Source organism: Chitinophagales bacterium, from assembly GCA_020636495.1.
Taxonomy (GTDB): Bacteria; Bacteroidota; Bacteroidia; order Chitinophagales; family Chitinophagaceae; genus UBA5543.
Genome location: JACJXQ010000008.1, coordinates 57,672 through 115,342, shown reverse-complemented (window position 1 = coordinate 115,342; position 57,671 = coordinate 57,672). Strand labels below are relative to the sequence as shown.

Here is a 57,671-nt window from a genome sequence, read left to right as displayed (position 1 = left end):
CATACAGCATATAAATAGTTCGCGGTGCCGATGCGTACATAGTATCCATTTTTACCCATATTTTGGTTTGGGTACTATTCATGCCCGAGTCAATAAAGTGATTGAGCAATTGTGTACCGGCACAATCTTTACTAAATCGAATATCCCTGCCATCGGATTGCATGTGGCCGGCACCTACCTGGGCGGCGGTGTTAATATACATGGGTACCTGCCATCCCAGCACGTCTCTATTCTCGTGGTTGGTAACCGTAATTGGCATGGTGTATAAAAACTGAGCGCTCGCGGTATTGACGATTCCTATTAATATTACTACTAATAATAGCAGCTTGTAATTTTGCTTCATAACAACGTGGTATTAAAAATTAATTTGATAGCATTTATACCTAAATGTAAGTTAAAAATCATTTAAAATCAAGATATATATCGGGCAATTCCCGTAGTCGTTTAAGGTGATATTAATGGCTTAAATCGAATTCTGTATTGTATTTAATCGAAAATAAACGTGCAGATCTTTGTAAGGCGCTGATAATCAGAAATTATAAAATAATATTATTTTATAATTATGTAATGTTTCGATAGGGGTAGGTCATATATTCCTGTGAAGATGTCATTTACTTAGAATTGGAACCTACGTTGCTGCCCATTTGTTTTATTTGTACCATTTTCACGAAGTAGGTAGCTTTCTGACCTGTGTTAGGTTTCATCCATCTGAGTTGATCTACTCCTGATTTAATAAGAGAATCAACAGAAAATTTAATGACTACGCTATCTCCTTCGGATAGTAGTTTTATTACTTCCTGTATATCAGTTTTGCTTTTGGGTTGTGTCATTACAAATGATACAGGTTTGTTCTCGTTTACCTGGCGTGAATTGTAAATCATTTCACCATCCACCTCTACATACATATGCGCTTCTACATAGTCACCGTTCTTTGGATTAACAGAGCCTGGTTTATCATAAGCCAGCTTATACTCTACACCACCGGGTAGTTTTATAAAACCTTTTGTGGCCGGCATTGGTTTTTGTGCCATTGCTGCAGTATTGCTTATTGCCAATGCTGTTAATATCATTTTACCTGTTCTCATATCGTACCGTTTAGTTGTAAAAATAGCGATTATGGTATTAAGAAAAATTGTACATCCTTGAGCAAGTATAAAAAGGCTATTTTCGCAGCAGAATGATATAACAAACATGAGCAAATTGAATAAGGAAGCAATAGTAGGTATTATAGGTGCAGGCGCAATGGGCAGTGGAATAGCCCAGGTGGCAGCAATGGCTGGTCATAAGGTAATCGTTTTTGATACGAATGCTGATGCATTGGAAAGGTCAAAGAGCAATCTTGATAAAACGTTGAACCGCATGGTAGAAAAAGGTAAGATAAGCGATGCCGCAACTATTACTGACAGGTTTACTTATGCTACCAGTCTTGATGCATTCGCTGATTGCTTATTGATCATAGAGGCGATAATTGAAAACCCGGACATCAAGAAAAAAGTTTTTGCAGATGTAGAAAAAATAGTTTCAAAAAACTGCATATTGGCTACCAATACTTCATCACTATCCGTTACTTCGATAGCTGCTGCATGTACTAAAGCAGAGAGGGTGATAGGCCTGCATTTTTTCAATCCAGCTCCGCTAATGGCTTTGGTTGAGGTGGTACCTGCTGTACAAACAGATGCCGCACTGGTACAGGAGTGTAAAGTATTAATGACCGACTGGAAGAAAGTGCCGGTCATAGCGAAAGATACACCAGGCTTTATAGTGAACCGTGTAGCAAGGCCATTTTATGGCGAAGCGATACGTATGATGGAAGAAGGTATTGCTGATGCTGCAACAATAGATTGGGCCATGACGGAAATAGGTGGTTTCAAAATGGGGCCGTTTACGCTCACTGACTATATAGGGCATGATGTGAATTATGTAGTGACGGAAACAGTATTCCAATCGTTCTTTTACGACCCCCGATATAAACCATCTTTCTCGCAAAAGCGCCTGCTGGAAGCAGGTTGGTTAGGCCGTAAGTCGGGCAGGGGATTTTACAACTATGCTGAAGGAGCAGAGCTACCACAACCTGAAAAAGATACAGCATTGGGCAATCATATTGTTGAACGTGTAGTAGTTATGCTTATCAACGAGGCTGTAGATGCCTTGCATCTGAATGTTGCTTCAGCACAAGACCTGGAGTTGGCCATGACCAAAGGAGTTAACTACCCTAAAGGGCTGCTGCAATGGTGCGATAAATGGGGTGCTGACAAATGCCTGAATATACTTGACGGCCTGTATAACCAATACCACGAAGACCGTTACAGGGCTAGTGCCTTGTTACGTATGGCTGCTGCGGAACAAAGAAAGTTTATTTAGGCTCACATTCCCGCATGGCAGGATCTTGTATTATGTCCTGTATATGGTCCATTGCCTCTGAAAAGTTGGGGTGTTTTTTCATGGCTTTTTCAAGGCGGCAGTCGCACATAACCTTGGCTTTGTCTTCAGGTATATTATCTTTTTTGGCAGCACTCATACAGCCTTGTACAAACATATCCCGGGCATCGCTGTCCCATGTATTCTCACATGCCGTTAAAAATGGAAGTAATAACAGTAGCAGCAGGTATCTTTTCATAACATTAACTTAAGCCGTTAGCAAACTTATTTAAGATATATTCGTTATATTAAATGAAAGTTACGATTTATGTTGAACATAACGATACTGTATGGCGCAATAAGAGAGGGTAGGTTGAGCATCAGGGCAGCCAAAGCCTTGCTGAATGCCCTGAACAACTCCGGTAAAGTAAACGCCACACTTATAGACATAAAAGACCATAACCTTCCTGTTATGGAAAGTCGCCTGAAAGACATGGACAACCCTCCGCCTGCACTTGTGACAATAAGTGAAAAGTTGAGTAGCGCAGATGGTATTGTGTTTGTTACTCCCGAATATAACAACAGCTATAGTGGTGCGCTGAAAAACGCTGTAGATTATTTTACAAAAGAATGGGCTAAAAAACCCATAGGTATTGTCTGCGGGTCAAATGGCAGGATGGGTGGTGTCAACGCATCCAACCTGCTTCAGTTGCTGGTATTAGCTATAGGAGCTTTCCCTATGCCGTACAAACTGCTGGTACCTGAACTCCATAATTCGCTTAACGAAGAGGGAGAACCACTGACCGACATCATGGCTAAGAACCTGAACCGTTTTGTAGAAGAATATATATGGTTTGTAGAAGCCATAAGTACACAAAACAAAAAGAAACAATAAAATATCACAAACAAATCGCCATAACAACCATGTTTGCCGTATTTTTGCCGCCCTATGAATTTGCAGGTGCTGCAAAGTTTGTATCAGAATGATATCCGCGTCAAACAGATTGCGGGCGGCATCTCATTGTCCGACCCCAAGCTCAGGGTAACATTACTCAACCTCAAAGGCTCTTCGCTCAACTTTATTGCAACGGCAGTATGGCAGCTCAGCGATGCCAATCATGTGTTCATTCTGAACGACAATGAGGAAGCTGCATATTTTCATAACGACCTGGAAAATCTTACCGGAGCGCTGGATATCTGTTATTTCCCCGACTCATTCAAAAAAACCGGCAGTTTTAACGAACTGAACAGCAGCCACGTGATGCTGCGTACAGAAGCTCTGACAAAGTTCAGCAAAGCCGAGACCCACAAAAAAGTACTGGTTACCTATCCGGAAGCATTATTTGAAAAAGTAGTGAATCCAAGATCACTGTCGGGCAACATGATCAGTATAAAAGTGGGGGAAAACCTGAAGATCGATGAGGTGCTGAAGCAATTTGTAGGCCTGGGTTTTAAGAAGGAAGATTTTGTATACGAGCCGGGACAGTTTGCCATGCGTGGTGGTATATTGGATATTTATTCTTTTGGCAACGAGCACCCCTACCGTATCGAACTTTTTGGCAACGAGGTAGACAGTATCAGGTTGTTCAACCCAGAAACACAATTATCTGAAAGGAAACTACTGCAGGTTTCTATCATTCCTAATATTGAAACGAAGTTTGAGGCAAATGAAAAGGTATCGCTGTTGGATTACCTGCCCGAAAATACAGTCATATGGGCTAAAGATTTTGATTTTACAGTGGGCAGGTTGGGTAAGATGGAAGTGGAGCTTCCTGATGTCATCAACCTGAACGATGTTGCCATAGACCATGAAGAAGCCTGGCTGAAGCAACTGACGAAAGATGATTTTGAAACCACTGAAAACTGGCAACAGAAATTAAAACAAAGACATTTAATTGAATGGTATAACCATTCACTACCCAGACTGACAGGCGATGAGGATACAGCTGTGTTGCAATTTGCTACCGATGAGCAACCCGTATTCAACAGGCAGTTCGGGTTGTTAATAGAAGACCTGCAAAAACGCATTGCGCAGAAATATGAGCCTTATATTTTTGCAGAGAACGCCAGGCAGACGGAGCGCCTGCGCAGCATCTTCGAAGACCTCAATGCCAATATTACCTTCGTGCCCATACCCAAAGCTATCAGCAAGGGCTTCATTGACCATGAGAAGAAGATAGTTTGCTATACCGACCACCAGATATTTCAGCGTTACCACAAGTTTAACGTAAAGCAGGCATACACCAAAGGTAAGGCTATTACAATGCGTGCGCTGCGCGAGTTGCAGCCCGGAGACTTCGTCACCCACATTGACCACGGTGTAGGTGTGTACAGCGGTTTGCAGAAAATAGATGTGAATGGTAACATGCAGGAAGCGGTGCGTATTATCTACCGTGATAATGATGTGTTATATGTCAACATTAACTCGCTGCATAAAATAAGCAAGTATACAGGTAAGGAAGGTACACAACCCAAAGTGAATAAGCTGGGTAGCGAAGCCTGGCAGAAACTGAAAAATAAGACCAAGAAGCAGGTCAAAGAAATTGCTGTTGACCTGATCAAACTATATGCAAAACGCAAAGCCTCAACCGGTTTTGCTCATACCCCTGACAGCTACTTACAAACAGAACTTGAAGCCTCATTCTTTTACGAGGATACACCAGACCAGAGCAAAGCTACTGCGGATGTAAAACGGGACATGGAAGCGCCATCGCCTATGGACAGGCTGGTATGTGGCGACGTAGGTTTTGGCAAAACGGAAGTCGCCATCAGGGCGGCTTTCAAAACCGTGGCAGATAGTAAACAGGCAGCCATTTTAGTACCTACTACAATATTGGCCTACCAGCATTACCAGACACTAAAAGAACGCCTGGCAGATTTCCCTTGTAATATAGATTATGTCAACCGTTTTAAATCTGCTAAACAGAAAACCGAGACGCTGAAAAAACTAGCTGCCGGTGAAATAGATATTATTGTTGGCACACATGCACTGTTGGGTAAAAGCGTTAAGTTCAAAGATCTTGGCCTGCTGGTAATAGATGAGGAGCAGAAATTTGGTGTAGCGGCAAAAGAAAAACTACGCGAGATGAAAGCCAACGTGGATACACTGACACTTACAGCTACGCCGATACCGCGCACCTTGCAGTTCTCGCTGATGAACGCGCGTGACCTGAGTATCATGAATACACCGCCACCCAACCGCCAGCCGGTACAAACCGAGGTGATGGTGTTTGATGAATATGCCATTCGCGATGCAATTTATTTTGAGGCAGAACGCGGCGGACAGGTGTATTTTATACACAACAGGATACAAAGCCTGCCCGAAATGGTTACCCTGCTACGCAACCTGTGCCCGGACCTGGAGATAGGTATGGCACATGGCCAGTTGGAAGGTCATAAACTGGAAGAAGCACTGTTCAGCTTTATAGAGCATAAATATGACGTGCTATGCTGTACTAATATAGTAGAAAGTGGGGTAGATATTCCCAATGCCAATACCATCATCATTAACAATGCGCATCAATTTGGGCTCAGCGACCTGCACCAGCTACGCGGACGTGTAGGGCGTAGTAATAAAAAGGCGTTTTGCTACCTCATAGCACCGCCCAAGAGCACATTGCCTAATGATAGCCGCAAAAGGCTGGAAACACTGGAACAATTCAACGAATTGGGCAGTGGCTTCCAGATTGCTATGCGCGACCTGGATATACGTGGAGCCGGCAACCTGTTGGGTGGCGAGCAGAGTGGTTTTATCGCAGAGATAGGTTTTGAGATGTACCAGAAGATACTGGCAGAAGCCATCAGGGAGCTGAAGCGTACTGATTTCAAAGACGTGTTTGCAGAAGAACTGGAGCGTAAAAAGGATTTTGTTGCCGATTGTACTATAGATACCGACCTTGAGATACTGATACCTGAGAGTTATGTTGATAATATCACTGAAAGGTTATCGCTATACACCCAGCTGGATGACCTGGAAGAAGAAAGCGAACTACAGAAATTTGCTGAAGAGCTGACTGACCGTTTCGGGCCGATACCCGGGCAGGTACAAGAATTACTGACCACAATACATAGCCGCTGGCTAGCCAAAGAGCTGGGTTTTGAAAAGTTGATACTCAAGAACAAGCAACTCCGGTTATACTTTGTCAACGACCCGGATTCTCCTTATTTCGAGTCGCCAACCTTCAATCATATCATGGATTATATCCAGAAAAGTGTGAACAATGCAAGATTGAAGCAAGTAGGGAAGAACTTTATGCTGGTAGTAGACAATATGAAAAAAATGGCTGATGTTTTCAATTTCCTTAACAGGATAACACAAGCTGCAGACCCATCAGTACAATAATTTTCTTTCTTTGCCATGTCATTGACTATACATAACTCTTTATGTATATTTATAGAAGTATTTACCCCGATACTTGATGAGCAAGATAAAAATTGTCATTGCAGATGACCACCATATATTATTGGACGGACTGAAAGCAATGCTTGAAAAACAAGATAATATTAATGTACTGGCTCTTTATGACAATGGTCAGGCATTACTGGATGATTTGCCTAAAAAGAAGCCTGATCTGGCACTGGTTGATATAAACATGCCGGGTATGAAGGGCAATGAACTTACCCAAAAAATAAAAGATATCAATCCGGCAGTGTATGTCATTACGTTATCGATGTACGATGATGCTGCACATATCATGGAAATGATAGAAGCGGGTGTTTCCGGGTATCTTCTGAAGAATGTAAATGACAAAGAGTTGGTAACAGCTATCACCCAGGTGATGGATGGCAAAATGTATTTTTCTTCTGAAGTATCCGAAAAGCTGACGACGCTGGTCGTTCACCAGCAGCGTAAACTGGACGAGCCGGCAAAACCCAAACTTACTGAAAGAGAGTTGGAGATACTTAAGCTCATTGCCAATGAACACAGTAATGCGGAGATCGCTGATATACTGTTTATAAGCGAACGTACGGTAGAAACACACCGAAAGAATATGTTGCGTAAGACAAATAACAAAACCATAGTGGGCCTGCTCAAATACGCACTGGAAGAAAAACTCATTTAACACTTCGTTTCATAGCCTCCTTTTGCTGTATCCGTACTGGTACGGATATAAAAATACCCTCATGCTTGTATAGCATAGCCTTTCTCTTCAAGGTATTTTTGTATCATATCGGATAAATTTTTGCTAACGAAAAACTTATGAAAATGAAAAAGCTGATCAAAATAATGGTGCCGGTGCTGGCTATTATGACAGGCGTAACATCCTGCGATAAATTACCCACTACTACAACGCCCACTACAACTACTCCTACAACCACAACTCCAACGTCTCCAACGCCTGTTACTCCTTCGCCGTCCGGCAGCTATTGGGGTGTACTGGCTGCAGTGCAAATGGAGTTTGCTTACAGCAACCCGCAGATTCCTATTCCTATATCTATCAAATCAGATGTGGCGTCTGCTTCATTCTTCGATGGGGCAGGATCAAGCAACCTGACGGGTGCAGGAACAGTGAGTATCAACTCCAACGATCTGAAAAATAACAACAACAGCTACAGCCTGACAGCTTCTGATGGTATGACTCCGTCTACACTCAACCTGACCGGAAGTTCTATTGACTGGTCTGTAGGTGGTAGCGGCAACGTTGCAGCATTTACATACTCGCACACAGGTTCTATGCCTAACTATTCCGGTACTTCAAGCCTGCCTACTGCAATCGACAGGACAAAAGATCTGGATATTACCCTCGGTAATAAAGTAACTAATGCTGACTCTGTTTATGTTTTGATCATTACCCCTAACAGTTCAACTCCATTGATGAAGGCATACAGTGCTAAGCCTTCAGCTCCGGCAAAGGCAACATTTACAGCTTCTGAGTTGGGTAGCCTGTCATCTGTAGCTGATAATGGAGCTTATGTTGAGGTGGTAGCTTTCAGGTATGCTGTTCCTAACATTAATAGCAGGCAGTATGTTTTTGTAAAGGAATTTGCCGCAGTTACTACTGCGACGATCAACTAAGTTCATGCGTATGATGAATACACTATCTCATTTTGCAGAAGTGGATAGTGTATTTATCCGAAAAAAAAGGAACCCATCCGGGTTCCTTTTTTAGTTATAATTTAATGATGTCGTCGGTCTTGCTGTCGTAGAAATGGTATTCCGTGATCGGTGAGTTGTTGTCGGTCATTATTTTCACTTTCACTTTATATTTCCAGTACCATTTCCATTGTATCGAGTTAAAGAAATTTCCTTTGGTGAGGTATGCGCTCATGATAGGGTGGACATGCAATGCCAGTTTGCGGTGTCCCTGGTTGATGAGGTAGTTCAGGTCTTTTTCAATATCGTCTGCTATCAGGATTGATGGTCCTATTTTGCCTGTACCTTTACAGGTGGGGCACACTTCAGCTGTTGATATATTCAGTTCCGGCCTCAGTCGCTGGCGGGTTATCTGCATCAGTCCGAACTTGGATATAGGCAGTATAGTATGCCTCGCCCGGTCTCCTGCCATAAAACCTTCCAGTGCTTCCAACACCTGCTTTTTGTTATTCGGCAACTTCATATCTATGAAGTCGATAATAATGATACCTCCCAGGTCGCGCAAGCGCATCTGGCGCGCTATCTCTTCTGCAGCTTCCAGGTTGGTAACCAGTGCATTCTGTTCTTGTCCCAGTTCAGCACTGCGCGTACCGCTGTTCACATCTACAACGTGCAGCGCTTCTGTATGTTCTATTATTAAATAAGCGCCGCTGGGCAGGTTCACCGTTTTGCCAAATGATGATTTTACCTGTTTGGTAACACCATAGGTGTCAAAAACGTTGGTTCCGCCGTTGTGAAAGGTAACGATATCCTCCTGGTCTGGTGCTATTCGTGAAATGTAATCTTTTGTCTCTGCGTGTAGTTTTTTGTCGTTCACTACTACCTTCTGAAAGTTGACATTAAGCAGGTCGCGCAGGATAGATGTTGTCTTGTCCTGCTCTCCCATAATGAGTTTAGGTGCTTTGGCTCCTTTCAGGTTCTCCTGTATGTGCTTCCACATTTGGGTCAGCTCCATTACATCGTTATGTAGTTCTGCTGTATTCTTGCCTTCTGCTGCAGTACGCACGATCACACCGAAATTTTTCGGTTTGATGGCCTCAACAGTACGTTGCAATCGCTTACGCTCATCGGCAGAGTGTATCTTACGTGAAATTGCTACCACATCATTAAAGGGTGTCATTACCACAAAACGCCCCGGAAGGGATATTTCACAGCTCAACCTTGGCCCTTTATTCGATATGGGTTCCTTCAGTACCTGCACCAGTAATTCCGGCTTGTGGTTCACCACTTCCGTGATCTTGCCGGATTTCAGTATCTCAGCTTCTACCGCAAACCTGCCAAAATCACCGCCCCATGTCGGGTTGCCATCAAGTGATTGTTTGGTGAATTTTAAAAGTGAACGGAAGTATGGACTCAGGTCAGTATAATGAAGAAAAGCATCTTTTTCGTAGCCTACGTCTACGAAGGCTGCGTTCAGACCGGGCATAAGCTTTTTTACTTTGCCCAGGTACAGGTCGCCCACGGCAAAGTTGTTTTGCCCCTTTTCAAAATGGAGCTCAACGAGCTTCTTATCTTCCAGCAGGGCTATTTCCACACCATCGCCGGAAGAATTGATAATCAGTTCTTTGTTCATGTGTCCGTCATTTATCCGGCCATACGCACGTCATGCCGGGTACAACAAGGCATGATCTTTCCAGTAACTACAATACAGAGAGGAACATTAATAACAAAACCCTACATCGTTTGCACATATATAAATTATGCGCAAACGATGTAAGGAAATGTTCAGAAGTTAAGAGGAAAACCGACGCATGGCCGATAAGCCTGAAACTTATTTCTTCTTCTTATGACGATTTTTCCTAAGACGCTTCTTACGCTTATGCGTAGCTATTTTATGTCTTTTCCTTTTTTTACCACAAGGCATAAATAAAATGTTTTTAGTTACTTAAAATGAATTTATATAATTATCTATCTCTTTGCTGAACTCCGGGTTATTCACTATCCTTTTACACTCTTCCAGCAACTCCACTGCTTTCGTCTTATTTCCTTCGCTTTTATATACTTCGGCAAGAAAATATAGTGCTTCAGTATTTTCAGGCTCCAGCTTCAACACTCTTTCAAAACGCTCCTTAGCCTTTTCCATTTGTCCTGAACGTATGGACAACTGTCCTAACATCAGGTTGGCAGGTATATGGTTGGGCTGTTCTTTGATTATTCCCAGCAACAACTGTATCCCCTGCATTGGCGCTCCTGTTCCGTCTATGTAACAGGCTGCCAGTTCCATCTTCACTGTGTCATTGTCGGGGTTCACCTTCAGAGACTGCTCGTAGGCGTCTATCGCCTGCTCTGCCGCCCATGCCCTTACCGATGGGGATTCTTCACTGCGCAACAGCTCAGAATTTAATCGGGCTGCAAAGTTGAGGCTTTTTTCTGAATTCTCCAACTTTGCTGCTTTTGTGAAATAATAAGCAGCCGCAGCAGGCTGCTTGTGCTGTTGCAGCAGTTTAGCCAGTTCCAGATCTGCTCCGGCTATGGTTTCAGTTGATGAAGAGAATTTATCCTTTTCCTCCAGCTGTTTCGCTTCTTCCCTGGCGTGTTCCGGCAGAGCTTGCATGGCTGCAGCCAATATCGAATCGGTTGAGGCTGCAGCAACAGGCCCGTGCTGTTCTGCCTGCGTGGCAGCAGCGGGTTGTTGTTGCATATCTTTTGTTGGAGGTTTGGTGTTTACACCCCAGTATAGGGCAGCAATAAGTGCAATTGCTGCTATCAGTGCTATATAATGACCTTTGCGCAAGAAATATTAATTTTTGCGCAAATTTACGAATAAGGGCTGAGAATGAGGGTCAATATTATTCGTCGTCGTGTTCGGCGCTTTCTGACAGATCATGCGTTGAAGTTTTCACAGCCTGTACAAATTCTTTTGCCGGTTTGAATGCAGGTATAAAATGCTCCGGTATTTCTACTGCTATGTTCTTCTTGATGTTCCGGCCTATTTTAGCGGCCCTTTTTTTCAGGATAAAGCTGCCAAAGCCACGAACGTAAACAGGTTCACCTTCAATAAGCGAGGTTTTCACTTCTTTGAAGAAAGCTTCAAGAGCTACAAGAATATCCACTTTGGGTATCCCTGTTTTCTCAGCTATACTGTTTACAACATCGGCTTTTCTCATAATATCTTATTTAATAAACTTGAAAAATAAATAGTTTATCTATCGTGTTTAGTGACAAAATACAAACTTATTTTCTGAATGTGCATATAAATATAAAACAATAATCGATTTTTTCATATATAGAGTGTAGTTATTAATGTATGAATTAACTAATTAAATACCAATATACTAAGAAAGAAATACCTAAAAATGCCTAATCAGTTATATATTAATATAAAAATAAATTGCACTCTGTTGGCCTCTTCAAAGCATGTACAAGGCCTATCTCGGATATTACTTGATTTAATATCTCTGTTATTAGCCCATATAAAACCCCGCTGCCGTACTTTTGCAAAGCGTAAAAAATCGGCTTGTGGACACAAAAAGAAAAGCAGTTGCATATTGGTTGCTGGCAGGTGTATTTATGATCATTGTACAGGTGTTGTTGGGGGGTATTACGCGGCTCACCGGTTCCGGTCTTTCTATCACCGAATGGAAACCCATTATGGGCGCACTGCCTCCTATGAACGACCATGACTGGCAGGAAGCTTTCGACAAGTACAAACAAATTGCGCAATTCAAGTACCTGAACAGCCATTTCGAGCTGAATGATTTCAAATTCCTTTTCTTCTGGGAGTGGTTCCACCGCCTTTGGGCCAGGATGTTGGGTGTGGTATTTGCTATTGGGTTTATTTTCTTCCTGGTAAGAGGGTATTTCAAAAAAGATATGGTTATTCCACTGGTCATTCTTTTTATACTGGGAGCTGCCCAGGGGCTGGTAGGCTGGATCATGGTAGCCAGCGGTCTGAACGATACCGACCTGTATGTCAACCACATAAAACTGGCGCTGCATTTTATCTCCGCATTAATATTATTATGCTATACGTTCTGGTTCGCACTTTCGTTATTGATACCGGATGGGCAACTGGTTCATAATATCCGGTTCCGTTCACTTACTATTATTACCATTGCAGTATTGGGGATACAGTTGGTGTATGGTGCTTTTATGGCAGGAATGAAAGCAGCTATGCGTGCCCCTACCTGGCCCGACATAAATGGCATGTATTTCCCGGACACACTGGCAACAGATAGCTGGGTGAACCATCCGCTTAATATCCATTTTGTGCACCGTATGCTTGCATATATCCTGTTCACGTTGGTGATGTTCTGGTTTGTCGCAGCAAGAAAAGCTGCGATACAATTCCGTTCTGCTTATCTGAAAAAAGTGGCGTGGTGGCCTTTCGGGTTGGTATGGTTACAGGTTTTGCTTGGTATTATCACGGTTTTGAGTGCTCCGTCTATTGTATTTGGCAAGTTCGGCACTTTCGAGATGCTGGCAGAATTACATCAGCTTGTAGCCATGTTCCTGCTTATGTCGTTGATGGTAGGTGTGTATATGGCACGCCCGTCAAAGTCATAATATCTTATTTTATTTCAGCAAGGCAATAGCCGTCAAACCGGCTTATCAACTTATAATCATTGTCGTTAAACTTGCCTGCCTGAACAAGTGCTATTTTACCCTTTAATTGTTGTAATTCAGCATCATTTTCTGTTTTGTAGAAATCAACACCCAGCCATAACAGGTACAGCACCACATCCTGGTCAGGCGTGCCCTGCACCACAATATAATCCTGACCTGACAGGTTGGTGTTATTTTTAGAGAACACATGATGCATGGTATCTGGGCGCGTATCCATATAGAGAAAATGCTTTACCAGGTTAAAACCAATTACCAACACCCACAAGTAAGCAGCAGGCTTCCATTTTTGCTGAATATACGCCATCCATTGAGCAACTATAATAGCTATCAATATCCACGCAGGTGCAAAATACCAGTCCAGCACATACTGACCGAAATTGACAATCAGTATCACCGGCACCATCAGGCAGATCAACAACAAGGTAAACCGCTGCTCCATATTATTCTCCTGATACTTCCAGTCTTTCCGAAATAACCTATACAAACCTGTGGCAACAGCTGTATAAAACAGGATATGCCACATGTTCATCCGCACCTCAATAGCATGTATAAAGAATAAGTTATCTTTTATCTCTCCGGGGTTCAGCTCTTGGGTAGTAAAACGCTTCACAGTATCGTAAAGCAGCATAGTTTCTATGCTGTTCTTGCTGCCATATACGGATGTTTCGAAGGTAGTACCGTACAGGCTAACTAATAATATCCACGAACCAGCAATGGCAAGAAAAATGACCAATGACAAGTATAAACGGTAGTCTTTCAATATGTCTGCCAACCTGCCTGTGATAAGCAGGAATACAAACATACCTGGCAGATACAACACTGATGCAGTGCCCTTTGAGTAAAAAGCCAAACCAAGAAATATAGCTACCCAATAGATCGCATACTTCTTATTTCTAAGTGCATATTCACAGAAGTAATACAAAGAACAGGTGAGAAACAATAAAAGCAAACTGTCAAAATCACCATTGCGTCCCACATGCTCTCCGATAACAGCTCTGCATGCCAATAAAATAATACTGCTGTATATAGCTACCTGTCTTGATATATTCTTTTTCACCAGTTGGTAAAACACGATAAAGAAAGCAAGAGACGCTAATACAGATGGCAATCTCAAAGAAAACTCGTTAAAGCCAAACAGGTGATATGAGATGGTGATGAGCCAGATGAGCAATGGTGGTTTCGCATTCCATGTGTCTAATGCATTTCCGTAATAATAGTTGACGTAATCATGATTGTGGTACATATACCATGCATTGGCACCGTTGCGTGCTTCATCATATTGCATCAGGTTATGGCTACCCAGTTTCCAGAATAATAAGACAGATGCCAGCAGTGTGATTAGCAGCAATGCATAATCAGGCTTGTGGGTACGCATGTACATATCTTGTTAACGCATAAAAATACCTGTTATGTTGTAACCACAAAACAATTACCTGAAATTCATTAATTCTTCCAGCTCCGCTATCATCATTGCTGTCGCCCCCCAAATAATGTGATCCTCATCCCATAAATAAGACGGAGCCTCGATTGTAATTTCCGGAAAAGCCGAAGGTGTTATATGGCGCACAGTTTTTATACCAGGGTCAAACAACTTTTTTATGGGTACTTCCATGGTGTATTGTACCTCGTCAGCACAAATATTGAGTTCAGGCTTGTTGTCGGCAAAACCTACAAACGGGAATACATTGGAGTTGCTTACCGGTATGTATAGAGAGCTGAGCGAACCAATTATCTCTATTTTATCAGCCCTGATACCAACCTCTTCATAGGTCTCTCGTAGTGCGGTTATCTGCAGGCTCTCGTCTTCGGGGTCTCTGCGCCCGCCCGGAAAACTTATCTGTCCGCTATGTGGTTTGCCGTCTTCCACCCGTTTTATCAGCAATAGGTTCAGCTCATGCTGCACAGGATATAGCAAAGCCATTACCGCGCTCTGGCGGGCGTCTTCAGGTATCTGCAATGGCAAGGCCCTTACCCGGCTGGCCATTTTGTTTTGCGCAGCAACACCCGGCAAAGGCTGTTGCAACCTTGTTTGTAAACTTTCTATCTGTTGCCTGATGTCCAACTATTCATCTTTAAATCCACACTTCCTGTGTGTGCCATCACAAAACGGTTTATTGCCCGATTGGCCGCAACGACAGAACGCAGTCACCTTTGAGTGGATGCTTTCGTTACCGTCTTTATGTTGCACTATAATATCACCATGTATCAAAAGCGGTCCATTCTTTGTCACTTCTATTTTTGCCGAAGCTGGTGTTGCCGGAATTTCTTCCCTAACCTGTTCGTTCCTGAAATAGCTCAACGCTCCCGACGGGCATTTATCTACCTGCGCAATAATTGCTTCTGTATCTGCACCAGAAATATTCACCCAGGGTTTCACCTGAGGGTTAAATACCTTTGGCAGCCCCGTCCAGCATTTTTTAGAGTGTATGCACACCCCTGGTTTCCACACCACGGTTATCTCGCCGTTGTCATATTTTTTGGTTACGCTATTCAGGTCCATGTTGCTAAGTTTATGCTACTGTAATTTAAGCAATAGTTTCTATAAGCTTACCACCGCATCGGCACTTCAAATACCAGCACGTCGCTAGTGGCATTTGCCGTTAGCTGTACAGTATCACTATCTGTTACCCCTAATGCATCTTTTTTATTCAGTAGCTGTTCTCCAGCACGTGCGCTGCCATCTATCACAAACACATATACACCGTTGGCAGCATTGTGTAACCTGTAGTCCAGTGTTTTGCCTGTTTCAATAGTCGCACGATTGATCCATGCGTCCTGGTGTATCTTCATACCAGGGTCGTCATTACCCATAGGTGATACAAGTGCCTGCCATTGATTCACACGTTCTTCTGCGGGGAAAATACGTTGGTCGTACCTGGGTTGCACATTCTTTTTATTCGGGAATATCCATGTCTGCAACAAGTTCACTTCTTTATCGCGGTTATGGTTATATTCACTGTGAAACACACCTGTGCCTGCACTCATCACCTGCACCTCGTTGGGCTGTATGGCCTGAGTATGCCCCATGCTGTCTTTATGCTCCAATGCACCGCTTAATATTATTGTGATGATCTCCATATTATCGTGCGGGTGTTTGCCAAAACCCATGCCCGGGGCAACAATGTCATCGTTTAATACTCTGAGAGCACCAAACTGTACACGAGAGGGGTCGTAGTAGCCTGCAAAGCTGAAAGAGTGATGAGCGTTGAGCCAGCCATGATCCGCATGACCACGTGTATTTGCTGCATGAAATATTGTATTTGCCATAACTATTTGTTTTTAATGATTTATATTAATGTAGATACATTAATATAAATACAAAGTTACGTCCAAAACAGGTGCACTGACAAATCGGCACGGCTATACAACCATTGATAATGTTAATACTGTCTAAGCTGTTAGGTATCAAAAAATATAAATCGCTAATTTGCCCAAAATCTGTCTGGAATATGAAAGTTAAGCATTTGCTGACGGGAGTAGTGTTAATATTCCTGTCAACAACATCTGCAAGGTCGCAGGAGCTGGATACATTAGTAAGAAAAGACCCGGGAGGATGGGAATTTTTCCAGGTGATTGTTATTGCCGATCAGCAACCTATGGTAGAAGGTTACTATTTAAAAGGGAAGAAAGAAGGTGTCTGGAATGAGTTCTGGCCGTCACGCTACCCTAAAAGCATGACTTCGTATCATAATGATAAAAAACATGGTATGCATATGGAGATCAATGCTGATGGCGGATTGTCGGTCATAGAGCATTACAAAGACGATAAGCTGCATGGCATAAAGAGGGAGTATAAACATCATGGCCCCGTATTGCTCGAAGAGCATTATATAGATGGCAAGCTGGATGGCGCTTACAAAAAGTATTACGAAACTGCGATGATACAGGAAGAAGCTGAATACAGCAAAGGCCAGCGCAGTGGCGTATCCATATGGCATTATACCAATGGCAATAAAGCAGTAGAGTATAATTATATAAAAGATAAAAAAGATGGCCCATGCACGGTATATTACGAGTCAGGTCAAAAGCTGGAATCAGGACCCTATAAAGATGATGTAAGAACAGGATTGTGGATAGAGTATCACGATAACGGGCAGATGAAGGCAAGAGGTATGTACGAAAATGATGAAAAGACAGGCCCATGGGAAGAATTTGATACAGAAGGGAACCCTCTTAAAACAATAAACTACTAATCAGGACATATGGCACAAAAGATATTGGTAATAGATGATGAAAGGGCAATACGTAACACGTTAAAAGACATCCTTTCATTCGAAGGGTTTGAGATAGATGAAGCTGCAGATGGCGCAGAGGGACTGGAGAAGATAAAGGCAAATGATTACAATTGCATACTCTGCGACGTAAAGATGCCTAAAATGGATGGCATAGAGCTGTTGGAAAAGACCAAAGAAGTGAAACCGGATGTACCCTTCGTTGTTATATCAGGCCACGGAAATATAGAGTCTGCTGTGGATGCGGTGAAGAAGGGAGCATTTGACTTTATTTCTAAACCACCTGACCTGAACAGGCTGCTGATAACCATACGCAATGCTATGGATAAGGGCTCGCTGGTAACAGAGACAAAACAATTGCGCAAACGCATATCGCGTACAAACCAGATGATAGGTAGTAGCGATGCTATGAAGCAGATACATGAGACCATAGAGAAGGTAGCTGCTACAGATGCGCGGGTGCTGATAACAGGTGCAAATGGTGTAGGTAAGGAACTGGTAGCTCGTAATATACATGAGTTAAGCCCCCGCGCCAACGGACCGCTTATAGAGGTAAACTGTGCAGCTATTCCATCTGAGCTGATAGAAAGTGAACTGTTCGGGCATGAGAAGGGCTCGTTCACATCGGCCATAAAACAACGCATTGGTAAGTTTGAACAGGCAAAAGGGGGTACGCTCTTTCTTGATGAGATAGGTGATATGAGCCTGGACGCACAGGCCAAGGTGCTGCGTGCCCTCCAGGAAAGTAAAATAACCCGTGTAGGTGGCGACAAGGAAATAAAAGTAGACGTACGCGTAATTGCTGCTACTAACAAAGACCTGATGCAGGAGGTAGAAGAAAAGAAATTCCGTCTGGACCTGTATCACCGCCTGAGTGTGATACTGATAAAGGTGCCGACGCTTAATGAACGTAGCGAGGACATACCTGAGCTGGTAGACCATTTCCTGAAAGAGATAAGCGCTGAGTATAACCAGGCGGTAAAAGAGATAGATAAAACCGCCCTGGATGCACTGCAGAAGTACAACTGGACCGGAAATATCCGCGAGCTGCGCAACGTAGTTGAACGCCTCATCATCTTTAGCGACAAGAAAATAAGCAAGAAGGACGTAGAGACGCATATACTCAGGTAGGAGCCACAAAAAAGGGATGCAGAAGCATCCCCTATGTATATATGATCTGTTGTAAGTAGTGGTTATACGCCTACCATCAGCGGCATCAGCAGCATCAGCAGGTCTTCATTTTCCACTTTTTCAGTAGGGCGAACGATACCGGCGCGTGTTGGAGTACTCAGGTCCATCTGTATCTCGTCGCCTTCCATGTTGCCCAGCATCTCGGTCATCAGCTTGGCATTAAAAGCTATCTTCATATCCTCGCCTGTATAAGAACAGGTAAGTGTTTCTTTACCTTCGTAAGAGAAATCTATATCTTGAGCGCTGAGTGTAAGTGCGTTTCCGTTAATGTCTAAAACCACCTGGTTGGTTGTTTTATTGGCAAATATACCAACACGTTTCAGCGCACTGATAAAATCGTTCCTGTTAATGTTCAGCTTATACGGATTGTCTGTAGGTACTACTGCTTTATAGTCAGGGAAGCGTGCGTCTATCAGGCGGCAACTCATGCTCATCTTTTCACTCTTGATAAACAGGTGGCTGCCATTGTATGACAGTTCCAGTTGTGTATCATCTGCAGGTAGCGTAGAACGCAGTTGTTGCAGCGGCTTTTTAGGCACGATGATACCCTCATCTTTCGGGCAGCTGATGTCAGTACGGCTGAGCTTTACAAGCCTGTGCGCATCGGTAGATACAAACGTCAGTGCACCTTTGCCCATTTCGAAGTATACTCCTGTCATGGCCGGGCGTAATGTATCATTACTTACTGCAAATAGAGTCTTGTTGATACTTTCAATAACCGCTATTGAAGAGATGTTGAAAGTAGTAGCATTGCCGGGAGCGGGCTCTTTAGGGAAATCATCTGCCTTTTCGCCTCCTATCTTGTATTTACCTACGTCACTGGACATTTCGATAGACAGGTCCTTGTCGTTCACATTGAATGTAATAGGCTGCTCAGGCAGGTTCTTAAGGTATTCTGTAAGTATTTTTGAAGGTATGCATATGCGTCCTTCACCCTGTGCATCGCTTACATCCATTTGTACGCGCATCATCGTCTCCAGGTCGGTGGCCGTCAGGGTCAGTGTATTGCCCTTCAACTCAAACAAAAAGTCTTCTAAAACCGACAAAACGGTATTGGAACTGATAACCCCGCTTATCTGCGAAAGGTTTTTCAGTAAAGCGGAGGATGTAACAATAAATCGCATTTATATAAATAGTTTTACTCCAAACAAAGATAATTGTTTAAAGACAGCCTTTAAGCCCCTGTGGATATTCTGCCATATGCTGTGGATAATGCTTTTTGACCGGCCTCAGCTCTTAGTACGGTGCAGTACAACGGTGATCTTTATGGTTCCGTCGTTGTTGCGGTAATTGCGTGCAGGGCCTATCAGGCAGTCTGCAAAACCAACTATCAGGGTAGTAGCCTCCCGCCTGACGAGTATGCGTTGGGTAGCTCCGTCTTTATTCTTACCATCCCCTATAAAAAAGGGTTGGTCGAACGAAGGGTAGAGCTCTTCGTAGTTCTCTTTTTCTGTATAGTCAATTGCCGGGAAGGGAGGTTCCAACAGCGAATAATCGCTGATTATCACCCCGGTAAGGAACATGACCTTTTTGTTGTGCTTGATACCCGACAGTCCCCCAAGTTCCTGCACATCTGTTTTTTCACCATAAGCGCCGCCATCTGCGCCAAAATAAGTTCCCTCGCGTTCATTGAAACAGGTGACAGTTCCTTCGGCATTTTCAAATGTGATCATCTTAACACCACGAATATCAATTACTACGGGCGGAATGCCTGCCCCCCCTGGAATAATACTGGTATCCCGTACCTGGCTGAAATAGAGATTGGCCTGTGCAGATACCTCAATATCTATCTTCTCCAGCTCCTCCTGCGCCTTAACGTCAGGGATAGAGAGCAGCATAAAAAGCGATATGAAGGCCAAGGTCGGGTTCATGACAATAAATATAATCAATTGCCTGTTATGACAACAATGCTTTTACTGCACTTATCACATCTTTCAGCGCAGCAGTATTTTGCCCACCGGCAGTAGCCAGAGTTTTCTGTCCGCCGCCGCCACCTTTGATGAGCGGTGCCACCTGTTGCTTGATCATAGCATTGGCATCCAACCCTTTGGCTGCAGCTACAGTATCATCCACGCCTATGGCCACAAATGCTTTGCCACCGATGTTGCTGCACAGCACCACCACGTGATCATTCACATGGTGCTTGATGTCGAAACATAATTTCTTCAATGCATCAGGAGAAGGTACTTCTACTATATCAGCTACAAAGTTCACATCGCCTACTACCTCGTCTTTCTGCAGCACCTCGTTGCGCACGGCAACCAGTTGGCGTGCTTCCAGCATCTCTGTATGTTTCTCCAGTTGTGCTTTCTCTTCCTGTAGTTTCTCTACTGCCTTGAGTGGGTCTTTACTGTTCTTCAGCACTTCTTTCAGGTTGTGCAGCAGTGCCAGCCCTTCATTAATGTATTCTTCAGTAGCTTTACCGCTTACCGCTTCTATCCTTCGTACACCAGCCGCTACCGCGCTCTCGTGCTTTATTTTGAACATGCCCAGTTGGCCCGTAGCACCTACGTGTGTGCCGCCGCAAAGTTCAATAGAGTAGGTCGGGTCTATAGTGACAACACGCACCGTGTCGCCATACTTTTCGCCAAACAGCGCCATGGCGCCCAGCTTTACCGCTTCGTCCTTAGGCATTTCTCTTATCACTACCGGTACGTTCTCCCTTATCTTCTCATTCACCATGGCCTCTATCTGAGCTATCTCTTCGTCCGTCACTTTTGCAAAGTGTGAGAAGTCGAAACGCAGGTGCTCTTCGTTTACCAGCGAGCCTTTTTGTGCTACGTGTGTGCCCAGTACACTACGCAGTGCTGCATGCAACAAGTGGGTAGCGCTGTGGTGTATCTCGGTAGAACGCCTGGTGCTAACATTCACTTTCGCCAGTACCTCGCCTTCAAGACTGGCAGGTATTTTTTGTGCAAAGTGTATGATGAGGTCGTTCTCCTTCTTGGTATCGGTGATGTATATCTTTTCGCTGCCTATCTGTAGTTCGCCCCTGTCGCCTACCTGGCCACCACTTTCTGCATAGAAAGGTGTGGTGTCCAGTACCAACTGGTATGACTCCTTGCCTTTTGCTGTTACCTTACGGTAGCGCAGCACTTGTGCTTTTGCCTCCAGGCTGTCGTAACCTACAAAGTTCACATGTGTGCCTTCGTTTACTACTACCCAGTCCTGCGTATCTAAAGCCGTAGCAGCACGGCTGCGGTCTTTCTGTTGTTGTAGTGCTGCTTCAAAACCTTTTATGTCTACCGTCCAGCCTTTTTCTTTGGCTATCAGTTCTGTCAGGTCTATCGGGAAGCCGAAAGTATCGTTCAGTTCAAATGCCACCTCGCCGGGTATCACTTTTTCTTTATTATCCGAAGTCGTTATCTCATCTACTTTTTTCAGTCCTTTGTCCAGCGTCCTCAGGAAGGCGTCTTCTTCTTCTTTCACCACTTTGGTCACCAGGTCCAGCTGCTGGTGCAGCTCTGGGAATACCCCTTCGAACTGACTCGCCAGCCCTGCCATCAGGTGGTTGAGCAGTGGTTGTTTATAGTCCAGGTAAGAGTAGTAATACCTTACCGCCCTGCGCAATATGCGGCGTATCACATAACCTGCACCTGTATTGGAAGGCAACTGCCCATCGGCAATGGTAAATGCGATAGCGCGTATATGGTCGGCAATAACACGGAAGGCTATATCTTCTTTGCTGTCCGTATTGTGGTATTTCTTGCCGGTTATCTTTTCTACCTCAGCAATAGTGCCTGTAAACAGGTCGGTATCGTAGTTGCTGTGATTGTCCTGCAGCACGCGTACCAGGCGCTCAAGGCCCATGCCCGTGTCTACGTGTTTAGCAGGTAAGGGTTGCAGGCTGCCGTCTTTCAGGCGGTTGAACTCCATGAACACGTTGTTCCATATCTCTATCACCTGCGGGTGGTCGGCATTTACCAGTGTTTTACCGTCAACCTGCTTGCGCTCTTCGTCGGTGCGGCAGTCTACATGTATCTCGCTGCATGGGCCGCAAGGTCCGGTATCGCCCATCTCCCAGAAGTTGTCCTTCTTGTTGCCCATCAGTATCCTGTCCTCGGCTATCCATTTCTTCCAGAAGTTATAAGCGTCCTCATCTTTGGGCAGGTTGTCTCCGGCATCACCTTCAAACACCGTCACATACAGCCTGTCCTTATCTATTTTGTACACTTCGGTCAGCAGTTCCCAGCTCCAGGCAATAGCTTCTTCTTTAAAATAATCGCCAAAGCTCCAGTTACCCAGCATCTCGAACATAGTGTGATGGTAGGTATCTACTCCCACTTCTTCCAGGTCGTTGTGTTTACCGCTTACGCGCAGGCATTTCTGCGTATCTGCCACCCGCGGGTTGGGGGCGGGTTTGTTGCCGAGAAAGTAGTCTTTGAACTGGTTCATACCTGCGTTGATGAACAGGAGGGTAGGGTCGTTCTTTACAACTATGGGCGACGAGGGCACGATAGTGTGTCCCTTTTCCCTGAAAAAGTCTAAAAACTGTTGTCTTATCTCGTTAGCGGTCAACATATATAATTATTACACTTAAGGCTGCAAAGCTAATTAAAAGGTTAATTGGTTAAAGGGTTAATCGGGTAAAAGGTTGACCTGTCGACCTGATTTCCCGGATTATACATTACAACCGGTTATAATTGTTAAGTAATGTTAAGTGTTGTTACAGATTTTTTTGTCGCAGCATTTTCTTAAATGTTTGACTTTCAATGTGTTGTTGATAAGGTGATTGTCGCGTCGTTTGATAGCGGTATTGATAATAATATATAAGTCGTCAGGCGATTCATGGCAATATGTCAAAGAGCGGATTTTGGACGTATTAACCTGTGCCGATTTTATCAGGATGGTTTTTATTATTCTATACAAATTTTATGACATCGTTTATTTGCAGAAATCCTGCAAACACGCCCTTATTTATTATAGCAAATATACTTTATTTACGCAATAATATAAAACATTATTGTACATCAAAATCCGGGAGTAATATGATGTAAGAAAAGTTTCCGCAATCCTGATAAGCCTGTTGTTTCAGGCTGGAGATAATAAAAGGAATAGTGGGAGGTATGTTACAATATCTGTACAGATATACGTATTTGTATTAACGAAATTTATTGTAACATTTTTACTAAACCGGTCAGCTGTGATTTGAGTATGACTACAGCTAATGAATCATTTGGGAAATTCATGAAAGTAATAGATCCGGGGGCTGATTTCATCATACATCCCCATAGGATTCTTCTCGTCAAACTCCCGTAATATCAAACTATCCCTTGTCACAGTACCACTGAACCGGGTCTTAAAAAAGTCGTGTGTTGATACATAGAATATGATGTGGTTCTCATCCTGGCATTCAATATCATGTATTTTGTGGACGTCTTTTAAAATACTACTATCAAGATTATTCCTCCTTTTATAAATTTGCATCAAAATGCGTCTGTGTACATTGCTATCTTTACATTGTGTGACTATCGAAGTACCTGTGCTGTCATTAAAAAAAGCGATGTAATTTAAAAAGGGCCCGCCTGTAAATATCACACTATCTGGGTAACAGGAGGGCCTTTTATCTGAAGAATCCAATAACACTCCTACTTCATCACGTACAATTTTTTTTAATGCCAGCCATTCTTCGCGGGAGTTAGGTACGATTTTAAATGTGTCATCAAGGTTGGTAGTATATAAGTAATAACCATCAACTCTTATTTTTTGTTTGCAATCTTTATCGTCAACAAATGCCAATAATGGCAGTGTAATTAGAATAATTATTAGAAGTCTCATTTATGTGAGTTTAAAAGTCATATCCTTTCTTGCTAAGATAAGGATATGACTTTGCAATCAATATTTAGTCATTTAAATAACTCAATTGTTCAGATGAAAACTCATTGCCGGCAACACAAATAAGAGGAACGCTGCCAGCATTTAATGCTGCTTCAAGTTGTGTTATCACATCAGCTTCTTCTTCAGGTGTAGGAGGCGCTGCATACATACCTAAATTTTGGACCAAGTGGTTAGTAACATTGTCGTCAGTGTCATAAGAATGTTACGAAACGGTGTCCGTGGATACCTTACAAAAGACATTGATCCTGACAAGTTAGTTATTGCAGTAGAGCATGTACATGAACACGGCTTTTTATCACCAGGAGATTGATGCAGTAGTACTGTCAAAGGCTATGCAGGTACAGTTGGGTGTTCTGCCTGAACTTACTGGTTCAGAATTAGAATTTCTGTCGTTATGCTGCAGCGATTTGCACTATAGAGAAATTGCGCCCAAAATGAATGTCAGTGAAAGAACAATAGATAGTTACCGTGATAGTTTGTTTAAAAAATTGCAAGTAAAAAGCAGACCGGGTCTAGTTACCTTTGCTATGCTAACAGGGTTGGGGCCAAAGAGCCAGAAAAACGTTTAAATTGAATACTATATGAGAAGAGCAGCATGAATATCAAGCCGCTCTTTTTTTCTGTATTATTTTACATGTGTTTCCAAAACACCTCTCTTTATAGTGTTTTTAAAATAATACACGCAATTGCACCTATCAATATTAACCACCGGCAATATCGCAGAAAAATTGAGTAAATAGCTTATATTTACAATACCAGAAAAAGCCTGGAAACAAATGAAGCACCTATACTTTATTCTTGCAGTATGCATATTGCTGCCGTTCTGCGTGCAAGGTCAGCAGAATCACGTACCAAATGGCAGCTTTGAATATTATATTACATGTCCGACCTCATCTTCGCAGGTAACATCACATTGTCAATATTGGCGTGCCTATACTAATTCAACACCCGACTATATGCATGGATGTAACACAGGCAACTTTGTTGGTGTTCCTAACAACAGTGGGGGTTATCAGCCTGCTGCACAAGGTATAGGGTACATCGGGTTTGCCCCTCATGCAAATGTTGCCCATTTTGAATATATCGCAACTCCAATTACACCTTTACAGCCCGGAGTAGTGTACGAGGTGTCTATATCGGTAAACAGGGCTGATGTCTCGGGATGCGCCAGCGACAATATAGGGGTGTTCTTTTATGACAGTGCAGCCTATACATTAAATACAACATCTTTTCTCACAATAAGTCCACAGGTTCATTATGGCAGTTATGGAATAATATATGATACTGTAAATTGGGTAAGATTGACCGCTACATTCCAGGCCGATTCTGCTTATGACAATATTGTCATTGGTGGATTTAATAATGCGCAATCGACATACAATATTGATACTACTAAAAGCACGAATTTTTATTCTTACTATTATATTGATTCTGTTGTCATAAAAATAAAAGACTCCTTTACTTTAAGTACCAGTGACAGTATATTGTGCGCACTGGATACTTTTCATGTCAGTTATCATGCCCCCGCCCACTTTAGTTCCAACAATGTTTTTACCGTACAGTTGTCTGACAAAACAGGTAGTTTCAGCTCCCCTGTTAATATTGGCAGCAGGGCATCTGATACATCGGGAACCATCACCTGTACGGTTCCATCCAATGTGTCAAATGGTACGGGTTACAAATTACGGGTAGTAGCTTCCAACCAGGCAGATACGACTGAAAACATCAGCCCGAACTTACGGATAGGGAACCCGGATAGCACTGTCATCACAGCAACGGGTAATACCCCTTTATGTGCAGGCAACGTGATACAGTTTCAGACGAGCTCAAGTATCTCTCCTACAACTTACCAGTGGACAGGGCCTAACGGGTTCAACTCAACCCTTGCCAATCCATACATAAACGGTGCCGCTCCTGTACACAATGGTAACTATTATGTCACTGCCCATTTTTACGGCTGTAATGTGAAAGACACTATTACGGTTGTGGTAAAACCACTACCGGTGAAACCTGACGCCAATAGTAATACACCCTTATGCGCGGGCGCCGGCTTACAATTAACAGCAACGGGTTCGTCGAATGCTACCTATAGCTGGACAGGCCCTAACAGTTTTAGTTCAGCCAGTCAGAACCCTGCGATAAGTAATACTACAACCGCTATGAGTGGTGATTATATTGTTACCATTGACTCAAATGGCTGCCTGAATAAAGACACTGTGACAGTGTTGATAAAACCCTTGCCCACTCCTGTCACCGCATCGAGCAACACACCGGTATGTGCAGGCGATACCTTGAAGGTATTTTCAACGGCATCTTCAACCGGAGCCACCTATACATGGATAGGCCCCGGCAGTTATAGTGCCAATACTCAAAACAGCAGCAGGGCAAATGCGGCAAGCAATATGACGGGCTGGTATAAGATAACAGTGACGCTGAATGGCTGTACTACGCTTGACAGTACTTACGCAACTGTTACCGCTATACCGTCAGCACCTTCTATTACATTCAATAATCCTTTGTGTACAGGAGAAACGCTGCACCTGCAGGCGAGCAGTGTAAGCGGGGCTACCTATAGCTGGACAGGCCCGGGTAGTTTTACCGCAGCCGTACAAAACCCTGATCGTAATGCCATGCAGTTTGGCGATACGGGTACTTATAAGGCAACCGCAACCGTAAATGGTTGTGTTTCGCCTGAAGGTAGCATTACGGTACATATCAATCCGGTACCATTCGTAGTGATACTGGCCAACCCGGCAGATAGTATTTGCCAGGGCGACCCTGTAGTGTTCACCGCACTGCCTAACAACTATGGCGGCACACCCAATTACCAGTGGAAGGTAAATGCACAAAGCAAAGGTACAGGCAGCACCTTCAATACAAGTACACTCAATAATGGAGATGTGATCCTCTGCGAGATGACAGAGCATACCAAATGCAGTGCACCGTACAAAGATGAAAGTAATGATATCACCATGACCGTGCTACCCTGGCTGGCACCATCGGTTACTATTTCTGCTAATCCTACACATCCACTGGATGAATACGAGTATGTCACTTTTACAGCAGTGACGACCAATGCAGGTAATAACCCGCAGTACCAATGGAAACGTAATGGTAAGGACGTACTGGGCGCTAAAAGCTATAAATGGAGTGCCAATACCCTGAGCGATAATGATAGTATCAGCGTAGAAATTATCAGCGATTACAAATGCCCGCAACCAACTAATGCAGTGAGCAATTATGTAAGGGTGAAGATGACAGGCGTAAAAGATATAGCAGGCATTGGCAACGTTGTTCTTTATCCTAATCCTAATAACGGAAAGTTTGTTATTGAGATAAATGGTTTAACAAGCAGGAGTATTGATATAGAAGTGGTCAACACATTGGGACAGGTGGTATACATGGATAATGTTCAAGCTGTAAACGGAACGATACATCAGGAAGCGGATCTGCATAATGCGGTTCCCGGTGTATACCTTTTGAGGCTGAAGGATGATAACGGGTATATGACAACCATAAGGTTCCGGGTAGAATAAATTACCTGATATGTATCTTCTGTACGGCTCTGCCACTGTTGTCAGTTTGCACAAACAGCAGGTATAGCCCGGGTTGCTGCCCGGTAATATCTACGTTGTAATGCCTTGTGGCAGCACTTACATGATCTGAGTATACTTCTCTTCCGGTTACATCAGTTATGGTTATAGAACAATACTCGCCTGCATCCGCTCCCAGGTCAAAACCAAAACTACCATTGTTTGGGTTAGGATATACATTGTACACAGCAGTTGCTGCTATATCATTAATGCCAACTAATCCCGTAGCTACCAGGTTGCCATAGTCCCACAAAGTGATCCTGGAAGTATGGTTCAATCCTGCCATCATACGTGTTACCTGTCCTTTGGTAAACATCTTATAGCAGTTAGTATTATAGTCCATGTAGTTCTCGGCGTTCACCAGGTCGTTATTACAGTTCAGCGGTGCGTTGGCAGTAGCGCTGCTGTGGCATCCCTGTGCAGTAGTGCAGGGTGGTGTATCCGAAACATTATCGTTGGGAGTGGTGCATCCACCCTCGAAAGTGTGTTGAAGGTTAAAATAATGTGCAAATTCGTGCGTAAGTACAGAGGCGAATTCAGGATTGGCCGTGTTGTTGGTTGCCAGGTATCTTCCATTGTATATGATGCGCGAGAAGCCGCTGTCATTCATTTGATTATTAGGATAAAATGAATATCCCGAGTTGTTCGTGATACCGTCGCCATACAGGTCTTCCATCACAAAAACATTCAGGTACTTGTAGTTGTCCCAAGATTCCTGCGCTATCTCAGCATTATGTTTGGTTAAGCTGGCATAGCCTGTTTTTACCGGGTAGTAAAGAACACCGGTTGTAGGATTGCCCGAAGGATCAAGCTTGGCCAGTACGAATTTAATATCCAATGTACTGCGCAGTGCTTTGAATTGGTTATGTACGGTTCCGTAATCAGAATTTTTGCCGTTGAAGTCATCGTTCACACCATCCAGCGCCAGTTGTATGAGTGCATCGGTAATTGGATAACCGCCTTGTGTACTTCCGTATACATGAAATACGCAGGGTATGGTATAAGTAGGGTTGGCGGTTGATTTGGCTTGTTGTTGAGTGAACTGTTGCGTGAATATTTCTAATGCTTCCGCTTCTGCTTTGGCCGAAGGGTAGGCATCATATAAAGCCTTCATACCCTCGGCGGTACCACATATCTTTCCCGTTTGTGGTTCGTTGCCTTGTGCATATGAACTTTGTGCTGAAAGGCATAACAGGGCAGTTGTTATGAACAGGACTGTACGCATAGCGAAGTGTTTGTATATAAAAATACTAAAAACTACCGAGCTTAACAGTACTCAGGAAACTTTGAGCCTTTTGGCCAGTTTGCCGATGGTAAGGCCCTGCACTACAATTGAAAAAATGACGATGATGTAGGTGAGCGATACAAACTCATCACGATGCATATTGGTAGGCAGAGAAAGGGCCAGTGCAACGGAGATACCACCGCGTAGCCCGCCCCATGTAAGCATGGCTATGGCATGCCTTTCAAACTTAACCCACCTTTTCAGGAATACTACGGGTAGCACAACTGATATCCACCTGGCCAGCAGTACGATGGCCACGGCTATCAGGCCCAGCATAAGCATGGTATTATCTATTTCAAGCACCAGCATCTCAAAACCTATCAGCAGGAACAGTATCGCATTGAGTACCTCGTCAATCAGCTCCCAGAACTTGTCGATATAATCGCGGGTTATGGCCGACATACCCAGCTCCTTTCCCTGGTTGCCGGTAATGATGCCTGCTACTACCATGGCCAGCGGGCCGGAAACATGCAGTGCGTTAGCCAGAGTGTAGCCACCCATTACAATGGCCAGTGTTATCAATACTTCTACCTGGTAGTTATCAACAGCCCGCAAAAAAAGAAAGCCGACAAAACCCAGCACAGCACCATACAGGATACCTCCACCGGCCTCTTGCAGAAAGGCACTGGCAATATCACTTCCCGAAACATTTTCTACACCCAGGTGAGCGATCTCTAACAATGATAGAAATACCACAACGCCCACACCATCGTTGAACAATGACTCGCCCGTTATCTTCATCTCCAGCGACCCGGGTATCTTGGCCTGTTTCAGGATGCCGAGTACGGCTATCGGGTCGGTGGGTGAAATAAGTGCGCCGAAAAGCAGGCAGTATATCATATCAATGGGATTGCCAAACATCCAGAATACCAGGTACAGCAGCCCGCCTACCACAAAGGTGGATAAAAGTGTGCCCACCGTGGCAAGGGTAAATACGGGCAACCCTTGTTCCTTCAGTTTGGATATATTGATATGAATAGCCCCTGCGAACAACAGAAAGCTCAGCATCATATTGATGAGCAACTCATAAAAATCGAGGTCTTTAACCACGTCGGTAATAGAGTGAAACATATGTGGCACGTACTTGCCTATCACTACCAGTATCAAAGAGCTGATGAGCGACAAAGCCATAATGCCTATGGTTGCCGGCAGCTTTATAAACTTATGATTGATAAAGGCGAAAATTGCCGCAATGGATACTATTATAGTTATGATGGTATATAAATGCATGTGGGGTAAAAATAGTTAAAAGGAATGAATGGCTTCTATTTGCCTATGTCCTCGTTCCATAGTTCCGGCCTATTCTGTATGAACTCAGTCATGATATGCGCACATTCATGGTCATTCATAACAGCTACATCAACACCTCTTTGTTTCAGCAGTTCTTCCTCACCCATAAAGGTCTCATGTTCACCAATGACTACCTTAGGTATGCCATACAGTATGATAGCACCTGTACACATAGCACAGGGTGATAGTGTTGTGTACAAAGTACATTCTTTGTATACATGTGCGGTTTGCCTGCCTGCATTCTCCAGTGCGTCCATTTCGGCATGCAGTATAGCGCTGCCGTTCTGTACCCGTCGGTTGTGCCCCCGGCCGATTATTACACCATTGTGAACAATGACCGAACCGATGGGAATACCTCCTTCCTGTAATCCTTTTTTAGCCTCTTCAATTGCTGCCTGTAGAAATTCGTCCATATGTAACAGTGTTAGTTGATGCACCGCAACAAGTGCATAATGCAAATTAATACTTATTCCCTGTTTCGCTACATTTGTTGCCTTATGAGCAATGAACTGGTCAGCCGGATAAAAGAGCTGGAAGAAAAAAGCAATGTTTTAGACCCCGATACAACTGCAAGAAAAGAAGTAACTGCAGAGGTGCAACAATATGCTGAAGCTTTCCTTGGCAGGTTGGCGGACGCGCACACTTTTATACAAGATGGTTATGATGATGACACTTTGAGTGCAACGGACTTCTCCGCTCCCAATGATATAAGTAGTATCGTTAACCTGTTGCAGCAACATATGGAAGACCCGGGCATCAATACCGCACATGGCGGACACCTGGGTTATATACCGGGCGGTGGGTTGTACGCGGCAGCCCTTGGCGATTACCTGGCGGACGTGACCAATAAATATGCGGGTGTGTTCTATGCATCGCCGGGTGCAGTGCGTATTGAGAATGCGCTGATTGAATGGAGTGGCAGGCTGGTAGGTTATGAAAAAGGTTTCGGGGGCAATATTACATCAGGAGGTAGCATTGCTAACCTGGTAGCGGTGACAACTGCAAGGGATGCTAAGAACTTAAAAGCGCGCGATTTTGAGCGTACAGTTATTTATACTACATCGCAGGCACATCATTGTGTTGATAAGGCTATCATCATTGCGGGACTACGTGAATGCATTGTGCGAAAGATCGCTATGGACGACCAGTACCGCATGGATGTGAACGCATTTGAAAAACAGGTTGCGGTAGATATAAAAGCAGGCTTGCTGCCATTTATGGTGATTGCCAATGCTGGCAGTACAGACGTAGGTGCCATCGACCCGTTACGTAGCATAAGCGAAGTAGCGCAGAGGTATGATATGTGGATGCATGTAGACGCTGCTTATGGTGGTTACTTTTTATTACTGGATGATTATCGACCTAAGTTTGACGGTATAGAACTGGCAGACTCAATAGTGATGGACCCGCACAAAGGTATGTTCCTGCCGTACGGTACGGGTATCGTGCTGGTGAAACAATTACATCATTTGCAGAATGCCTTTGCCTACGAAGCCAACTATATGCAGGACACGGTCCATTCTACTGAGGTAATATCACCCGCAGATATTTCACCTGAACTGAGTAAACATTTTCGTGGTATGCGCATGTGGCTGCCATTAAAATTATATGGAGAGCAGGCTTTTAAAGATTGCCTGAGGGAGAAGATATTGCTCACTACCTATTTTACAGAACAGGTAAAAGCGCTCGGTTTCGAGATTGCCTGCCCGGCCGAGTTGTCAGTAGTAACATATCGTTACGTGCCACCTACCGGAGATGCTAATGATTTTAATAAAAGCCTGGTAGAGGCTATGCATAAAGATGGAGATATATTTATCTCGTCTACTATGCTGAATGGGCAATATGTGTTGCGTTTCGCTTGTCTGTCCTTCCGCACACACCTGCATCATGTAGACAGGTTGCTGGATATGCTGGAGCGGCATAAAGATAGTTTGCTGTAATGCGCAAGTACACATCATAGAAAATGACTATGCCTGCATTTTAGGCTGGCGACTTATCGCCAATCCATTAACTTTGCCCACGTTCAAAAAGATATTATGATACAGTTTGACAGGTTTACACTTGAGAATGGATTGAAGGTGATCGTGCACAGGGATACCAATACCCCGATGGTGGCGGTAAACGTGCTGTATGACGTAGGCGCCCGCGATGAGGATGAAGCACGTACAGGGTTCGCGCACTTGTTTGAGCACCTGATGTTCGGCGGGTCGGAGAATGTGCCTGAATACGATGAGCCATTGCAAATGGCGGGTGGTGAGAACAACGCCTACACCACCAATGACATTACCAACTACTACGTACAACTACCCGTGCAGAATATAGAAACGGCCTTCTGGCTGGAGAGCGACAGGATGAATGCGCTGGATTTCAGCGAGAAAAGCCTGGACGTACAGCGCAAGGTGGTTTGCGAGGAGTTCAAAGAACATTACATCAACAAGCCATACGGTAACGCCTGGGACGAGTTGCGTACACTGGCATACAAAAAGCACCCTTATAAGTGGATGACCATAGGTAAGGAGCTGAAGCATATAGAAGAAGCACAACTGGAAGATGTAAAGAACTTCTTCTACAAACATTACCGCCCCAGCAATGCGATACTGGCTGTTGCCGGTAATGTAACTACTGAAGAGGTAAAAGCACTGGCAGAAAAATGGTTTGGCGGCATACCTGCAGGCGAAAAGTATGTACGTAATATTCCGCAGGAGCCGGCACAGGCTGAGGCGGGAGTAAAGGTGTTTGAAGCGGACGTGCCATTGAACGCCATATACAAAGCATGGCATATGGATGACAGGATGTCGCCCGCATACTATGCTACCGACCTGATAACGGATATCATGGGCAATGGTATGGCATCAAGGTTGCACCAGGCATTGGTAAAAGAACAAAAGATATTCAGCAATATTGGCAGCTACCACACAGGCAGCCTTGACCCCGGTATGCTCATCATAGAAGGGAAGATAGTAGAAGGCAAAACATTGGAAGAAGCCGATGCCGCTATCAATGAACAAGTTGAAAAACTGCTGGCCGAAGGTATATCAGACGAAGAGCTGACCAAGGTGAAGAACAAGATAGAGTCGATGATCGCTTTTGAGGATATGAGCCTGCTGTCGCGTGCCAACAACTTGGCCTTTTATGAGTTGCTGGGCGATGCCGCTATGATCAACGACGAGTGGGAAAAGTACAATGCTGTTACTGCTGATTTCCTGATGGAAACGGCTAAGAAGATTTTCAGGAAAGAGAACAGCAATACGCTGTTTTATAAAAAGAAGAACGCCTAAACTATTTACGAATGCTCTTTGAAGGAAAGATAACTGCTGACAATACATTCAATAACCGCATCACCGAACTGTTCGGAATAAAATACCCCATAATACAGGCGGGTATGATATGGGCGTCGGGCTGGAGGCTGGCTTCTGCTGTGAGCAATGCGGGCGGACTGGGCCTGATAGGCGCGGGCAGTATGTATCCCGAAGTACTCAAAGAGCATATACAAAAATGCAAGGCAGCTACAGACAAGCCATTTGGTGTTAACCTGCCGTTGCTGTACCCCGATATCGATAAGCACATCGCTATTATAATAGAAGAAAAAGTACCGGTCGTTTTCACCTCGGCTGGCAACCCCAAAACATGGACAAAGACCTTACAGGAACAAGGCATTAAAGTAGTGCATGTAGTAAGCAGTGCGAAGTTTGCCAAGAAAAGCGAAGATGCCGGAGTGGACGCGGTAGTGGCCGAAGGCTTTGAAGCGGGCGGACACAACGGTCGCGAAGAGACCACCACGCTCTGCCTGGTACCGATGGTGCGTGCAGCGGTGCATATACCCGTGATAGCAGCGGGAGGCATTGCCACGGGTCGTGCCATGTATGCTATGATGGCGCTGGGTGCCGAAGGTGTGCAGGTGGGCAGCCGTTTTGTATGCAGCCCCGAGGCCAGTAGCCACCAGAATTTTAAACAGGCGGTAGTTGACGCGAACGAAGGTGACACCGTGCTGACCATGAAAAAACTCACTCCCGTACGACTGATAAAGAACGACTTTTATGTGCGTGTGGCAGAGGCGGAGAACCGTTGTGCCACCAACGACGAAATGATAGAGCTGCTGGGCCGTGCCCGCGCTAAAAAAGGTATGTTTGAAGGAGACCTTACCGAAGGCGAACTGGAAATAGGACAAATAAGCGGACTGATAAAAGACATTAAACCAGCAGGTGAAATTGTAGCTGATATCTGGAATAAGTTTATGGCGACTGCGGAGAGGCCGTTTAGTTATTGATATTTATCAAAACACAAATAATAAATGACCAAAAATGCAAATAGGATTGTATCAAGCATTCTTATTTTGGCAAATTTTTATTTTGTGCCCTTATCTATAAGAATTATGAAAAATGGTGGAGGTCCTATGGGGTATGGGCTTTTACTGCTCCCGATTTTGTTTACTATTAATTTCTTAATTATTTCTGCTTGTAGAGCCTATTATCCGAAATATCAAACAAGCATCGAGCTCTTAGTATTCAATTCAATTGGATTGATTTGGACACTATTTTGGTTTTTCTTCTTTGCAACAGCTTAGTTGTCGGATTTCTATGTGAGATTTGTAACATCATTAACAGCTGATACGGTTTCTAGTCAATAATATCACTGCTGTTCGAGATGTTCCGGAGGGCATCTCGAACACTGAATAGAAAGCAGTTTTGCAAACGGCAATAGCATTCCCAAAGTTCAGTATATTGAAGTGCCAAACTATCACGATATGGGCTATGCTTACAGAATATATGACCAGCAAGGAGTTTACTTTATCACATGTACTGTAGTACAGTGGGTAGATGTTTTTACCCGCAATGAATATGCAGATATCATTGTCGATAGTCTCAAATACTGCCGGAAGAATAAAGGGCTTGAAATATTTGCGTGGGTAATAATGAGTAATCATATACACCTTATTATTTCCTGTACCGGAAGAAACAAGTTAAGCGATATACTACGAGATTTTAAGAAATATACCGCGACGCAGGTTGTGCAGGCAATTGAAAATAACCAGCAGGAAAGTCGCAAAAGCTGGTTGTTGTGGTTGCTGAAGCAGGATGATAAAATTACATTCTGGCAAAAGGATAATCATGCAGAAGAGATCACTACTTCAAATTTTTTTAAAGTGAAGCGTGATTATATTCATCGAAACCCTGTTGCTGCCAATATTGTAGAAAAAGAAGAAGAATACATTTACAGTAGTGCGCGTACTATTTATGGTGGTAAGGGTTTGATTGAGCTGACTGATTACAATTAGCTTGGTAACTATGAATGCCGTTTGCAAAACGGCTTAGTATTTATAAGTTCAAGATGCCTGTCAGAACATCTTGAACAGCATATTACTAAGGACTTTTGTCTTTGAACAACTCATTGTATTTACTTACATGGTCCGGGAACTCTTCTTCATAAAAAGGGTATGGAATGCCAAATATGTCAATCTGAAAAGTATCGCCATCCATACCTGAAATCTGTTCTCCTACTCCTTTGATCTCCTTCCCGTCTGTATTTAACACCACCAACCCATGTATTTTACTTTCAGTAATTATGATTCTATCCTCTGCATGATCTGTGTGTTCAATATGGTTTGCTACACAGTATGCTCTGAAAAAATCATAACCGGATTCAATGCCTTCAAGTCGAAGTGCTCCAAGAACTACGCCCATAGGTGGATCGCCATGCTCAAATAGAGTAGTAGCAATTCTTTTACCATTCAGGAAAACTGTGTACACTTTTCCCATATACTTCTAATCTATCATATCCACCCCATCATCCAGCAGGTTCATATCTATACTATCCATTCCTGCTATGCCGTCTATTGAGCCGCGTATGTGTGCTGAGCTGAGGAGTATCTTTTCCAGTTGTTTCTCACGGGCCTTCCATATGCGCTCCATAGCGTCACGCTCTTTTTGTATCGATACCTTCATAGACATAAAGCCCTCGCGTATGGCCTTCCACTGTTCGGTAAATTCGCTGCCTGTCAGGTAGCTGTATAGCAGGGTCATTTTATCCCCTTTGTTCTCCTGGCTTTTGGTCACGTTATACACCCGCAGTATCGAGTCGCGCAGCACCTGTGCCACCGCTTTAGCTTCCGCAAACGAGCATATCCATATACCATCCTTTTCGCCAAAGGTCTCCATATCCTTAGGCATGGCCTGTGTCACCAGTACGGCTATATCTGCACCCTGGCTGCGCATATCGGCCTTTAGTTTCTCTATCCAGTCGGCACTGAAATCTTTGGTGCGTTTACTCTCATATATCACCTTGCCGCAGTCCTGCCCCAGGTTGTTGCGTACGGTCTGTATACAGTCGGCACCACGCACGCCTTTGCCTACCTCTTCCACTATGTCAAAAGGGAAAGTGCTTCGTAGCATCTCTTCCAGCGCCAGCTCCTGCACTTCGCCCTGCATCTGCATCGAGCGTTGCTCCGCTTTGCGACGCATCTCTTCTACCAGCTTTTTCTGGTCCTCCAGTTGTTTCTCATATTCTTTAAACTTCAGTTGGTTGCGTTCCTCCTCCTGTTTCCTGATGCTTTCTGAGAGTTTGTTCTTCTCTTCGCTCAGCATCTTCTGCATTTCCAGCTCCAGTTCTTTTTCACGGTTCAGTATCTCCTGTTCTTTTTTCAGGTACTCCAGTTCTTTCTTCCTCGCATCCGCCAGTCGCGCCTCGTTCTCGCTATTCTGCTGTTGCAGAAATTTCATCTGCGTTTCGTAGTCGTGCTCCAGCTTCTTTTTCACCTGTAGTTCTATCTGCGTGCCCAGATTCTTGCGCACCTCCTCCAGTTGCTTGCGGGTTTCTTCCTCTTTCTGCTGCAATTTGCTGTTCAGTTCCTCCTCTTTCTTCTTCTGCCAGCTCATCATCTCCGTTCTGTATTCCTTCCTTATTTCATCCCTCGCGGCCTCGTCAGGTTGAAATTCATTGCCGCATTGGGGACATTTTATCATTGTGCTCATATGGAAAAAGTTCAGTATTGCTGAAAATACAAAGTTCTGTTTTTATGAATGAACGGCATAGGTTATTATTTTTACCTATTATTGAGGTTCATATTGCGACAGTACATCATATTTACATACTGCCTCCTGTTCGCAGCACCTGTATTTGCACAGGTGCCGGATGCTGCTGTAAAAGAGTATAACACTGCCCTGCAATACCACCTGAAGAAGAAAGACAGCCTGGCTTATGTGGCTATGCACAAGGCCATACAAACCTACCCGGGCTATGCCGAAGCATACAGTACGCTGGGTACATGGTATTTTACCGACCGTAAATTTGACAAGGCAACCGAGGTATTCGTTAATGCATCGCGTAGTTGTAAGAACGGTCAAACAGCCTTCGCCCTGCCGCTGGCACGCTCCCTGCTGTACGATTATAAGCCCGCACAGGCCATGCAACTGATAGCCGGTCACAATGGCGCGGGCAATAAAGAATGGGAGGTGCTGCGCAAACAGGCCATATTTATGCAGGCTGCGCTGAAAAACATGCTGAAAGACAGCGTATATAATCTTGGCCCGAGGGTGAATACACAATACCCGGAGCTGCACCCGTTTATCCCCGCCGATACTACACAACTATATTTCACCCGTATGGTGAATAATGTAGATATGGATTGTTACCACACCCACCTGGATACCTGTGGCGATTGGCTGTCCGGTGGCAACCTGGGCAGGCCTACCAACACACCCGACCATGAGGCGGCACAGACCGTGTCTGCCGACGGGCACTACCTGTTCTATATGCGTTGCGACAACCGCAGCGAGAACGGCTGGGACCAGGGTGGCTGCGACCTGTTCATGGCCTATACGGCTGACAGTGTATGGTCTATCGGGCAGAGCTTTGGCGCTACTATTAATACTACGGCTTATGAAGGCATGCCCTGCCTGTCGCCCGATAACCGCGACCTGTATTTTGTGAGCAACCGCGAAGGTGGCTATGGCGGGCTGGATCTTTGGGTCTCCACTTTCGACGATGGCCTGTGGCGTATGCCCCGCAACCTGGGCCCGCAGATCAATACGCCCGGCGATGAGACCGCGCCATTCATTCATATTGACAATCGTACACTCTATTTCACAAGCGATGGCCACCCCGGGATGGGCGGCTCCGACCTGTATTATTGCCGCAAAGTAAATGATACTACATGGTCGGCACCCATTAATATGGGTTACCCTATCAACTCTAATGGCAACGAAAAAAGCATATCTGTGACCATGGACGGCCAAACAGCGTTTTTTGCATCGGACAGGGACAGCACCGAAGGTAATTATGACCTGTACCGGACTAAACTGGCGACTTACCTGCAACCGGTGCCTGTTGTGGCATGGAAAGGCTATGCTTACGATAGCCTGACCCAAAACAAGCTGAACTACACCGCAGTGAATATCAGCGATGTGAAAACAGGTGCGCACCTGTATCGTTTTGTGAGTAATCGTGGTGACGGTAGTTTTATGATCACCCTTCCTGCCGGTAAAAAATACCTGTATACGGCAGACAGGATAGGCTACCAGGCTATTACAGACACTATATGGGCAGAAAAAACATCACGGGAAGCAGATATGTATATTGAGCGGAACATACCACTGTTGCCGCAGGGATACTCCGCTCCGATACATGACAGCCTCATTTTTACCGTTCATTTTCCCATCAACAGCAAGGCGCTTTCTGATTCTGACAGGACGCTGATACAAACAGCTATGGAGCCCTGGCTGGCAGAAACGGGCTATGTAGTGATGATAAATGGCTATACTGATAATACGGGCACACCCATGATCAATGAGCAGCTTTCGGCAGAGCGCGCCAGGATAGTGGAGAAAGAAATAATGGGCTACGGCATCGACGAACTGAATATCAACACCCAGGGCTGGGGAGAAGCAGATCCCATAGCATCAAACGACACCGAAATTGGTCGCGACAGGAACCGAAGGGTAGAGGTAATTATCAGGCGGTGATGGGTTAAAGTCTATGTATTAATCAAGTACATATGAATTTGCTGATGGAAATGATCTATTGGATAAAGATATTTCTCAGCCCTGTTTTTATAGCAGTGCTTGTCATCGCTGGTTTATATAGTTTAATGGGTCATTTTAACTATTGGTATTTTTTGTTGTTTATTCCTGCCTCAGTTGTTGGTATAATTATGGCTGAACGAGCAAGAAAAAAGCATGGAACAGGCCACTATTACTCCAAACCCATGAATACACCTGACATCAAAGACACCTGGGAGGAAAATAAAGAGTAACTGTTCATAATAATTGCTAATGTTAAGCCCATGATTATTATCAAATATTCAACTCCCCTCCTGTTACTAGGAGGGGATATTTTCAAAACCATCTTTGATGGGTTTTGAAAATCGGGGTGGTTAGCTCGGGCAAAGTTTATCCCGTTCCCATCCCTGCCAGGTGACGCCCTACTCATATTATTACAAATTAGCCAGCCATATTAGTTTTGACATTTACATGAAATTATTGTATATTTGACTATAATTTAATAGTGTATATAACACACTGGTTCTTTGAAATAGTATACAATAGTAACATGTTTTGTGGTTCGGGTGATTTCCTGCACAACACCGCGATTCATAGAAGGTATTGTCATTTATGCGGAATGAGGATTGATAATAACAGAGACACACTCAATATTACTTAACAATACTTAACAAAACCTCCGCGCTGTATCAATACTTATATATTTAAATAATATAATTGCGATGTGTTTCTATTTACGATACCCTGAAAACCGCAACAATTCGATACAAAACGATACAAAAAGGCATGTTTTTACACTTGGGAATGATAGCCGCAAATTAATTTACATATATAACCACATAAAACCCGAAATATGAAAAACAACACCATACACCATATAGCTCAAGGCTAATAAGAGGCGAAAACCAATACTTTTTTTTCTACTTTTACCATTCCTAAATATTTAAAACAGACCTAGTTATGGCTAATCAACTGCTTAAGGGAAAAAAAGGTATCATTTTCGGTGCGCTGGACGAACGTTCTATTGCCTGGCAAACTGCACTGCGCGTGTGCGAAGAGGGTGGTGAAATAGTATTGACCAACGCTCCTATCGCTTTGCGTATGGGCAAGATCAATGAACTGGCGAAGCAGTGTAACAATGCTGAAGTAATTGGTGCCGATGCTACATCGGTTGAGGATATAGAGAACCTGCTGAACAAGAGCATGGAAGTGCTGGGCGGTAAGCTGGATTTTGTTTTGCATAGCATTGGCATGTCTCCCAACGTAAGGAAGAATTTCCCTTATACAGCTACTAATTACGACAACTTCCAGAAAACATTGGATATATCCGCTTTGTCGCTGCACAAAGTATTACAATCCTGCATGAAGCTGGATGCCATCAACGAGTGGGGTTCTGTGGTAGCACTGACCTACATAGCGGCACAACGCACCTTCCCGGGTTACAACGATATGGCAGAAGCTAAGGCTCTGATGGAAAGTATCGCCCGCAGCTTTGGCTACCACTATGGTATTGCTAAAAAAGTAAGGGTGAACACCATTTCACAGTCGCCGACTGTTACTACCGCAGGCTCAGGTGTATCAGGTTTCGACGCCTTTTTTGAATATGCTAATAAAATGTCTCCTTTAGGTAGTGCGTCGTCACTGGATTGCGCTAATTACTGCGTCAGCCTGTTCAGCGACCTTACCCGTATGGTGACCATGCAAAACCTCTTCCATGATGGCGGCTTCTCCAGTACGGGTGTCAGCCAGGCTATTGTAGAAGAGATGCAAAAGGCTGCTGAAAGCGGTAAGTAATATAACTAACGCATTTACAGCAATATAAATGCTGATCATACGTTAACAACATATGCCAAAAAGTATCCTGACCAGTATATACCTGTTTTGTCTTGCTGCATCACCCGCCGTTGCGCAGGTGGTAGGCGGGCAGAGTGCTATGGAATTTCTCAGGCTACCCTCGGGTCCGCATGTTTCGGCCCTCGGTGGTATGAACGTTTCCAATGCTGATAAGGATATCTCGCTGGCTATGCAGAACCCCTCGCTGATGCGGCCGGGTCTGCACAACACACTGGGTCTCAACCAGAATTTTTACTATTCAGGCATCAGTGTATCTAATCTGCAATATGGCTACCACGTACCCAAGCTGGAAACCTCTTTCCTGCTGGGGGTACAATACCTCAACTATGGCAAGTTTACCCGTACAGATAACCTGGGTAACGAAATGGGCGATTTCAACGCCAGTGACTATGCCATAACCATAGGTGCTTCCAGGCAATACCTGCAGAAATGGCGCTATGGGGCTTCGCTGAAATATGCACAGTCTACCCTGTACGACCGGAATGCCTATGCCGCCATGGCTGATGTTGGCATTACTTATATGGACACGGCATCGCTCATTACAATTGGCGCTGTGGCCAAAAATATGGGGGTGATGCTGAAAAAGTACAATCCCAATAATCCGGCAGAACCGCTGCCTTTTGACGTACAGATAGGCATCACCAAGCGTTTCAAATACGTCCCGTTGAGGTTGATAGCGACTTTACATCACCTGTACCAATGGGATGTTCGTTATGATAACCCCGCAGATGCACAAAGTAATAACCTGTTCGGCACTACGGAAGAGGACAATAAAACAAAGACCTACTTTACCGACAAGCTGTTCAGGCATTTCATATTCGGGGCTGAGATACTGCTGGGTAAGAGGGTGTTGGTTACAGCTTCATATAATCACCTGCGTCGCTCTGAGCTGGTGATAAAGGATAAGACAGGCATGGCAGGTTTTGCGTACGGTGTCGGTATAGACCTTAACCGTTTCCAGGTGCACTATTCCCGTTCTCATTATCATGTTGCGGGTGCATATAATGAGCTGGGCCTTGATATAGCACTGAATAAACTCTTTGGAATAGGTAAAATAGGCGACAAGATACACTGGAATGCTACCTACCCCGACTGGGATTTCTATTCTACCCCTGATGCTGCCGATGCTTCGGGAAATTAAAGAGGATAGAGGTCATCACAGGTATAACAAAAATGCCGATACTGATAAAAGACATCAGGACATCCCCCCAAACTATCGCATGTTCGCCAACGGGCATTTGTCCACCCTCCATATCGAGGCAGGCTTGAGGTCCTTCAAGAAAGTTGGTAAAGGGCGTACAAGGGTAGAAATGTGTGAGCACTGACATAGTGAGTTTGGCCCCAAGTATACCGATAACCGTGTAGGCACATGCATTCAGGAAAGGGTACTTTTCCATCAGGCGGACAAAACCCTGCGCCACGAATCTCATGGCGAGTATGCCGATAAACACGCCCGCCCATATGAGGATGATGTTTTTGGTATAGGCCGTAGCGGCTATTACATTGTCAATAGAAAAGGCAAGGTCCATAAGTTCTACCAGTATCACAGTTGACCAGAAAGGGCCAAAAGCACCGATCGTCTTATGATACAGTGCACTTTTCTTTTTGCGGTTCAGTTCATCTGCTATGGTCTCAGGGCTTTCTTCTTCCTGCTTCTGAAAGAAGTATTTGCCGGTAAGGAATAGCAAGTAGATACCACCAACCGGTTTGAACCACCATACCTGCACCAGCAGAACAGCGAAGAACAGGCATATCCCCCGGAATATATAAGCTCCTACTATACCATATTTCAGTGCCTTTTTGCGTTGGTCTTTGGGCAGGTCCATTACCATAGTGGCTAATACCGCTGCATTATCAACAGACAGGAGGCTCTCTATCAGTACCAGGTTGAGAATAATGGAAAGTGAAGGGATGGGCTTATCAATTATTTGTTGAAATAGTTCCTGAAGATTATCCATGTATGCTTTGTTGGCTGCCGATGCTTTCGTAATTACTTTGCAAAGATACCATATATAACAATCTCTGCATTTTAAGGTTCTTTCTTATTTTACCAACCTGAAATAGCCTGTACCTGCTTCGGGAGCATTTAATTGTAAAATGTATATGCCATGTGCAAGGTTATGAGCCGGTATATACGTATCTGATGCAGCGCTGCCGGTCCATACCATTTTGCCGCTGATGTCATACAGCCGTATATGTGAATCGGTCGTTATACCTGAAATATGCCAGCCGTATTCAGCAGGATTGGGGAATACCTTCATTTGACTGAACATATCTACAGGTACAGACAAAAGGGTAGGGTCGCTAGTAACAGTGCCTGTTTTATTAACGATCTCATCATTAGGATCTACCACTACGCCGTTTATGGTTTTGTTACAAATTATGATATTGTGGTTAAGCAGATCAGCATCACTGATCTTTACTATTGTATCACCGGTCGGCGATTTGAGTAGTACTTCAACGGGCAGGTTAAAATGTTTGACGGAATTATGTGAGGTGCCCTCAACGAATTTCAGGTGTAGTATATTTCCTGATTGTGCCCATTTTACATTGTATGTCGGGTATCCCTGACCGTATACCCACTGCCTGAAAAAGCTGTCCAATGGCATATTATAGGCTTGTTCCATAGCAGTCTGCAGGTCAGACGTTTGCGCATTGCCATATTTATGTTGTTGCTGGTAGGCCCGTAAAGCGACAAAGAAAAGGCTGTCTTCGGGCGCAAGGTATCGTAACATATGAGCTACAGATGCGCCTTTATCGTACGTAAGCCGGTTGTCGAATATTCTGCCCACATTGGTGGTATCATCTACCCACACGCTACCGTTTGCTGCGCCCAGTACGTTGCCAAATGTAGCTGTTCTTTCAGTTTTGGCAGCTTGTGGTCCATCAAAATGTTCCAGGAATAACTGTTCTGCATAGGTGGCAAAGCCCTCACTAAGCCATACATGATCCCACCGGCTATAGGTAACGCTGTTGCCCCACCATTGGTGGGCCAACTCGTGCGAAACAAGTTGAGGTGCGAGGTTTGATGTGCCCAACCACGACATGGTTTGGTGTTCCATACCTCCGCTAAGCGCAGTCATACAATGCCCGTATTTCTCATCTTTGAAGGGATATTTGCCAAATAGCTTCGAGAAATAGTCTATGATCTGTCCTGTGGTGTCAAAGGTGGCTTTGTTGATAGAGGTCATGTAAGTACTGCTGTCAAACAGGTAGTTTTGTACAAGCATCGAATCTCCACTGCCATCTGTATAGTGCATATAGTAACTGTAGTCGCTGAATGGGCCCACTGCTACCGCTACAAGGTAATAGTCAATCGGGTATTTTGTTTCCCATTCATAACGCAGTTTATTTCCCGGCATTGTAGTTGTGTTTTTCAACAACCCGTTACTTGCAACTTTCAGGTTGTCATCCACTGTCACCCACATGGTTACAGAGTCTATCTTGTCTTGTAATGACTGTTTGCAGGGCCACCAGTCTTTGGCAAACAGGTCGTCACTCAATGAGTACATGATCTCTGTACCGGAAGGTGTTTTGACATAGTTCAATCCCCCGGTAAAAAACTGCCCGGTTCCTGCAGGAGCCGTACCATGATAAAACACCTGTACTGTGAAATCTGTATTATTTGCTAAAGCATTGCCTATCTGGGCTCTTCTCACATTTGCGGATGTTGTTATTGTTACAGGCTGATTATTCACTTTTACAGAGTCAATAGTCAGCGCTGTATCCAGTTCAAATGCATAGACATTGAAATTAGATATTAATGTGCGTGCGTATGTAGTTACATTGCCGCTTATTGTAAGACCAGTATTTGTTAGATTTATATCAAATTTCAGCCCTTTTACATCATAATTATCCTCTTCCGGAGTTGCAACCGTTGTTTTCTGCATACCTCGCAGAATGCTTCTTTCGGAACATTCATTACGTGCCTCAGCATTAAACCATATAGAGGTGACTGCTATTAATAATGTAAAATTGAGAATCCTCATACGTAATGTCCTTTATGGGAAGTTACAACCTTATTAGCTTTAATGAAGTGGTTTTGTTGTAATTATCCATTATGCGAAGTAAATACACACCCCTGGCATAGCCTGCAGCAGGTATTGATATCCCGTAATTATCAGTTGCAGTTTTTGTCCAGATTTTCCTGCCTTGCAGATCAGTGAGCAATAATTCACTTCCCGGGGTAATATTTACAACTTTCCAGTCGTTGACAGCGGGGTTGGGATACACATATACATCGACTGGCAAATTTCGGATACCCAATGCATAGTCCCTGTTTACTACTTCTTTATTCAACAATGCGTCTTTCGGGTCGAATAGGATATTGTCAATTTTACGTTGTATGGTTATTTCTGTGTACTGGTCAATTCCATCTGGCAAGCGGACAGTAGTATCACCTCCTGAAAATATCACCTTAATTTCTACAGGCATATTGAATTTGCGTACGGAAGCGGGTACACAGCCTTGTTGTTCTATTTGTAGCAATAATTTGTCGTCAAGTTGGTTCCAAATTACTGAATATATTGGGTAGCCCTCGCCATAGATCCATTGATCGAAGAATTGCTGAAGGTCAAATCCGGACAGGTTTTCAGCCAATTGTTTGAAGTCGTCTGTGGTAGCTGTTTTGTTTGCAAACTGCAACTGATATTCCCGAAGTATACTGAAGAACAGGTTGTCATTATTAATGATATACCGCAACATATGCAATACAGATGATGCCTTTTGATAACTGAGCCTTCCGTCGAATATGCGGTAGGGGTTGTTTGCTTCTGCCTCTGACATATAAATTGACCCTGTCAATACTGTATCATCTAAAACAATGTCATGCACCTTTTGTATATATTTAAGCGCTGCAGTATCTCCCCAAAATTTTTCAGCAAACAAATACTCCCCATAAGAAGCAAATCCTTCATTCAACCACACATCTCTCCATGTACCACAGGTTACATTATCACCAAACCACTGATGGGTCAATTCATGCGCCACCAGTGCCGCATTAAAGTTATGTAGTGTAGTCATGGTCTGGTGTTCCATACCACCGAATACAGGCGCCATACAATGCCCGTATTTCTCTTTGTGAAAAGGATATGTGCCGAACAATTCAGAGAAATAGTATAACATTTCACCTGTAGTGTCTAACCTGTTTTTAAAGCTGTCCAGCACATTTTGCCTGTCGTAGAGGTAATTCTGTACCAGCACCTCTTTGCCATCGGGCATAGTACGTGTAAAAGAATACTCATCATAAGCAGCAACAGATACAGACAACAAGTAATATGCAATAGGATAGGTAGTTTTCCATTCAAAACGTTTCTTATTACCTGCTAAAGACGTTACTCGTTGCAACAAACCATTACTCCCGGCTTTCAGGCTGTCCGGCACAGTTATCCATATATCAGCCGAATCAATTTTGTCTTCCAGGTATTGTTTGCATGGCCACCAGTCTTTTGAATTGAAAGGCTCACTTAACGTATAGGTTACTGTACTGTTCCATTCTTCTGCAGGCGCATTGTTCATACCACTCTGGAAAAAGAATACAGAACCAGCGTCCGGCAATCCATGGTAATATACTGTTGCAGAAAAAACATCGCCTGTTTGCAAAAGTGAAGGCATAAAGGTTTTTACCAGGTTATCAGTACGTACAAAGACAGCATCTTTGCCATTTATGCTCACTGAGTCTATGGCCAGTTTGCTATTGAGTTCAAATACATACAAGGCGAAGTTTCCCTCAGTAACCAGTGCTGTTGTAGTAGCTTTGCCTGCAATAGCTACAGATGTGTTGTCAAGCGATATATCAATATGTACATGCCTGACGTCATACTTAAGTTCGTCGGGTGACGCGAGTGTTGTTTTTGCGGAGGCATTAAATATTTTGGAGCGACTGCATTCCTGCGCTACCTGTGTAGGCTGCCCGATACCGGTTAACGGTAGTAACAGGCAGGTAATTACAACAACGATCAGCGCTCTCATATAGCTAAAATACTGATTATCTGCCTGTTTCGGTTGAACAGAACAGTATTTTAAGCCTTATGATATGACAAATACAGATACAATTGAATATCCCCCGCAAAGGGGTAGATGAGAGATATGGTAATAAAGTAAATTTAAGCTGCAGCAGCACCAAAATATACAGGATGAGGAAGCCGTTCACTAATACAAAAGCAGGATTTATTGGCTGGTCAATGTTGTGGTCATTGATATTATATACATGCGCTATATCCATTTGTAACTGGCATGAGCTGTCCGGGCTATTTAGTAACAAAAAGGAACAGCCCGTAGTATATTCAAACAGCGCAACAGATGATGTTCCTGTCAGGATATCGCTGGATAGCCTGCAAAAGAGCATACATATAGCAGATGGTGTGTGGCATCACCTGCATATATTTATGTCGTTAAACTAACTGATTGGAAAGTACTTATTTATACCGCTACAGCCTGGCAATTCTCTATTATTTCTTTGTTCTCATTACCAACTATCTGTAGTGCAAGGTTTTTGATAGATGGGAAAAGCATGTCATATACATTCTTTTTGTCTGATGGCACATCAGTATCCTGCATAGCTAATATATATAATACAGCTTCCGGTACTTCCAACACAGTACAAATGCTTTGAATTGTCTTGTTACTCGGGCGTTTCACGGCATTTTCAATCTGCGACAGTGAAGTCTGCGAAATCCCGCTTTTCTCAGATAACTCCTGTTGTGTTATGCCGAGTTGCCTCCTTACCGATTTGATCGCTACTCCTAAATTCATATCTGACAGTTATTTAAATTCTTTGGTTATTGAATTTGCGGGTAATAACTCTATGATACTAAAGACATGCAGACTGCAAAAAAGGTTGGAGATATAACAGCAGAAAGCCCAAAAAATCATTTTAATTTTGCCGTGATGAAGCAGAATTTCACCACAAGAGTGTCTTATGACGGTCATACGGTACATGCCGTTATTATTCCTCAACACCGCAAAGATGGTATGTATTTCGAGGTAAATGTACCCGGTATTGACCGTTTTTACATGCATTGGTCGTCTATGGACAGGTATGATATTGTGCCGGAAAAAGGGTTGAGTGTGCCATATAACCTTGTATTGGCTGTAAGTGATGCTATAGAAGAACGAACAATTAAATAGTTCTTACTATATTAATATTACACAGTAATGATAAATAATTTCATTTGCTGTAGTACCACGGTATCGTGATTTGGCTGTACTATCTACAAGGTATTTTAACTGTTGTTATGCATTATTAAGTAAGCTTAAGAGGTTTTCATTGGCCTGTTCTATTGTCGTGTTTGTCTATAAGAAAAAACTTACGACAATGAAAAGACTCAAACTATTTAAAGCAGTGACGATCTCTTTCCTGGCTCTATTATTGGTTAGCCAGGAAGGGTATTGTAGTTGGAAGACACTGGCATCGATGCCTACACCCGGCCGGTGGGGGGCTATGACTTTTGCTGTAGATAACAAGATATTTGTCAGTGGCGGATATGTTGGTAACTTTCAGAATAAGAACGATCTGTTGAGTTACGACCCGGTGACGGATAAGTGGAATTTCAAGAACGGGTTGCCCGGGAATTTTATCAGGACTGAGGGTGTCACATTTGTTATTAATGGTAAGGCCTATCTTGGTCTTGGAGCACAGGACTACAACAATTTCAATCCGTCACCGACATATATGGCTGACTTGTGGGAATATGACCCTGTAGCAGATACATGGATCGCAAAATCCGGTTTCCCTTCAGCTGGTGTTTCTGACGCTGCAGTATTTGTAGTAAACAACAAGGCATATATTGTAGGTGGCTCTGAAGGTTCCGCCAAGAGTGCCAAGACGTGGGAGTATGATCCTGCAGCAGACAAGTGGAAAGCAAAGGCAGATTATCCCGGGGGAGGTATCCGCAATGGAATAGGTTTTGCGATCAATTCAAAAGGTTATATAGTAGGTGGCGAAGTTGCAGGTACACCAACGAACAAGCTCTATGAATATGATCCTGCGACAGATAAATGGACGGCGAAGAAGGCCTACCCAGAACCTTCAATATGGGGCGGAATATCGTTGGTTATTGATAATAAGGCATATATAGGTTTAGGCGCAGATGGAGCAATTGGCATGAGTACCATTTATTCCAACCACTTTTTTGCTTACGACCAGGTAGCAGATGATTGGGTGTACTGGCAGGGTGCAGAGCTTACTACAAGCCGTATGTATAGTACCGTTACGGTGTTGAATGGAAAAGCATACATGGGAAATGGCTGGAAGCTTGACGGCTCAAATCAAGTATTCTATAATGATTGGTATGCTGTTGATCCACAGGATATATTAGCAGTAGAAAAGCCTGCAACAGCTGATGAAGTACGTGTGTACCCTAACCCTGTCAACAATACGCTATATATAATGTCGGCGCATCAGTATGCAGCTTATAAATTATATAATGTTACAGGACAGTTGATCATGTCTGGTTCTGTACCAGCAGATAACAAAATAGGTGTGCATGAATTATCTGCTGGGTTATATCAATTGCAACTGATATCTCGCAGTAATGATCGCCACTATACTTTGGTGTCTGTTCAATAGGACTATATCGTTTAGTACCACGCAGCCCGCCTATCAAGGCGGGCTTTTTTAGTTTGCAGGTTCTTTAAATCTGCTGTCCGTTACCAGTACTTCATCATTCAATGTATTGAGGAAGGCCATAAGGTCGCTGCGTTCCTGTGCAGACAATGACAACCCGTTTTGTAACAGTGGATCTAAAGTAGGTGTTTGATATATGCCTGTTGTATAGTGGTCTAAAACCCGGTCAATTGTTTTGAAACGACCGTCGTGCATATAGGGGGCAGTGTATTTCAGGTTGCGCAAAGATGGTACTTTGAACTTATACATGTCCGTGTCCTGTTGTGTTATACGCATTCTGCCGCTATCGTTTACGGCAGAGGGTTGCAGCCCGTTATTCCTGTAAGAGAAGTTGGAGAACAAGGGAGCAGTATGGCATGCGGCACATTTTTCATTGTACACCTTCATGCCGTTTTGCTCGGCAGTTGTTAGTGCTGCTTCACCACGCATATACTGGTCATATTTTGAATGGTCTGAAACGATCATACCCATGAACTGTGCCAGTGATTTGAATATACGTTGTGAGGTAACAGTTTCATCGCCCCATGCTGCTACGAACATTTGCTTGTACTTTTCATCAGCCTGTAGTTTAGCAATGATATTCGGTAGGTTCTCATCCATTTCTACCGGGTTTTGTATCGGGTTCAATGGTTGGCTTTCAATATGATTTACCCCGCCATCCCAGAAAAAGCCGGTATGCCAGTTGAGGTTGAACAGTGCCGGAGAATTTCGTGTGCCCAATAAACCATCAATGCCGTGACTTATTGCATGGCCATCGTGAGCGAATGCAGCAAAGATCTGATGGCAGGAACCGCATGATATTGTATTGTCCCTGGAGAGACGTGGATCATAAAAAAGTTTGCGCCCCAGGTAGAAACCGTCCTTTGTTAAGGTGTTGTTTTGAAAATTATAGAACGGAGTGGGCCAGCCTTCCGGTATGCTGAATGATATATTCTCCGGAACAGTAGCATCTACGTCTAAGGAAGGGTCTGGTTTACAAGCTATATAGGTTAGAATAACAGACAGTAAAACAGCAACATTTAATTTTATTCTTCTCATTGGTCAATGTGTTCAACGCTAAACATATCCATGTAATTATCTGCAACAATAACAAGATTATCCCTGCCGCCCAGGAAACGATTAGCTCGTATGTCAATTGTTGTTGGTGTCTGGAACCACTCGAGTGCATTATTGCTCATGTGTATCGCAGGTCTTGTATTTGCTTTTACAATTAATGGTTCAGGAAATTGCAGTGTAACAGTTCTTAAAACACTGTATGGGCCTGAAAAGCCACCCATATGATAAAGCAGGTCATTGTCTACAATATTCAGGCCGATCTTACCTTCCATCTTAGCCATAATATACCCCGTGTTCCAGTCCCAGAACATATTAAAGTCGGTAGAAAGGTCACCGGTCTGCGCGCCGGATACATTTCTCAGGCTGTCTACCCCAATCATGAATGTAACAGATGTGTAAGTGCCTGCGGGCACGCCGGCTATGCTGAACTTTCTGGAAGATTCACGCGATTCGTCTATCAGATGATAGCTTTCAGGTTCCGAAAATGTTGATCCATTATCGGCTGTAAGCACAAAATTGGACATGTAGTAGGCATAGGTGGTTATACTAAGCGAGTCTCCATTAGCAGTTTTATACCAGGTGTCGTTCAGCGACAACTTCGAATTCCCCACCATATTGGTCATCTCTACATCTACAGAGTAAGCAGGTACAGTATCAACCGTAACAGGTACAGGTTTTTTTACACAGGCTGCAGTAAGTACCATTAATGCCAGTAAAACAGGGTAAACTACTTTCATATGTTGATTATTAGCCTATAAAAATACGGATATTCATGGGGAAAACCTATGATATAGATCACTTACCACTTCAGTTCACTATCCGTATTGTCTTTGTCAAAGTATGTTTTATACTTAAGGCGAGACCTGATCTTCTGAAGTTGGCGGTGGTACACTAAACCCGCAAGCGCAGCCAGTGCATCATCTTGTTGTAACACTTCATGCATTTGTTTTTCGGGTATGTCTACCCTGTACAGTAACTGGAAAAACTCCTCGGGATTGCGTTCCAGCAATTGTGCCAATCGTTTTTCGAGCCCCAGCCTTATTTCTTCTTCAGAAAATGTTTCGGGTACTTCTAACTCAAACCTGTCTTTTAAAGATTTGCGCAGTTCTGACAGTTCGGCTTGCATACTATAAAGTTAGCAAACTGAAAGCTTTTCGAAAGTCATTAAATATTAAAACTGTTTTATCTTTTCCAGCACCAGGTCTTTTACCTTATCCATGGGTATGCGCTCCTGCTCCATACTGTCGCGATAACGTACGGTTACGGTCTTGTCTTCCAGGGTCTGGTGGTCTACCGTTACGCAGAACGGCGTACCGATTGCATCCTGGCGTCGGTAACGTTTACCGATAGCGTCTTTCTGCTCGTAGAAGCATTTGAAATATGGGCGGCAATCATCCATTAACTGTTGTGCCATTTCAGGCAGACCGTCTTTTTTAGTAAGCGGGAATACCGCAAGCTTAATAGGTGCCAGGTGCGGTGCGAATTTCAGTACCACACGGCTGTCTTTCTTGTCGCCTTCGCTCAGGTCCTGCTCTTCATATGCTTCGCTCAGCACCATCATTACGGTACGGTCCAGTCCTATTGAGGTTTCTATTACATACGGAACATAGTGTTTATTCTCTTCTGTATCAAAGTAAGTGAGCTTCTTTTTGCTGAATTCCTGGTGACGGCTGAGGTCATAGTCGGTGCGGCTATGGATACCTTCTACCTCTTTAAAGCCCCAGTCAGGGAAGTTGTATTCTATATCGCATGCGGCGTCCGCGTAGTGTGCAAGTTTCACATGGTCGTGAAAATTTTGCTGGTTGTCGGGTATGCCTAGTGTCGCATGCCATTTCTTACGTGTCTCTTTCCAGAATTCATACCACTCTTTCTGTGTACCTGGTTTGATGAAGTATTGCATCTCCATTTGCTCAAACTCGCGCATGCGGAAGATGAAACCACGCGCCACTATCTCGTTACGGAAAGCCTTACCAATCTGTGCTATACCGAAGGGTATCTTCATACGGCCGGTTTTTTGCACGTTCAGGAAGTTCACAAATATACCCTGTGCCGTTTCGGGGCGCAGGTACACCATATCGGCATCTTCAGCCACCGAGCCCATTTGCGTACCGAACATCAGGTTGAACTGGCGGATATCTGTCCAGTTGCAGGTATCACTTACAGCACATTTGATATTATTTGCTTCAATCAGTTGTTTCAGAGCAGCAAAATCGTCATTGCTCAACAATGCTTCCATTTGGTCGATCAATGCTTTACCGGCAGTTTCTTCCAATGTAGCAGCAAAATTCTCTATCAGGTGGTCAACACGGTAGCGTTTTTTGCTGTCCTTGTTGTCTATCATCGGGTCGTTGAAGTTGTCTATATGCCCGCTGGCCTTCCATGTGGTGGGGTGCATAAATATGGCAGCATCAATACCTACAATGTTATCGTGCATACGGGTCATGCTCAACCACCAGTAGTCTTTGATGTTCTTTTTCAGCTCAGCGCCATTCTGACCATAGTCATACACAGCCTGCAAGCCGTCATATATTTCTGATGACTGAAATACGAAGCCGTATTCTTTACAATGAGATATGATATCCTGTAATTTATTGTCTTTTGCCATAACGGGGGCAAATTTAAGGTATCGGTATGATAGTCAGTAGCACCAGGTGTGCTATTATGGCATTTATGCTCAGAAATGCTCATTTTCTTCCAGAAATACATTTTCACAAAGCTTAAACAGAAAAAATATGGAAAAAACAGAGCTGTTTCGTCTTAATGTAAAGGCATTGCGAGTATAATCCATTAATTTTGCACCCTCTAAAAAATAATAATATGAACCCGGAAGATAGAAATGCACGAAATAAAGGGTACATCAATTTCCGCGGGTCGATGCATATAGGCATGGGTGGACTGTACCTGGCAGTAGGCTCTGCGGTGATATATTTTAAAAACTTCGGTGTGTTGGAGCTTTCTGGTGCTGTCGCATATACCATTGGAGCAGCAATGATATTATATGGTGTATTCAGGATATGGAGGGGTTGGACAGACCTGAGACGTAAATAGTTGAGAATAAATGACAACAGCATGACCCCGCTGTTAAATTAATGTTACAAGATATATGAGCATCATAAATAAGTTTAAAATAATGACTAAAATTGCGCTCGTGAAGGGTATGGGACTTATATGGACCTTGCTGCTGGCAGTATTGATTGTTGCAGGTTGTGGACAGGGCAACAAACCTGACCAGCCCACAGATACAATGACCAGTGGTACGATAGAGGTTTCTGCAGATGAAACATTCCGCCCCGTAATAGAGCAGGAACTGAAAGTATTTGACAGTAGTTTTCCTGATGCACATGTAAATATTCATTACAAATCAGAGTCGGAATGTGTTAAGGACCTGCTGGATGGTAAAGTCAGGTTGATACTGGTGACACGCGACCTGAGCGAGGATGAGAAAAAACTGGCGTTGGAAAAGAAGATAGTACCTACCTCGCGCGATATAGCCAAAGATGCAGTGGCTATGATAGTGAACAACGAGAATAAAGACACGGTCTTCAGCATGAGCGAGATAAAAGGCATACTCACAGGTGAGAATATGAACAACTTTACTGTAGTGTTTGATAATCCAGGCTCCAGTACCCTCAGGTATATGTTGGATTCGTTGATACCGGGCGAGAAGTTGGGCAGTAATGTATATGCTGCAAAAGGTAATGATTCTGTTATCAATTATGTAGCAAATAATCCTAAAGCGGTCGGTTTTATCAGTGTGAGCTATGTGAGCGATTTTAACGATCCGGAAGGACTGGCATTTATCAATAACGTACGCGTAGCTACTGTGTATAATGATAGCCTGGACAAAGGGTTCAAACCTTACCAGGCATATATAGCTCCTGATTGGTACCCGCTAACAAGGAAGCTGTTTTACATCAGTCGTGAAACATATGCAGGCCTGGGTTCGGGTTTTGTTAAGTTCCTGAGCAAAGATCGCGGTCAGCTGATATTCAAACAATCCAGGCTGTTCCCTACCAGGGTGAATATCATTTTCAGGGAGGCAGCGGTGAACCAATAATATTTTTTAATTCAGAACGTATTTATATAACAAGAAAAACTCTACCTAAACAACAGAGTAAAAAAATGAAGATGAAACAGTTTATTGTAACCATGTTGGCTGCCGCAATGGTAGTAAATGCTACAGCACAGTCATTGGAAGATGGTATGAAAATGTACAGGTATGAAAGGTATGCCAGTGCTAAGAAAATTTTACAACCACTGGCTGCCGGCGACCCGCAGGCCAATTACTATTATGGCTTGTCTGAGTTGGCGCTGGGTAATACCGATGCTGCGATGAATGCATTTGTAAAATATCCTGAAGATTATGCCAACATAAGTGGTACAGTTAGGGTTAAGTTCGCTACACAAGGTGCAGAAGCCGGTATGCAGGCTGCCAATACATTAGCTGATATGGGTAAGAAAAAAGAGTGGATGCAGAAAAGGTATGCTGCTGCTGCCGTTACTTACTCTAAAGGCGGTGATCTGCAAAAAGCCGTTGGCTGGTGGGAAGAAGTACTGGAGAAAATGGTTACTCCAGAATTGCTGATATCTGCAGGTGATGCCTACCAGCAACTGCCTTCAGGTGGTGGTAAGGCGATGACCGATTTTGAAAAAGCAGTGGAGAAAGATCCTAAAAATTCACTGGCTTATTCACGCATAGGTAAGCTGATGTACAATGCCAAGAACTATGAAGTAGCATTGGAGAACTGGAAAAAAGCGCAGGAAGCTGACCCGGAGAATCCATTGCCTTATTACGATATGGCCAATGCTTATACTTATGTAGGTAAGTATGACATAGCAAAAGAGAATATTGAAAAGTACATGCAGCACTCTGATAAATCTACTGAAGATATGATCAGGTATGCAGAGATACTGTTCCTGGCAAAAGATTTCCCCGCGGCTATTCAAAAAGTGAACGAACTAAAAGATAAAGGTGTCAACAGGCCTAACTTCTATGGTATACTGGGATATGCTTACCTGGAAGATAAAGATTCTATCAGTGGTGTAAAATCTCTGGAGAACCTGCGCTCATATTTCGCTAAGCAGGACCCGAAGAAATTGTACACGCTTGATTACCTGACACTGGGCCGTGCCTACCTGCGCAATAACATGGGCGATTCAGCAAACATTGCTTTCAACAAAGCGCTGAGCATGGATAGCACTGATAATAAAGTAAGTACTTACCGCGAAATTGCTGAGTCGTTCAGGACGCTGAAAAGCTGGAATAATGCAGGGCAGTGGTATGAGAAGATATATAAAGACTATGAGGATAAGGCAACACCGACTGATTACTTCTGGGGTGGTTACAGCTATTATCTGGCAGCTAACATGCCGGATGTTGATACGACTGCTATGTTAATAAAGGCCGATACAATTTATGGTTCAATGATAGCTAAATTTCCTGACCAGCCGTCAGGTTATTACTGGAGAGGCCGCGTAAAGGCAGCACAGGATTCTGAAGGTAAAGAGGGTATTGCCGCACCATATTTTGAGCAATGGCTGGACCTGGATGTTGAAGGTGCAAAGAAGTCTGACAGGGACCTGCAGTTTGCATATCAGTACCTGACAGCTTGCTACTATTATAAAGAAGATTGGGAAAATACAAGAAAGTACTGCGACCTGGTACTGCAACTGGATGCGAAGAATCCGTTTGCTACCCAGATAAAAGAACTGATTAAAGGTAAAAAGTAGTAGGTTGACCATATAAATAAAGAAGGCGCTCTTAAGAGCGCCTTCTTTATTTATGTTTGATACCAATATCCACCCGATAATAGAACAATGGTAAAAAGCCTAGTTGGTATTGGGTGATAAAAGGATAAGATCCCTGTGCTGCAAGGTCGAAGTTGTAGGTTTGTGACAGTACGTTTTTTGTGCCGAAAATATTAATAAGATCAACTGCTATTTCGTGCGTTAGTTTTTTGGCGTTGATACGTACACCAAGTTTAATGTCTGTTCTGAAATAGTTTTTGAACTGCAGGGTATTTCTCAGTGAGTCGACAACCACCAGGTCGCCAATGGAATTAGATGCTGCTACATCCGGCGGCGAATATCTTCTTCCGCCAGCATAGGTTATTTTTAGTCCCGTCAGTAAGGTGCTGTTCTTTCCCAGTTTGTATTCATATCCTGTCAACATATTAAGGGCAAACCTGCTGTTATAATCCGTGTTGCGGTATACACCATCATTACCTTTAGCTTTTGAATCGAACACGGATCCTGAGAGTAGTATATAATAATTCTTTGCAAAGCTTTTTTCAAGCGTCAACTCCATGCCGTAATTATACCCTGTACCGGCATTGACCAAAGTATCGGGAAACAGTCTGCTGAAAGAGCTACCCTGGTTCAGTCCGCTGAAAGAGGAACCTGCTCTTTTTTCAATGGGTACATTGAACAGGTACTGGTAATATGCTTCGGAGCGTAACCTGACAGTACGTGAAAAGATATGTTCATATCCGGCTACTGTATGATGACTGCGTGTAAAACCTACATCGTAATTATGCATAGATCCGGCAGGGTTGGCAGGTAATACTGCAAAGTACTGGTACATAGGTTGCAACTGGCTGTGCAGGCCGTAGCCAAGAGTGAAATTATTGTTTGAATTCATCATGTATTTCATGGCCACACGGGGCTCTAATGCTTTCGAGCCATTATGTGTAAGG

Annotated in this window: 53 protein-coding genes (2 of these 53 cut by a window edge); 24 read left to right on the top strand and 29 right to left on the bottom strand. The window is 43.7% G+C overall.

Annotation, left to right across the window (positions count from 1 at the left end; genetic code table 11):
• Both H6550_00590 and H6550_00585 read right to left on the bottom strand, forming a co-directional pair.
• A protein-coding gene (locus H6550_00590) for a DUF2341 domain-containing protein (GenBank protein ID MCB9044610.1) crosses the window boundary here: on the bottom strand, positions 1–343 show its beginning. It extends 1,709 nt beyond the left edge of the window; only the first 343 of its 2,052 coding nucleotides appear in the window; it begins with the start codon at positions 341–343; its stop codon lies off the left edge, out of view.
• 268 nt (positions 344–611) lie between these two features.
• Positions 612–1,085, bottom strand: a complete 474-nt coding sequence (locus H6550_00585) for a hypothetical protein (protein MCB9044609.1) — start codon at positions 1,083–1,085, stop codon at positions 612–614.
• Between the two features lie 106 nt (positions 1,086–1,191).
• Here H6550_00585 and H6550_00580 point away from each other — a divergent pair, with 106 nt between their 5' ends.
• Complete coding sequence (locus H6550_00580) at positions 1,192–2,361, top strand: NAD(P)-binding domain-containing protein (GenBank protein ID MCB9044608.1); 1,170 nt, start codon at positions 1,192–1,194, stop codon at positions 2,359–2,361.
• Here H6550_00580 and H6550_00575 read toward each other — a convergent pair.
• Positions 2,354–2,617: a hypothetical protein gene (locus H6550_00575; protein MCB9044607.1), complete on the bottom strand. Its 264-nt coding sequence runs from the start codon at positions 2,615–2,617 to the stop codon at positions 2,354–2,356. The genes H6550_00580 and H6550_00575 overlap by 8 nt on opposite strands.
• Before the next feature lie 69 nt (positions 2,618–2,686).
• On the opposite strand from H6550_00575, the gene H6550_00570 reads away from it, so the two are divergent.
• The 4 genes from H6550_00570 (at position 2,687) to H6550_00555 (ending at position 8,374) form a co-directional block, all read left to right on the top strand.
• A complete protein-coding gene (locus H6550_00570; protein MCB9044606.1) occupies positions 2,687–3,253 on the top strand; it encodes an NAD(P)H-dependent oxidoreductase in 567 nt (188 codons plus the stop codon).
• Positions 3,254–3,307: 54 nt separating this feature from the next.
• Positions 3,308–6,700, top strand: coding sequence for a transcription-repair coupling factor (mfd, locus tag H6550_00565; GenBank protein ID MCB9044605.1), 3,393 nt, complete (start codon positions 3,308–3,310; stop codon positions 6,698–6,700).
• Positions 6,701–6,776: 76 nt separating this feature from the next.
• Positions 6,777–7,421, top strand: coding sequence for a response regulator transcription factor (locus H6550_00560; protein ID MCB9044604.1), 645 nt, complete (start codon positions 6,777–6,779; stop codon positions 7,419–7,421).
• 143 nt (positions 7,422–7,564) lie between these two features.
• Positions 7,565–8,374, top strand: a complete 810-nt coding sequence (locus tag H6550_00555; GenBank protein MCB9044603.1) for a hypothetical protein — start codon at positions 7,565–7,567, stop codon at positions 8,372–8,374.
• Positions 8,375–8,468: 94 nt separating this feature from the next.
• Here H6550_00555 and H6550_00550 read toward each other — a convergent pair whose 3' ends face one another.
• From H6550_00550 to H6550_00540, 3 genes are all read right to left on the bottom strand, one after another.
• A complete protein-coding gene (locus H6550_00550) occupies positions 8,469–10,025 on the bottom strand; it encodes an Rne/Rng family ribonuclease (GenBank protein ID MCB9044602.1) in 1,557 nt (518 codons plus the stop codon).
• A 312-nt stretch (positions 10,026–10,337) separates the two neighbouring features.
• Positions 10,338–11,186, bottom strand: a complete 849-nt coding sequence (locus H6550_00545) for a tetratricopeptide repeat protein (protein MCB9044601.1) — start codon at positions 11,184–11,186, stop codon at positions 10,338–10,340.
• A 55-nt stretch (positions 11,187–11,241) separates the two neighbouring features.
• A complete protein-coding gene (locus tag H6550_00540) occupies positions 11,242–11,559 on the bottom strand; it encodes an integration host factor subunit beta (protein ID MCB9044600.1) in 318 nt (105 codons plus the stop codon).
• Positions 11,560–11,962: 403 nt separating this feature from the next.
• Here H6550_00540 and H6550_00535 point away from each other — a divergent pair, with 403 nt between their 5' ends.
• Positions 11,963–12,958, top strand: a complete 996-nt coding sequence (locus H6550_00535) for a COX15/CtaA family protein (GenBank protein ID MCB9044599.1) — start codon at positions 11,963–11,965, stop codon at positions 12,956–12,958.
• A gap of 4 nt (positions 12,959–12,962) precedes the next feature.
• On the opposite strand, the gene H6550_00530 is transcribed toward H6550_00535, so the two are convergent.
• Genes H6550_00530 through H6550_00515 form a run of 4 tightly spaced genes read right to left on the bottom strand, consistent with a single transcriptional unit; the run spans position 12,963 to position 16,285 of the window.
• Positions 12,963–14,393 (bottom strand): glycosyltransferase family 39 protein, encoded by a 1,431-nt coding sequence (locus tag H6550_00530; GenBank protein ID MCB9044598.1) that lies wholly within the window; start codon positions 14,391–14,393, stop codon positions 12,963–12,965.
• A gap of 54 nt (positions 14,394–14,447) precedes the next feature.
• A complete protein-coding gene (locus H6550_00525) occupies positions 14,448–15,080 on the bottom strand; it encodes a CoA pyrophosphatase (GenBank protein ID MCB9044597.1) in 633 nt (210 codons plus the stop codon).
• A complete protein-coding gene (locus tag H6550_00520; GenBank protein MCB9044596.1) occupies positions 15,081–15,518 on the bottom strand; it encodes a (4Fe-4S)-binding protein in 438 nt (145 codons plus the stop codon).
• A 47-nt stretch (positions 15,519–15,565) separates the two neighbouring features.
• The gene (locus tag H6550_00515) at positions 15,566–16,285 is read right to left on the bottom strand and encodes a pirin family protein (GenBank protein ID MCB9044595.1); all 720 of its coding nucleotides are present in this window, start codon (positions 16,283–16,285) and stop codon (positions 15,566–15,568) included.
• A 182-nt stretch (positions 16,286–16,467) separates the two neighbouring features.
• Here H6550_00515 and H6550_00510 point away from each other — a divergent pair, with 182 nt between their 5' ends.
• On the top strand, positions 16,468–17,211 hold the full coding sequence (locus H6550_00510; protein ID MCB9044594.1) for a toxin-antitoxin system YwqK family antitoxin: 744 nt from the start codon (positions 16,468–16,470) through the stop codon (positions 17,209–17,211).
• A 9-nt stretch (positions 17,212–17,220) separates the two neighbouring features.
• Positions 17,221–18,381 (top strand): sigma-54-dependent Fis family transcriptional regulator, encoded by a 1,161-nt coding sequence (locus tag H6550_00505; protein MCB9044593.1) that lies wholly within the window; start codon positions 17,221–17,223, stop codon positions 18,379–18,381.
• 62 nt (positions 18,382–18,443) lie between these two features.
• On the opposite strand, the gene dnaN is transcribed toward H6550_00505, so the two are convergent.
• The 5 genes from dnaN to H6550_00480 all read right to left on the bottom strand — a co-directional run bounded on the left by dnaN (position 18,444) and on the right by H6550_00480 (position 24,427).
• A complete protein-coding gene (gene dnaN / locus H6550_00500; protein ID MCB9044592.1) occupies positions 18,444–19,565 on the bottom strand; it encodes a DNA polymerase III subunit beta in 1,122 nt (373 codons plus the stop codon).
• 105 nt (positions 19,566–19,670) lie between these two features.
• Positions 19,671–20,312 carry a hypothetical protein gene (locus tag H6550_00495; GenBank protein MCB9044591.1) on the bottom strand — a complete coding sequence of 214 codons (642 nt, stop codon included), beginning with the start codon at positions 20,310–20,312 and terminating at the stop codon, positions 19,671–19,673.
• Positions 20,313–20,337: 25 nt separating this feature from the next.
• Positions 20,338–22,962 (bottom strand): alanine--tRNA ligase, encoded by a 2,625-nt coding sequence (alaS, locus tag H6550_00490; GenBank protein MCB9044590.1) that lies wholly within the window; start codon positions 22,960–22,962, stop codon positions 20,338–20,340.
• Positions 22,963–23,613: 651 nt separating this feature from the next.
• Positions 23,614–24,219 carry a hypothetical protein gene (locus H6550_00485; protein ID MCB9044589.1) on the bottom strand — a complete coding sequence of 202 codons (606 nt, stop codon included), beginning with the start codon at positions 24,217–24,219 and terminating at the stop codon, positions 23,614–23,616.
• A 64-nt stretch (positions 24,220–24,283) separates the two neighbouring features.
• Positions 24,284–24,427: a hypothetical protein gene (locus tag H6550_00480; protein MCB9044588.1), complete on the bottom strand. Its 144-nt coding sequence runs from the start codon at positions 24,425–24,427 to the stop codon at positions 24,284–24,286.
• 130 nt (positions 24,428–24,557) lie between these two features.
• Here H6550_00480 and H6550_00475 point away from each other — a divergent pair, with 130 nt between their 5' ends.
• A complete protein-coding gene (locus H6550_00475) occupies positions 24,558–24,848 on the top strand; it encodes a helix-turn-helix transcriptional regulator (protein ID MCB9044587.1) in 291 nt (96 codons plus the stop codon).
• Positions 24,849–25,055: 207 nt separating this feature from the next.
• Positions 25,056–27,815 (top strand): T9SS type A sorting domain-containing protein, encoded by a 2,760-nt coding sequence (locus tag H6550_00470; protein ID MCB9044586.1) that lies wholly within the window; start codon positions 25,056–25,058, stop codon positions 27,813–27,815.
• Between the two features lies 1 nt (position 27,816).
• Here H6550_00470 and H6550_00465 read toward each other — a convergent pair whose 3' ends face one another.
• The 3 genes from H6550_00465 to H6550_00455 are packed head-to-tail and all read right to left on the bottom strand — an operon-like array spanning position 27,817 to position 30,860.
• Entirely contained in the window at positions 27,817–29,097 is a 1,281-nt protein-coding gene (locus H6550_00465) for a T9SS type A sorting domain-containing protein (protein MCB9044585.1), read from the bottom strand.
• 51 nt (positions 29,098–29,148) lie between these two features.
• Entirely contained in the window at positions 29,149–30,387 is a 1,239-nt protein-coding gene (locus H6550_00460) for a sodium:proton antiporter (GenBank protein ID MCB9044584.1), read from the bottom strand.
• Positions 30,388–30,422: 35 nt separating this feature from the next.
• On the bottom strand, positions 30,423–30,860 hold the full coding sequence (locus H6550_00455) for a nucleoside deaminase (GenBank protein ID MCB9044583.1): 438 nt from the start codon (positions 30,858–30,860) through the stop codon (positions 30,423–30,425).
• Between the two features lie 84 nt (positions 30,861–30,944).
• Between H6550_00455 and H6550_00450 the strand changes: the two genes are divergently transcribed.
• The 4 genes from H6550_00450 (at position 30,945) to H6550_00435 (ending at position 35,722) form a co-directional block, all read left to right on the top strand.
• Positions 30,945–32,387 carry an aminotransferase class V-fold PLP-dependent enzyme gene (locus tag H6550_00450; GenBank protein ID MCB9044582.1) on the top strand — a complete coding sequence of 481 codons (1,443 nt, stop codon included), beginning with the start codon at positions 30,945–30,947 and terminating at the stop codon, positions 32,385–32,387.
• A 96-nt stretch (positions 32,388–32,483) separates the two neighbouring features.
• Complete coding sequence (locus H6550_00445) at positions 32,484–33,725, top strand: insulinase family protein (protein ID MCB9044581.1); 1,242 nt, start codon at positions 32,484–32,486, stop codon at positions 33,723–33,725.
• 11 nt (positions 33,726–33,736) lie between these two features.
• The gene (locus H6550_00440; GenBank protein ID MCB9044580.1) at positions 33,737–34,714 is read left to right on the top strand and encodes a nitronate monooxygenase; all 978 of its coding nucleotides are present in this window, start codon (positions 33,737–33,739) and stop codon (positions 34,712–34,714) included.
• A 477-nt stretch (positions 34,715–35,191) separates the two neighbouring features.
• A complete protein-coding gene (locus H6550_00435; GenBank protein MCB9044579.1) occupies positions 35,192–35,722 on the top strand; it encodes a transposase in 531 nt (176 codons plus the stop codon).
• Positions 35,723–35,807: 85 nt separating this feature from the next.
• Here H6550_00435 and H6550_00430 read toward each other — a convergent pair whose 3' ends face one another.
• Together H6550_00430 and H6550_00425 are read right to left on the bottom strand one after the other, a co-directional pair.
• Positions 35,808–36,203 carry a hypothetical protein gene (locus H6550_00430; GenBank protein ID MCB9044578.1) on the bottom strand — a complete coding sequence of 132 codons (396 nt, stop codon included), beginning with the start codon at positions 36,201–36,203 and terminating at the stop codon, positions 35,808–35,810.
• A 6-nt stretch (positions 36,204–36,209) separates the two neighbouring features.
• Positions 36,210–37,415 (bottom strand): DUF2130 domain-containing protein, encoded by a 1,206-nt coding sequence (locus H6550_00425; GenBank protein ID MCB9044577.1) that lies wholly within the window; start codon positions 37,413–37,415, stop codon positions 36,210–36,212.
• 93 nt (positions 37,416–37,508) lie between these two features.
• Between H6550_00425 and H6550_00420 the strand changes: the two genes are divergently transcribed.
• The 4 genes from H6550_00420 to porQ all read left to right on the top strand — a co-directional run bounded on the left by H6550_00420 (position 37,509) and on the right by porQ (position 42,435).
• On the top strand, positions 37,509–39,404 hold the full coding sequence (locus tag H6550_00420; protein MCB9044576.1) for a PD40 domain-containing protein: 1,896 nt from the start codon (positions 37,509–37,511) through the stop codon (positions 39,402–39,404).
• A gap of 32 nt (positions 39,405–39,436) precedes the next feature.
• A complete protein-coding gene (locus H6550_00415) occupies positions 39,437–39,694 on the top strand; it encodes a hypothetical protein (GenBank protein MCB9044575.1) in 258 nt (85 codons plus the stop codon).
• 706 nt (positions 39,695–40,400) lie between these two features.
• Positions 40,401–41,234: an SDR family oxidoreductase gene (locus H6550_00410; protein MCB9044574.1), complete on the top strand. Its 834-nt coding sequence runs from the start codon at positions 40,401–40,403 to the stop codon at positions 41,232–41,234.
• A 52-nt stretch (positions 41,235–41,286) separates the two neighbouring features.
• Positions 41,287–42,435: a type IX secretion system protein PorQ gene (gene porQ / locus H6550_00405; GenBank protein ID MCB9044573.1), complete on the top strand. Its 1,149-nt coding sequence runs from the start codon at positions 41,287–41,289 to the stop codon at positions 42,433–42,435.
• Here porQ and H6550_00400 read toward each other — a convergent pair.
• From H6550_00400 to H6550_00390, 3 genes are all read right to left on the bottom strand, one after another.
• A complete protein-coding gene (locus tag H6550_00400) occupies positions 42,401–43,252 on the bottom strand; it encodes a TerC family protein (GenBank protein MCB9044572.1) in 852 nt (283 codons plus the stop codon). The two genes, porQ and H6550_00400, sit on opposite strands and share 35 nt — an antisense overlap.
• A gap of 84 nt (positions 43,253–43,336) precedes the next feature.
• Positions 43,337–45,283, bottom strand: coding sequence for a T9SS type A sorting domain-containing protein (locus tag H6550_00395; protein MCB9044571.1), 1,947 nt, complete (start codon positions 45,281–45,283; stop codon positions 43,337–43,339).
• A 22-nt stretch (positions 45,284–45,305) separates the two neighbouring features.
• Positions 45,306–47,264 (bottom strand): T9SS type A sorting domain-containing protein, encoded by a 1,959-nt coding sequence (locus H6550_00390; protein ID MCB9044570.1) that lies wholly within the window; start codon positions 47,262–47,264, stop codon positions 45,306–45,308.
• A 164-nt stretch (positions 47,265–47,428) separates the two neighbouring features.
• Here H6550_00390 and H6550_00385 point away from each other — a divergent pair, with 164 nt between their 5' ends.
• On the top strand, positions 47,429–47,695 hold the full coding sequence (locus H6550_00385) for a hypothetical protein (protein ID MCB9044569.1): 267 nt from the start codon (positions 47,429–47,431) through the stop codon (positions 47,693–47,695).
• Between the two features lie 19 nt (positions 47,696–47,714).
• Here H6550_00385 and H6550_00380 read toward each other — a convergent pair whose 3' ends face one another.
• Positions 47,715–48,047, bottom strand: a complete 333-nt coding sequence (locus H6550_00380) for a helix-turn-helix transcriptional regulator (GenBank protein ID MCB9044568.1) — start codon at positions 48,045–48,047, stop codon at positions 47,715–47,717.
• Between the two features lie 135 nt (positions 48,048–48,182).
• On the opposite strand from H6550_00380, the gene H6550_00375 reads away from it, so the two are divergent.
• Entirely contained in the window at positions 48,183–48,422 is a 240-nt protein-coding gene (locus H6550_00375) for a hypothetical protein (GenBank protein ID MCB9044567.1), read from the top strand.
• Between the two features lie 187 nt (positions 48,423–48,609).
• Positions 48,610–49,863 (top strand): T9SS type A sorting domain-containing protein, encoded by a 1,254-nt coding sequence (locus tag H6550_00370; GenBank protein MCB9044566.1) that lies wholly within the window; start codon positions 48,610–48,612, stop codon positions 49,861–49,863.
• Positions 49,864–49,911: 48 nt separating this feature from the next.
• Here H6550_00370 and H6550_00365 read toward each other — a convergent pair whose 3' ends face one another.
• From H6550_00365 to H6550_00350, 4 genes are all read right to left on the bottom strand, one after another.
• Complete coding sequence (locus H6550_00365) at positions 49,912–50,958, bottom strand: c-type cytochrome (GenBank protein MCB9044565.1); 1,047 nt, start codon at positions 50,956–50,958, stop codon at positions 49,912–49,914.
• Complete coding sequence (locus H6550_00360) at positions 50,955–51,713, bottom strand: hypothetical protein (GenBank protein MCB9044564.1); 759 nt, start codon at positions 51,711–51,713, stop codon at positions 50,955–50,957. The genes H6550_00365 and H6550_00360 overlap by 4 nt, the downstream gene beginning before the upstream one ends.
• A gap of 62 nt (positions 51,714–51,775) precedes the next feature.
• The gene (locus H6550_00355) at positions 51,776–52,102 is read right to left on the bottom strand and encodes a hypothetical protein (GenBank protein ID MCB9044563.1); all 327 of its coding nucleotides are present in this window, start codon (positions 52,100–52,102) and stop codon (positions 51,776–51,778) included.
• A gap of 45 nt (positions 52,103–52,147) precedes the next feature.
• Positions 52,148–53,581 (bottom strand): glycine--tRNA ligase, encoded by a 1,434-nt coding sequence (locus tag H6550_00350; protein MCB9044562.1) that lies wholly within the window; start codon positions 53,579–53,581, stop codon positions 52,148–52,150.
• A gap of 212 nt (positions 53,582–53,793) precedes the next feature.
• Here H6550_00350 and H6550_00345 point away from each other — a divergent pair, with 212 nt between their 5' ends.
• The 3 genes from H6550_00345 (at position 53,794) to H6550_00335 (ending at position 56,706) form a co-directional block, all read left to right on the top strand.
• A complete protein-coding gene (locus H6550_00345; protein MCB9044561.1) occupies positions 53,794–54,024 on the top strand; it encodes a hypothetical protein in 231 nt (76 codons plus the stop codon).
• A gap of 82 nt (positions 54,025–54,106) precedes the next feature.
• A complete protein-coding gene (locus H6550_00340; GenBank protein ID MCB9044560.1) occupies positions 54,107–55,033 on the top strand; it encodes a substrate-binding domain-containing protein in 927 nt (308 codons plus the stop codon).
• Positions 55,034–55,104: 71 nt separating this feature from the next.
• Entirely contained in the window at positions 55,105–56,706 is a 1,602-nt protein-coding gene (locus H6550_00335; GenBank protein MCB9044559.1) for a hypothetical protein, read from the top strand.
• Positions 56,707–56,752: 46 nt separating this feature from the next.
• Here the strand turns inward: H6550_00335 and H6550_00330 are convergent, their stop codons facing one another.
• Positions 56,753–57,671: the final stretch of a TonB-dependent receptor gene (locus H6550_00330; GenBank protein ID MCB9044558.1), read on the bottom strand. The gene runs 1,484 nt beyond the window's last position; the window shows 919 of its 2,403 coding nt (coding positions 1,485–2,403); the start codon falls outside the window, past its right edge — the gene reads right to left on this strand; its stop codon occupies positions 56,753–56,755.

Excerpts from the sequence above, each read along its gene's own strand:
- H6550_00425 (MCB9044577.1), bottom strand. The coding sequence starts at position 37,415 with ATGAGCACAATGATAAAATGTCCCCAATGCGGCAATGAATTTCAACCT.
- H6550_00575 (MCB9044607.1), bottom strand. The coding sequence starts at position 2,617 with ATGAAAAGATACCTGCTGCTACTGTTATTACTTCCATTTTTAACGGCA.
- H6550_00555 (MCB9044603.1), top strand. The coding sequence starts at position 7,565 with ATGAAAAAGCTGATCAAAATAATGGTGCCGGTGCTGGCTATTATGACA.
- H6550_00570 (MCB9044606.1), top strand. The coding sequence starts at position 2,687 with ATGTTGAACATAACGATACTGTATGGCGCAATAAGAGAGGGTAGGTTG.
- H6550_00440 (MCB9044580.1), top strand. The coding sequence starts at position 33,737 with ATGCTCTTTGAAGGAAAGATAACTGCTGACAATACATTCAATAACCGC.
- H6550_00480 (MCB9044588.1), bottom strand. The coding sequence starts at position 24,427 with ATGTATGCAGCGCCTCCTACACCTGAAGAAGAAGCTGATGTGATAACA.
- H6550_00415 (MCB9044575.1), top strand. The coding sequence starts at position 39,437 with ATGAATTTGCTGATGGAAATGATCTATTGGATAAAGATATTTCTCAGC.
- H6550_00460 (MCB9044584.1), bottom strand. The coding sequence starts at position 30,387 with ATGCATTTATATACCATCATAACTATAATAGTATCCATTGCGGCAATT.
- H6550_00395 (MCB9044571.1), bottom strand. The coding sequence starts at position 45,283 with ATGAGGATTCTCAATTTTACATTATTAATAGCAGTCACCTCTATATGG.
- H6550_00510 (MCB9044594.1), top strand. The coding sequence starts at position 16,468 with ATGAAAGTTAAGCATTTGCTGACGGGAGTAGTGTTAATATTCCTGTCA.
- H6550_00350 (MCB9044562.1), bottom strand. The coding sequence starts at position 53,581 with ATGGCAAAAGACAATAAATTACAGGATATCATATCTCATTGTAAAGAA.
- H6550_00450 (MCB9044582.1), top strand. The coding sequence starts at position 30,945 with ATGAGCAATGAACTGGTCAGCCGGATAAAAGAGCTGGAAGAAAAAAGC.
- porQ (MCB9044573.1), top strand. The coding sequence starts at position 41,287 with ATGCCAAAAAGTATCCTGACCAGTATATACCTGTTTTGTCTTGCTGCA.
- H6550_00380 (MCB9044568.1), bottom strand. The coding sequence starts at position 48,047 with ATGAATTTAGGAGTAGCGATCAAATCGGTAAGGAGGCAACTCGGCATA.
- H6550_00530 (MCB9044598.1), bottom strand. The coding sequence starts at position 14,393 with ATGCGTACCCACAAGCCTGATTATGCATTGCTGCTAATCACACTGCTG.
- H6550_00455 (MCB9044583.1), bottom strand. The coding sequence starts at position 30,860 with ATGGACGAATTTCTACAGGCAGCAATTGAAGAGGCTAAAAAAGGATTA.
- H6550_00485 (MCB9044589.1), bottom strand. The coding sequence starts at position 24,219 with ATGAGACTTCTAATAATTATTCTAATTACACTGCCATTATTGGCATTT.
- H6550_00445 (MCB9044581.1), top strand. The coding sequence starts at position 32,484 with ATGATACAGTTTGACAGGTTTACACTTGAGAATGGATTGAAGGTGATC.
- H6550_00515 (MCB9044595.1), bottom strand. The coding sequence starts at position 16,285 with ATGGCAAATACAATATTTCATGCAGCAAATACACGTGGTCATGCGGAT.
- H6550_00340 (MCB9044560.1), top strand. The coding sequence starts at position 54,107 with ATGACTAAAATTGCGCTCGTGAAGGGTATGGGACTTATATGGACCTTG.
- alaS (MCB9044590.1), bottom strand. The coding sequence starts at position 22,962 with ATGTTGACCGCTAACGAGATAAGACAACAGTTTTTAGACTTTTTCAGG.
- H6550_00365 (MCB9044565.1), bottom strand. The coding sequence starts at position 50,958 with ATGAGAAGAATAAAATTAAATGTTGCTGTTTTACTGTCTGTTATTCTA.
- H6550_00505 (MCB9044593.1), top strand. The coding sequence starts at position 17,221 with ATGGCACAAAAGATATTGGTAATAGATGATGAAAGGGCAATACGTAAC.
- H6550_00475 (MCB9044587.1), top strand. The coding sequence starts at position 24,558 with ATGAACACGGCTTTTTATCACCAGGAGATTGATGCAGTAGTACTGTCA.
- H6550_00585 (MCB9044609.1), bottom strand. The coding sequence starts at position 1,085 with ATGAGAACAGGTAAAATGATATTAACAGCATTGGCAATAAGCAATACT.
- H6550_00465 (MCB9044585.1), bottom strand. The coding sequence starts at position 29,097 with ATGCGTACAGTCCTGTTCATAACAACTGCCCTGTTATGCCTTTCAGCA.
- H6550_00550 (MCB9044602.1), bottom strand. The coding sequence starts at position 10,025 with ATGAACAAAGAACTGATTATCAATTCTTCCGGCGATGGTGTGGAAATA.
- H6550_00375 (MCB9044567.1), top strand. The coding sequence starts at position 48,183 with ATGAAGCAGAATTTCACCACAAGAGTGTCTTATGACGGTCATACGGTA.
- H6550_00400 (MCB9044572.1), bottom strand. The coding sequence starts at position 43,252 with ATGGATAATCTTCAGGAACTATTTCAACAAATAATTGATAAGCCCATC.
- dnaN (MCB9044592.1), bottom strand. The coding sequence starts at position 19,565 with ATGCGATTTATTGTTACATCCTCCGCTTTACTGAAAAACCTTTCGCAG.
- H6550_00345 (MCB9044561.1), top strand. The coding sequence starts at position 53,794 with ATGAACCCGGAAGATAGAAATGCACGAAATAAAGGGTACATCAATTTC.
- H6550_00580 (MCB9044608.1), top strand. The coding sequence starts at position 1,192 with ATGAGCAAATTGAATAAGGAAGCAATAGTAGGTATTATAGGTGCAGGC.
- H6550_00390 (MCB9044570.1), bottom strand. The coding sequence starts at position 47,264 with ATGAGAGCGCTGATCGTTGTTGTAATTACCTGCCTGTTACTACCGTTA.
- H6550_00360 (MCB9044564.1), bottom strand. The coding sequence starts at position 51,713 with ATGAAAGTAGTTTACCCTGTTTTACTGGCATTAATGGTACTTACTGCA.
- mfd (MCB9044605.1), top strand. The coding sequence starts at position 3,308 with ATGAATTTGCAGGTGCTGCAAAGTTTGTATCAGAATGATATCCGCGTC.
- H6550_00535 (MCB9044599.1), top strand. The coding sequence starts at position 11,963 with ATGATCATTGTACAGGTGTTGTTGGGGGGTATTACGCGGCTCACCGGT.
- H6550_00355 (MCB9044563.1), bottom strand. The coding sequence starts at position 52,102 with ATGCAAGCCGAACTGTCAGAACTGCGCAAATCTTTAAAAGACAGGTTT.
- H6550_00495 (MCB9044591.1), bottom strand. The coding sequence starts at position 20,312 with ATGAACCCGACCTTGGCCTTCATATCGCTTTTTATGCTGCTCTCTATC.
- H6550_00410 (MCB9044574.1), top strand. The coding sequence starts at position 40,401 with ATGGCTAATCAACTGCTTAAGGGAAAAAAAGGTATCATTTTCGGTGCG.
- H6550_00540 (MCB9044600.1), bottom strand. The coding sequence starts at position 11,559 with ATGAGAAAAGCCGATGTTGTAAACAGTATAGCTGAGAAAACAGGGATA.
- H6550_00430 (MCB9044578.1), bottom strand. The coding sequence starts at position 36,203 with ATGGGAAAAGTGTACACAGTTTTCCTGAATGGTAAAAGAATTGCTACT.
- H6550_00470 (MCB9044586.1), top strand. The coding sequence starts at position 25,056 with ATGAAGCACCTATACTTTATTCTTGCAGTATGCATATTGCTGCCGTTC.
- H6550_00335 (MCB9044559.1), top strand. The coding sequence starts at position 55,105 with ATGAAACAGTTTATTGTAACCATGTTGGCTGCCGCAATGGTAGTAAAT.
- H6550_00560 (MCB9044604.1), top strand. The coding sequence starts at position 6,777 with ATGAGCAAGATAAAAATTGTCATTGCAGATGACCACCATATATTATTG.
- H6550_00370 (MCB9044566.1), top strand. The coding sequence starts at position 48,610 with ATGAAAAGACTCAAACTATTTAAAGCAGTGACGATCTCTTTCCTGGCT.
- H6550_00435 (MCB9044579.1), top strand. The coding sequence starts at position 35,192 with ATGGGCTATGCTTACAGAATATATGACCAGCAAGGAGTTTACTTTATC.
- H6550_00385 (MCB9044569.1), top strand. The coding sequence starts at position 47,429 with ATGAGGAAGCCGTTCACTAATACAAAAGCAGGATTTATTGGCTGGTCA.
- H6550_00520 (MCB9044596.1), bottom strand. The coding sequence starts at position 15,518 with ATGGACCTGAATAGCGTAACCAAAAAATATGACAACGGCGAGATAACC.